The following is a 55,596-nucleotide window of genomic DNA, read 5'->3' on the forward strand; positions in this document are numbered from 1 at the left end:
AGACTACGACGTTGATAGGTTGGGTGTGTAAGCGCTGTGAGGCGTTGAGCTAACCAATACTAATTGCCCGTGAGGCTTGACCATATAACACCCAAGCAATCTGCTACGCAGATTGTGGTGGTGAAGACGAAAGACCCGAAAGTTCGCAACATCACATTGATAGGTTGGGTGTGTAAGCGCTGTGAGGCGTTGAGCTAACCAATACTAATTGCCCGTGAGGCTTGACCATATAACACCCAAGCAATCTGCTACGCAGATTGTGGTGGTGAAGACGAAAGACCCGAAAGTTCGCAACATCACAAATCACATATCCGAATTAGCCAAGAGTGTTCACAAGACATTCTGGGCAACCGAATTTCTTGACGACCATAGAGCATTGGAACCACCTGATCCCATCCCGAACTCAGTAGTGAAACGATGCATCGCCGATGGTAGTGTGGGGTTTCCCCATGTGAGAGTAGGTCATCGTCAAGATTCATTTCGCAAAACCCCTATCTGCGCATGCAGGTAGGGGTTTTGTCTTTTCAGGGTTCTATAGCGCTTCAGCCTCGAGCCAATTCGGCAAGGTGCGCTGTCACTTCCTCGCTCTTGAGCACCAGTACATCACCTTCCAGGGCGTCGAGCACCACTTCAGCGGTATTGCCGATCAAGGCCCCCGAAATGCCTGTTCGCGCCACGGTACCGATGATGGTCACCACTGCGTTGTACTTCTTCTCGGTAAAGGGAATCAGTACATCAGCCGGCCCCTCCGCTACGTGCAGACGCTCCTCGCTGATGTCAAACTCTGCCTGGAAGGCCTTGCAGGCATCGCGATAGCGCTGCTCGATGGTTTCAGTAAGCTGGTAAACCGGGTCGGACGCCGACAGCATGGGCGAGGGGTGTGCGCTGATCACATGAAGCTCGCCTTTGGCCAGGCTGGCAATGGCATAGCCATGGTCGATGATGCTCGTATGCAGCCTGCGGTGGTCTTCATCCTGGTTGCCCACATCCACCGCTGCCAGGATCACCCCGCCCGTCCAGGGTCGCTCACTCTTGACCATCAGTACCGCACAAGGGCACTGACGCAGCAGTTTCCAGTCGTTGGGCGTGAGCAGTGCCTTGCGTAGCGGGTTATCCGGCCGATGTTCCTTGATTACCAGCTCGCAACCTTCGGCTTGTTGCACACTGATGATGGATTCATGCAGGGTGTCGTGCCAGGCCTGCTCGTGGGTGACATTGTCATACCCGTCATCATGCAACTGGCTGCTGAGCAGGCTCAGTAGCGCACTGTGGTCATGCTTCTTGTCGCACATCAGCAGGTGCAGGCGAGCGCCTGTCACGCCGGCGATCAGCTTGGCCCGGGTCAGGGCGCGGCTGTGGGCGTGCTCGGGGTCGAGAACGACAAGGATGCTGCGAACGGCTTGCATGGCGTGAACTCCCTTCTGAATGGCGACCAATGCCTGACTATAGTCGGCGCACCTCCTGCCGCCGCTTGATATGCGTCAAGAATAGCCACTGGCACTCGACGCTGCCGCCGGTATAATCGCCGGTCCTGCAGATATCTTTCGTGATTGTGAGTGTTATGTCCCAGATTCCTGAAATCGAAGCCTTCCTCGGCTGCCGTACCCCAGACGCCTGGATCGAGGCGGCGCTGGCCGACCAGGAAACCCTGCTGATCGATCACAAGAACTGTGAATTCAAGGCGGCCAGCACTGCGTTGAGCCTGATCGCCAAATACAACACCCACCTCGACCTGATCAACATGATGTCGCGCCTGGCCCGTGAAGAGCTGGTGCACCACGAGCAGGTGCTACGGCTGATGAAGCGACGCGGTGTACCGTTGCGGCCGGTGTCGGCCGGGCGTTACGCCTCGGGCCTGCGTCGCCTGGTGCGTGCCCACGAGCCGGTGAAGCTGGTGGACACGCTGGTGGTAGGGGCTTTTATCGAGGCGCGCAGCTGCGAGCGTTTTGCTGCCCTCGTACCGCACCTGGACGAAGAACTTGGTACCTTCTATCACGGCCTGCTCAAGAGCGAAGCCCGGCACTATCAGGGATACCTCAAGCTGGCCCATGTATACGGCGATGAAGCCGAGATCGCCCGAGTCGTCGAACAAGTACGTGAGGCGGAAGCCGAACTGATCAGCTCGCCCGACCAGGAGATGCGCTTCCACAGCGGCATCCCCATGGCCCGCGCGGCCTGATCGGCCGCTATTGGCGGCGGCCCAGCAGCAGGCCCACCACCAACCCGAAACCTGCAGATATCGCCACCGTCTGCCACGGATGACCGCCGAGGTATTGCTCGGTGGCATCGACCACCGGTTGCGCTTTCTGGCCCAGGCGGCTGGTGGCGTCACGGGCCTGGCGCAGCTTGAGCCCCAGCTGGGCGCGCAGGCCGTCGGCGTCTTCGCCGACCAGCGAGGCGCTGTCACTGAGCAATTTCTCGGATTCCTCGATCAACGCCTGGAGTTCGCTGAACACCTGGTCCTTGATCTGTTCACCATTGTTTTGCGCGGCGGTATGCCTGGCCATGTACACGTCCTCGTGCAGAGTGGGGTTGAACAGTGGATGCCGTGGCGTCGGGAAAGTTGCAGCGGCTTACCGGCGCCCGGCCGCTACGGTGTAAGATAGCGCCCATTTTCCAGTGGCAGGTATTACCCATGAGTTTCAATCTGGCCAACATGAGCTTCGCGGAACGGGCGCAGATCGAGGCAGAGAAAGCGCGGCTGTTCCAATACTGGCAAGGCAACCTGGCCAAGGCCAAGGGTGAAGCAGGGCGTCTGATTGCAGAAAAACCGCGACGCAAGGGCAAATGGGCGGAGTGGGTGCGTGCCGAACTGGACGGCATGTCGCCGCCCGAATTCACCCAACTGGTGCGCGTCGAGGTCAACAAGCTGATGGCCGCCGCCAACGCCGGCCGCTGAGCCAGGGCACTTTCAACCGGCCCCTGCACCAGCCAGGTCGAGCCACTCCTGCCGAGTGATCTCCCACACTTCCTGTGCCAGGCAACCGCTCACGAAGTTGCCTTGGCCAGTGCGCAGCAGGCGCATGCCGCCGCGCTGGGAAACACGCCTGGACGCTTCGTTGGGCGCCGCCTTGGGCACGCGCATGACCTCGCGCTGCAAGGTGTTGAACCAGAACGCATCGACCACCGCGCAGGCCTCTGTCATATAGCCCCGGCCCTGTTGGGCAGGCGCCAGCCAGAAGCCGCGGTTGTTGTCGGGCAAGTCCATCAGGCTGATGCTGCCGATCAGCTGCTGCGGGCGTTCGAGCAGGCGGATCGACCAGTGCCACTCACGCCCCGCAGCGATCGCCGGCAGGCAGACATCGCGCAGATAGTGCAAGGCACCATCCTCCGGGTAGGGCCACGGCACCAGGGCATTCAGGTAGCGCACCACTTCCCAGTGGGGGAACAGTTGCTGGATGGCTTCGGCGTCGCTCAACTGCAAGGGGCACAGCAGCAGCCGGGCGGTTTTCAATTCAGGTGTAGAAGACATTGGTAGGTCCTTTACCAATACAACGTGTTTACCAGCCGGCCGCTGTGGCAGCAGGCAAGTCCAGTTTGCCTTTGTCGGTGAAACGCACGGTACCCAGCAAGCCGCCGGCCAGTTTGCCGCGCAGCACATAAGGCAGCCCTTGCAGCGAATCCACCCGGCTCAGGCCGTAGGCCTGGCGCAGAAAGGCGAAGGCGGTGACGCTCACCGGCACCACGATCACGGTTTCGTCGTAACGGCCGATGTGCCCACGCTGGTCACTCACGCCAGCCGCCAGGGGCTGATCGTTGACCTCGAGATTGAGCGCGATGCCATTGAAGTCGACCGGCGTTTCGTTGGGGTTCTGCACGCGGATCTTCACCGCCATGCGTATCTCCAGGTCCTGGCCGGGCAGCGGGTCTATGCCGATCACACTGATGTTCAGCGGATCGCGGTTCTGCAACAGCGCGCAGGCATTGAGGCCCAGGGCCAACAGCAGGATCAGGCAGCAGCGGACAAGCATGGCGTTCAGGGCCTCGGCTTACGGGCGAGCCTGCAGTGTGGCAAATGCACGGCGGCGTTGAAAGTACGGCGCGTTATGAAAGATACTGTTTCTCATTAACGCCCGATAATCTTTCCCGACGGCCTTTCACCTACCGATGCTGACGTCTCCCGTGTCCGGGCTGCTGGCAAGTTTCCAGGAGCATTACGACGACCTGCTGCAGTTCCTGACCCGGCGCATGCGAGACCGCCAGCGCGCCGCCGACGTGGCTCAGGAAACCTACCTGAAGCTGGTCAAGATCGACGAACAGGCCGTTCAGGTGCTGCATGCCCGCAGCTTCATCTTTCGCGTTGCCGGCAACCTGGCGATTGACGCCCAGCGGCGTGAACAGCGCCTGGCAGCCAGCCACGATGACAGTGATGGGGCAGGGGAGGTCGCATGCCCTGCGCCCGCGCCGGAAGCCGCGTTGCTCGCCCGCGAGCGCTTGCAGATTCTTGATGAAGCGTTGTTGCAACTTTCCGACAATGCGCGCCAGGCGCTGCTGCTCAATCGCATCGAGGGCCTGACCCAGGCGCAGATCGCACAACGGCTGGGCGTTTCCGAGAGCATGGTGGCAAAATACATCGGCCAGGCCCTGCGCCATTGCCGCGACTGGCTCAAGCACAACCATGAATGACACCGCCGCCATGCCTGCACCTCACCCGCTCAGCAACCTCAGCGACGATGCCCTCGACTGGCAGGTCCTGCTGCATTCGGGCACGGCCACGGCGGCCGACCGGGCGCGCTACCAGCGCTGGCGCCAGCTGAGCGCGGCCCATGCCGAGGCCGCTGGCGAAGCCGAGGCATTGTGGCAGGACCTCGGTCATACCCCCACAGCACAAGCGCTCCACCAGCCACTTGCACCGCGCAGATGGCGCAAGGTGTCCGCCATCGCCGCCTCGCTGGCGATGCTGATGGCCGGATACGGCGCCTGGCAGCAACTGCCGGTGTGGCAGGCGGACTACCACACCAGTGTTGGCCAGCGGCAGAGCCTGACCCTGGCCGATGGCTCGCGGGTCACCCTCAACAGTGGCAGTGCGGTGTCGGTGGCGTACAGTGCCGACCAGCGCAAGGTGGTGCTGCAGGCCGGTGAAGCCCTGTTCGAGACGGTCGATGATCCCCGTCCGTTCGTGGTGGAGGCCGGTGGCGAGCCGGTCAGCGGTGGTACGGCAGTGTTCAGCGTGCGCCGCCAAGCTGAGGGCAACCGCGTGGTCCTGGCCCAGGGCGAGGCCCGAGTTGGCGGCCAGGTGCTGCAACCGACACCGGATGCCGGCGCCCAGACCGCCTGGCAGCGCGGCAAGCTGATCTTCAATGGCAAACCCCTCGGCCAGGTACTGGCGGAACTTGAGCGCTACCAGCATGGGCGCATCTTCATCCCCGACCAGCAGCTTGCCGCCCTCCAGGTCAGTGGCGTGTTCGACCTCGACGACCCCCATGCGCTGTTGCGCACACTAGAGCAACGGTATGGCCTGAAGGTCACCTACCTGCCGTTCCTGGCCGTGGTCTACTGAGCCCCGGCAGCGAAACAAAAATATTTTTCATTTCGCACTGCAAGTTCATCGAAGCCAGATCGTCGTAGTGGCACTGATCAGCCAACCCTACCCAATTACGACTGTCTGGAAGCTCATTCGTGAAGGCTACGCCCACGCTCCCGTACCGTTTCAAACACGCCTTGCTGTCCTGCACCGCCCTGGCCGCACTGGCAGGGCCACTGTTGGTCGAGGCCGCCAGCGCCACCCTGGCCAGCGACGTTCAGGCCCGCCAGGTACAGCTCGACCTGCCCGCCCAGCCATTGGATCAGGCGCTGACCGCATTTGCCGACCAGGCCGGCCTGCACCTGCTGTACACCACCGACGATGTGGCCGGCCTGCAGAGCCCGGCGCTGCAAGGTACCTTTGGCATCGAGCAGGCCCTGCAGCAACTGCTCGCCGGCAGCGGCGTCAGTTATCGGTTCAACGACGCGCGCACCATCACCCTGCGCAAGGCCGCGCCGCAGAGCGTCAGCCTCAAACCCATCGAAGTCAGCGTGGCCTCGCGCACCAGCACCGCCATCAGCGAGATTCCCGGCACCGTCTGGGTCGTCGACCAGCAGCAGCTGCGCGAGCAGATCGACAGCGGCGTCAGCCTCAAGGAAGCGATCGGCAAGCTGGTTCCAGGCCTCGACCTGGCGCCGGAAGGCCGCACCAACTACGGCCAGAACATGCGTGGCCGCGATGTGCTGGTGATGATCGACGGCGTCAGCCAGAACAGCTCCCGGGGGCTGTCGCGCCAGTTCGACAGCATCTCGCCGTTCAACGTCGAGCGCGTCGAAGTGTTGTCCGGTGCCAGTGCCATTTACGGTGGCGGTGCCACCGGCGGCATCATCAATATCGTCACCAAGAAGGGCGAGCCGGGGCCGCTGCGCTTCGAAACGCAGTTGGGGGCCAGCAGCGGTTTCAATAACAGCGACGACCTGTCCACCCGCATCGCCCAGTCGATCAGCGGTGGCAACGAGCGGATCAATGCCCGGCTGGGTGTCTCGGGCGAGCAGAACGAAGCCTTCTATGACGGCGCCGGTGAGCAGATCTTCATCGACAACACCCAGACCGACCTGCAGTACAACCGCAGCCTGGACATCCTCGGCACCCTCGGCCTGGCCCTCAGCGATGAGCAGAGCCTGGACCTGCTGGCCCAGTACTACGATTCCGGCAATCACGGCAGCACCGGCATCTACTTCCCCAACTTGAACTACAACGCGCCCTCCGATCTGGAAGATGCCGAGCTGCGCGGCGGCTATTCCTCGGACCTTGCGCCGCGCACCCGGCGCCTGCTGCTCAACGCCAACTACCACCACAGCGACGTGCTGGGCCAGGACTTCTACCTGCAGGCCTCGTACCGCAAGGAAGACGACAACTTCTACCCTTTCCCCTACTACAACACCGGCAAGCCCACCGGCTCGCGGGGTGTGTACTTTGCCGGCTCGCAGCAGAACTTCGAAGTCACCAGCCTCAAGGCGCTGTTCGCCAAGCAGTGGGACACCCTCAAGCTAACCTATGGTGTCGACCTCGACCGCGAGCGCTTCAACGCCGAACAGACCACCTTCGATGCTCGCGCCTCATCCGCCAGCGGCGGCCTGGAGCTGGACGAGGCGAGCAAAGCGGCGCGCTACCCCAGCTATCGGGTCGATGGGGTGTCGTTGTTCACCCAGCTGGACTGGCACCTCACTGATAACCTGACCCTTTCCGGTGGTGCCCGGCGCCAGCAGATGGACGTGGATGTCAGCGACTTCAAGAACGTGCCCGGTGGCAGCAACGACTATCAGGTCAGCCTGTACAACCTCGGCGCCATCTACGACTTCAAGAACGGCCACCAGTTGTGGACCAACTACGGCGAAGGCTTCGAGCTGCCCGACCCGGCCAAGTACTACGGCAAGCCGGGCCTGTCGGTGGCCGACAACCCGCTGGCCGGGATCAAGAGCCGCCAGGTGGAGATGGGCTGGCGCTATGCCGACCTCGACTGGAATGCCCAGGCGGCGCTGTATTACACCTGGTCGGACAAGATCATCAATGTCGACAGCAAGACCCTCACCATCAATGTCGATGACCAGAAACGCCGTGATTATGGCTTTGAAAGCGCCCTGACCCGTTACTTCCAGAACGGTTGGGAAACCGGCGGCACCTTGCACCTGGTGCGTTCGGAGGAGGAGAGCGCCGACGGCGACTGGATCAAGCGCGATGCCCGCTATGCCTCGCTGTCCAAAGCCACCGCGTTCGTCGGCTGGAAGGGGGACGGGCGCAGTGCCCGGTTGCAGGCCAACCATGCCATCACCCTCAAGGATGATGCCCACCACCAGATCGACGGCTACACCACCTTCGACCTGCTGGGCAGCCAGGCCACCGGGTTCGGCACGTTCAGCGCCGGCATCCAGAACCTGTTCGACAAGCAGTACAGCACGGTGTGGGGCCAGCGAGCGACGCTGTTCTACTCGCCGACTTACGGGCCGGCGTACCTGTATGACTACCAAGGGCGAGGGCGGACCTACACCCTGACCTGGAACCTGGCCTACTGATTACCCCTTAGCCGAACTCCGCGAGCAGGTCCTCGACAAAAGCCCGTTGCGCTTCCCCCGGCACCTGCCCGCGATGTCGCGCCAAGGTAAACGGCACGATGAAATCCAGCCCGGTATCCAGTGCCCGCAACAGCCCTTGCGCCTCCCACGGCGCGGCGCAATGGCAGGGCAGGTAACCGATATGCCGTCCCGACAGCACCAGCGTCAGCGCGCTGTCGATCTGCTCCGCCACCGCCATGCTTTGGCGGCTCTGGAACGGCTCACCCTGCTTGAGAAAGCGATAGGGGTGGCGCACCTGGTCAACCTCCAGCAGTTGCTCCCGGCTGATATCGGCCGCTTCGAACAGCACGTGTCCCGCGCCACAGTACAAACGCTGGCGTTCCTCGAACAGCGGTTGATAGTCGAACGCCGCCTGGTTGCCCGAAAAATAGCTGATCGCACAATCCAGCCGCTGCTCCAGCAACAGCCGTTCGAGCTCTGCCGGCGGGGCGCTGATCAGTTCCAGCTGCACGGCCTCGTCACGCTGGCGAAAACGCGCGATGGCCTGGGCGATGCGCAGGGTGACGCTGCTGTCCTGGTTCTCGGCAAGGCCCACGCGCACACGGCCCAGCAGGCGTCCAGCCACACCGTTGGCCTGTTGGCGAAACTCCTCGATCTGCAGCAGCAGGCCACGGCTCGCCTGCAACAGCAGTTCGCCTTTCTCGGTCAGGCGAAACCCGCCTTTGCCGCGGCTGCACAGGCGATAGCCCAGGCGCGTCTCCAGCTTGGCCATCTGCTGGCTGATGCTCGGCTGGCTGAGCCCGAGCACCCCCTGTGCGGCACTGAAGCCGCCAGCCTCGGCTACAGTCACGAACAGCCGCAGCAGGTGCAGGTCCAGGTCATGGAGTTGTCCAAGCATTACATTGCTCCAGGTGAATGTCAGCTTTACACAGTTGCCATTTTTGCAATGTAACCCGGCAGGCATGCTGGCGGCATCCACCCATTTGCCGAGGTGTCCGCCATGCATCGAACGCTGTGCTTGCTGTCCCTGCTGATCGCCCTGCCACTGCAGGCCGAAGAGAAGGTCGTCAACCTCTACAGCTGGGCCGACTACGTCGCCCCGCAAACCCTGCAACGCTTCGAGCAGGAGACCGGTTACAAAGTCCGCTACGACACCTTCGACACCACCGAAGTGCTGGAAACCAAGCTGCTCACCGGCCGCAGCGGTTACGATGTGGTGGTGCCGTCGGCCACCGTGCTGGCCCGGGCGCTCAAGGCCGGCGCACTGCAACCGCTGGATGCGCAGTCGATGCCAGGCTACGCCAATCTCGACAAGGACCTGCTGGCCAAGCTGGCCGAAGCCGACCCGGGCAACCGCCATGCCGTGCCCTACACCTGGGGCACCTTGGGCTTGGGCATCAACGTCGAAGCCGTGCGCCAGCGCCTGGGCGATGTGCCGCTGGACAGCCTCGACCTGCTGTTCAAGCCCGAGTACGCCAGCCGCTTGAAAGACTGCGGCATCGCCATGCCCGACTCGCCGCAAGAGGTGATTGGCCTCACCCTCAACTACCTGGGCAAAGACCCTTACAGCCAGGACAAGGCCGACCTGGATGCCGCCCAGGCCCTGTTGAAGCAACTGCAGCCCTCGGTCAGCTACGTGGCCAACGGCCGTCAGATCAACGACCTGGCCAACGGCAGCGTGTGCCTGGCACTGACCTACAACGGCGACGCCGCCATGGCCGCCGACCAGGCCCGCCGTGCCGGCAAACCGTTCGAGTTGATCTACCGCATCCCCCGCGAGGGCACCCTGGTGTGGCAGGACAACCTGGTGATCCCCAAGGATGCCCCACACCCCGAAGCCGCCAGGGCGTTCATCGCCTTCATGCTGCGCCCCGACTCAGTCGCCGCCCTGACCAACACGCTGTTCTTCGCCAACGCCAACCAGGCCGCCACGCCGCTGGTGGACGAAGCGATCCGCACCGACCCGGACATCTACCCCCCGGCCGACGTGCGCCAGCGCCTGTTCGCCGACCGCAGCATGGCGCTGTCCGACCTGCGCCAGCGCAATCGCCTGTGGACCGCTTTCCGCAGCCGCCAATAACAACGACAACACCAGGAGACAGACCGTGGATCTCGCCCAGGACAACGACCAGGCCATCACCCGTGACAGCCTCTACGGCACCGCCGCCGAGAGCACCTACGCCGGCATCACCAGTTTTTCCCGGCGCCGCTACAGCCGCGATCTGCGCGGGGTCGACGTGGTGGTCAGCGGCGTGCCGTTCGACACCGCCACCAGCAACCGCCCGGGGGCGCGCTTCGGCCCACGGGCGATCCGCGCCGCCTCGGTGCAGCAGGCCTGGGCCCGGCACTGGCCGTGGACGTTCGACCCGTTCGACCACCTGGCCGTGATCGATTACGGCGACTGTGCGTTCGACAGCGGCACGCCGGCGTCGGTCCCCGACAGCATCGAGGCCCATGCCGAACGCATCCTCGAAGCCGGCTGCGCCATGCTCACCCTGGGCGGCGACCACTTCATCAGCTACCCGCTGCTCAAGGCCCACGCCCGCCGCCATGGCCCGCTGGCGCTGATCCACTTCGATGCCCACAGCGACACCTGGCCCGACGAGGAAGGCAAGCGCATCGACCACGGCACCATGTTCTGGCACGCCGCCCGCGAAGGGTTGGTAGACCCGGCGCGCTCGGTGCAGATCGGCCTGCGTACCACCAACGACGACAGCCAGGGCTTCGCTATCCTCGATGCCCGCCAGGTGCATCGCCAGGGCACCGAGGCGATCATCGCGGCGATTCGTCAGCGGGTGGGGGACATGCCTGTGTACCTGACCTTCGACATCGACTGCCTCGACCCGGCCTATGCGCCCGGTACCGGTACCCCGGTGTGCGGTGGCCTGACCACGGTGCAGGCGCTGGAGATCCTCGGCGGCCTGCGCGGCATCAACCTGGTGGGGATGGACCTGGTGGAAGTGGCGCCCGCCTATGACCATGCCGACATCACCGCCCTGGCCGGGGCGACGCTGGCAATGGAGATGCTGTGCTTGTATGCGGCGCGGCACAAAGTGGGCTGAACCAATTACAGCTGATCGCGGGGCAAGCCCGCTCCCACGTTATGGACTGGAAGATCCATACCGTGGGAGCGGCGGTGCGCCGCTGCGACTTGCCCCGCGATGCACTTGAAGATCCATACTGAAACATCACGAATCATCTCAATCCGCATTCTCGCTTTTGTGTCGAACCCTGCGCGTCTTAGGCTATCCAACCCTGGAGCGCGCCTTTTCGTACGGAGGTGAAGCATGAATCCCACACTGCCAGCCCTGGCCATCGGCCTGTTGCTGAGCCTGCCGCTGCAGGCCGCTCCCGTTGCGCCCGTGCAATTGGCCGCCAGCGACAGCAACAACCCCTACAACAGCCCGATCCAGCGCGCCAACCCCAACAGCCGCCAGGGCAGCGTGCCTGCCACTCCCCCGGTGCGCGGCCCGTCCACCCAGCCCAACCCGCGCCCGCCGACCCTCGACAACCGGGGTATCGGTAACGGCGACAACCTGCGCCGCGAGCAGCGGGCGCCCAACCTGGAACCCACCCGGCCAGCGCGCGATTCGCTACGCGTGCCCTGAGCCCCCTCGAAGGATACGAGCATGACGCCACGCACCTGGTTGACCACCCTGGCCGCCGCCAGCCTGTTTCCCCTGCTGGCGCACGCCGCCTCGGAGCAACAGTTTTCCAGTGAACAGGGCCAGCTGACCGTCAGCACCGTCGCCGACGGCCTGCGCAACCCCTGGGCCCTGGCTTTTCTGCCGGGTGGCACGGACATGCTGGTGACCGAGCGCCCCGGCAACCTGCGTATCGTCAACGCCGAAGGCAAGGTCGGCCCGCCGCTGGCCGGAGTGCCCAAGGTCTGGGCCGAAGGGCAGGGCGGGCTGCTCGATGTGGTGCTGTCGCCTGACTTCGCCAAGGACCATACGGTTTACCTGTCGTTCGCCGAGGAGGGCGCCGACGGCAAGGCCGGCACGGCGGTGGGTCGTGGCCAGCTGTCGCCGGACCGGGCACGGCTGGAGAACTTCACGGTGATCTTCCGTCAGCAGCCCAAGCTGTCCGTGGGCAACCACTTTGGCTCGCGCCTGGTGTTCGACCACGACGGCTATCTGTTCATTGCCCTGGGCGAGAACAACCAGCGCCCCACCGCGCAGGACCTGGACAAGCTGCAAGGCAAGATCGTGCGCATCCTTCCCGACGGCAAAGTGCCCAAGGACAACCCCTTCGTCGGCCGCGACAAAGTGCGCCCGGAAATCTGGTCGTTGGGCCACCGCAACCAGCAAGGCGCCGCGCTCAACCCCTGGACCGGCAAGCTGTGGACCCATGAGCATGGCCCGCGCGGCGGCGACGAGATCAACATCCCCGAGCCCGGCAAGAACTACGGCTGGCCGCTCGCCACCCACGGCATCAACTACTCGTTGTTGCCGATCCCCGAGGCCAAGGGCAAGCATGTCGATGGCATGGTCGACCCGCACCATGTGTGGGAGAAATCGCCCGGCATCAGCGGCATGGCCTTCTACGACAGCCCGAGGTTCAAGGCCTGGGACCACAACCTGTTCATCGGCGCGTTGGCCACCCAGGAGCTGATCCGCTTGCAGCTCAAGGGTGACCAGGTGGTGCATGAAGAGCGCTTGCTGGGTGAACTGAAGGCGCGCATCCGCGATGTGCGGGTGGGGCCGGATGGTTACCTGTATGTGCTGACCGATGACAAGGATGGCGCCTTGTTGAAGGTGGGCTTGAAGCAAGGCTGATCCAACCCATCGCGGGGCAAGCCCGCTCCCACGTCTGAAAGCGATACTGGACTGCCCTCAGGAAGTTGGACATCAATCCTTGGGGGCAGTCCATACCGTGGGAGCGGGCTTGCCCCGCGATAGGGCCGAAACTGTCGTAACATGCCCGGCATGACCCCCGAATCGCTCTACCAACAGGCCCTGCACGACCGCGGCTTCGTCCCCGACCCCGCCCAGGCCGCCGCCATTGCCGCCCTGCAGGGCTGTTTCGACGCGCTGCACCAGCGCCAACCCACCCAGGGCCTCTACCTCTGGGGCCCGGTCGGGCGTGGCAAGACCTGGCTGATGGACCTGTTCCACCGTTGCCTCGAGGTGCCGGCCCGGCGCCAGCACTTCCACCATTTCATGGCCTGGGTCCACCAGCGCCTGTTCCAGCTCAATGGCACCGCCGACCCACTCAGGGCCCTGGCCCGCGGCCTGGCCGAAGAAATCCGGGTGCTGTGCTTCGACGAATTGTTCGTCAGCGATATTGGCGATGCGATCATTCTCGGCCGCCTGTTCCAGGTGCTGTTCGACCACGGCGTGGTCATCGTCGCCACCTCCAACCAGCCACCTGCGCAGCTCTACCGCGATGGCTTCAACCGCGAGCGCTTCCTCCCGGCCATCGCCGCCATCGAACGGCATATGCAGGTACTGGCGGTAGCCGGCGAGCAGGACCACCGCTTGCATCCGGGCGCCCAGCGGCAGCGTTACTGGGTTGTCGAACCCGGGCAGCCAAGCGCACTCGAAGCGGTGTTTCGCCAGTTGAGCCCGCAGGTGCCTGGCAGCGATCAGCCGTTGCAGGTCGGCTCTCGGCAGATCCGTACGCTGCGCCATAGCCAGCACGCGCTCTGGTGCCAGTTCAGCGACCTGTGCGAGCAGCCCCTGGCGGCGATGGATTTCATGGCCCTGTGCGACCGCTTCCCGGCGATCCTGGTCAGTGGCATCCCGGCCCTCGGTGGCGTCCAGCAAGCCGGGCGCATTGCCCGCGGTACCGAAGATGGCGCCGCGCGCGTCGTGGCCGGTGATCGCGTGTTGCCGACGCTGGCGCCCAAGGATGACAGCGTGCGCCGCTTCATCGCCCTGGTCGACGAATGCTATGACCGGCGGGTGGCACTGTACCTGGAAGCTGAGGTTCCCCTGGATGCGCTCTACACTCAAGGGTATCTGGCGTTCCCGTACCAACGGACCCTGAGCCGGCTACGGGAGATGCAACTGCAACGCTTCGCCTGAAGGAGCCGACCATGCAGCCACTGTCGCAGCACTTGCTGACCCAGGCCTATAACAATGGCTGGGCCAACCACCGTTTGTACAAGGCCTGCCTGCAACTGAGCCACGACGAGTTCGTCGCCCCGCGGTGCAGTTTCTTCCCTTCGATCAAGGCCACCCTCAACCACTTGCTGACGGTGGACTGGTTCTACCTCGATGCGCTGGAGTGCGAGCGGCGCGGCGAGGCGCCCGACCCGGATGGCGAGCGCTTCTTCCAGCCCGAGCAGCCCTTCGTCACCTGCAGCGACCTGCAGGCGCAACAGGCCCAGGCCGACCAGCGGCTGATCAGCTATTGCCGGCAGTTGAGCGATGACCAGTTGGCGCGTTATGTGAGCATCGTGCGCCCGGAGCGGGTGCAGCGTGAGCAGCGTCTGCGCCTGTTGGCGCACCTGTTCGAGCACCAGATCCATCACCGCGGGCAAGTGCACGCCATGCTCAGCGATACCACGGTCAAGCCACCGCAGTTGGATGAATTCTTCTGCGAGGAAGAGGCCGGTTTACGGGCGGATGATTTCGCCGAGTTGGGGTGGAGCGAAGCGCTGGTCTGGCCCAAATGAACGAGAGCGGTCAGTGAACGGCGTTACCCGCCGTGAAACCAGCCCAGGGTAATCATCGCCACCACGATGTAGCGCCCGCCCTTGGCCAGGGTGACCAGCAGCAGGAAGCGCCAGAAGGGTTCACGCATGATCCCGGCGATCAGCGTGAGCGGGTCGCCGATCACCGGCATCCAGCTCAGCAGCAGCGACCACTGCCCCCAGCGCTGGTAGCGCTGCTGTGCGCGCTCGAGCTGGCTGGCGCTGAACGGGAACCAGCGCTTGTCGCGCAAGCGCTCGATGGCCCGGCCCAGCAGCCAGTTGACGACAGAGCCCAGCACATTGCCCAGGGTGGCGATCAGCAGCAGGGTGGCCCAGGCCTCGGGCTGGCGCAGCAGCAGGCCGACCAGCACGGCTTCCGATTGCAGCGGCAGCAGCGTGGCGGCGCCGAAGGCGCTGAAGAACAGCGCCCAGAGGCTGAGCATCAGTAGTTGGCGACCACGGTGTCCTGGCCGTCGCGGGTGACACCGATGACCTGGTAGGCATCCTTGTGGTCACCCATTTCCATGCCTGGCGAGCCCATGGGCATGCCGGGGACGGCGAGGCCCTTGAGGTCGTCGCGCTTGGCCAGCAGGCGCACCTGCTCGGCCGGTACATGGCCTTCGACGAACTTGCCGTTGATCACGCCGGTGTGGCACGACGCCAGGCGCGGCGCCACACCCAGGCGCTGCTTGACCGCGCTCATGTTCGGTTCGACGTGGTCATTGACGGTGAAACCGTTGTCGCTCAGGTGCTTGATCCATTCCTTGCAGCAGCCGCAGTTGGGATCGCGGTACACGTCGATGGTTTCGCCAGCCTGGGCGAGGCCGGTGACGGCCAGCAGGCCGAGGGTAAGCAGGTGCTTGCGCAGCATGGTGAAACTCCTGTGAAACAAAAATGCATCTTGTTGGTGAGTGCGCACTACTGACCCTGTGGGAGCGGGTTTACCCGCGAAAGCGTCAGTGAACCCATTGCCGCATTCGCGGGTAAACCCGCTCCCACACGGCCGGCGTTCAGCCTCAGAAACGTAGTCGGACCCCGGCCACCAGCCGGGTCTGGCCAATGTCTTCGCCATCCTCCCGGGCCTGATCGGCGCGGTTGCCGTACAGGCGGTTGAAGCTGACCCCGACGTAGGGTGCAAAGCCGCGGGTGATTTCGTAGCGCAGGCGCAGGCCCACTTCGCTTTCGGCCAGCCCCGAGCCCTGTTCGCGGCCAGCGTCGTTGCGCCCGAAGAAGTTGGCTTCGACGGTCGGTTCGAGGACCCAGCGATTGGTCAGCAGCATAGCGTAACCGGCCTCCAGGCGCAGCGCGGTCTGCTGTCGCTCGCCAGCGTAGGCGGTGGCCTCCAGTTCCAGGCCATACAGCGGCGTGCCCTGGATGCCGAAGGCCGCCCAGCTCTGGCCGCTGGCGGGCTTGAAGTCCTGGCGCACGCCGCCGACCAGCTCCCACCAGGGGCTGATGGCATGCCCCCAAAGGGCCTGCAGCTCGGCTTTGTGGGTCTTGCCTTGTTCACGCTCGCCCTCGGTGCGCAGCCAGAGGCGGTCGATGTCGCCACCCACCCAGGCCGTGGCGTTCCAGTTCAGCGCGCTGCTGTTCTCGAAGTTCTGGTACTCCAGCTGATCGACGATCACTGCCCAGTTGATGGCGCGGTCGTGTACCTGGTGACCGGGCAGCGGCGGGAAGGCGGCGCGGCGGTCGGCGTCGGTGATCACCGGCAATGGGGTACGGGGTTGGGTGATGGCGGGCGCGCCGTGATTCATCTGGCCATGATCCATCTTGCCGTGGTCCATGGGCATGGCTCCGTGGTTCATCTGTCCGTGGTCCATGGGCATGGCGCCGTGGTTCATGTGCTCCATCCCGGCGGCCAGCGCCCGCTCGCTGGCCAGCAGGGCGAACAGGGCGACGCCGGTGGCAATGCGGCGGTTGGTCATCTCATTCATCGACGCGTACCTCGCGGAACATGCCGGTCTCCATGTGGTAGAGCAGGTGGCAGTGGTAGGCCCAGCGGCCCAGGGCATCGGCGGTGACGCGGTAGCTGCGTCGGCTGCCCGGCGGCATGTCGAGGGTGTGCTTGCGTACCAGGAAGCGCCCCTGTTCATCCTCGAGGTCGCTCCACATGCCGTGCAGGTGGATGGGGTGGGTCATCATGGTGTCGTTGACCAGGGTGATGCGCACCCGCTCGCCGTATTTCAGACGCAAGGGTTCGGCGTCGCTGAACTTGATGCCGTCGAACGACCAGGCGAAGCGCTCCATATGCCCGGTCAGGTGCAGTTCGATGTCCCGTGACGGTTCGCGGCCGTCGGGGTCGGGGTAGGGGCTGCGCAGGTCGGCGTAGGTCAGCACCCGGCGGCCGTTGTCGCGCAGGCCCAGGCCCGGGTCTGAAAGGTTGGGGCGTGGGGCCATGGTCTGCATGTCCACCAGCGGGTTGTCGGTTTCGCTGGCAGGGTGTTGCTGCATGCCCGACATGGCTGAATGGTCCATGCCTGCCATGCTGCCGTGGTCCATCGTGGCCATGTTCGAATGATCCATGCCTGCCATGTTGCCGTGGTCCATCGTGGCCATGTTCGAATGATCCATGCCGGCCATGTTGCCGTGGTCCATCCCGGCCATGTTCGAGTGGTCCATCCCGCCCATCCCGCCATGGCCCATGTCATCCATGGTCAACACCGGGCGCGGATCGGGCGCGGGCACCGGTGCCTGCAGCCCGGCGGCGCGGGCCAGGGTGCCGCGGGCGTAGCCGGTGCGGTCCATGCTCTGGGCGAACAAGGTGTAGGCCGGCAGGTCGCCTACGGTCACCAGCACGTCGTAGGTCTCGGCCACTGCGATACGCAGCTCGTCCACCGTCACCGGGGTGACCGGCAGGCCGTCGGCGGCAATCACCGTCAGTTGCAAACCCGGGATGCGGAAGTCGAAGTAGGTCATCGCCGAGGCGTTGATCAGGCGCAGGCGCACGGTTTCGCCGGGCTGGAACAGGCAGGTGAAGTTGCCATCCGGCGGCTGGCCGTTGAGCAGGTAGGTGTAGCTGGCAGCGCTGATGTCGGCCAGGTCGGTCGGGCTCATGCGCATTTTGGCCCAGGCCCAGCGATTGTCTGCCGCGTTGGCGAACCCCTTGTCGGCCACATCGTCGATGAAGTCGCCGACCGTGCGCTTGTCGTAGTTGAAGGCGTCGGACTGCTTTTTCAGCGTCGCCATCAGGTCTTGCGGCGCTTGGTCCGACCAGTCGCTGAGCAGCAGCACATGGTCGCGCTGGTACTGATGCGGCTCGGGTTCGCGCGGTTCGATGACGATGGCACCGTACACCCCGGCCTGTTCCTGCAGCCCGGAATGGCTGTGGTACCAGTAGGTGCCGCTCTGCTTGAGGGTGAACTGGTACAGGTAATCGCCGCCCGGTTCGATGCCGGCGAAGCTCAGGCCCGGCACGCCGTCCATGTTGGCCGGCAGGATGATGCCGTGCCAGTGGATCGAGGTGTCCTGGTCCAGGCGGTTGCGCACCCGCAGGGTCACGGTGTCGCCTTCGCGCCAGCGCAATTGCGGGCCGGGCAGGCTGCCGTTGATGGTCAGCGCGGTGCGTGGCTTGCCGGTGATGTTGACCGGGGTCTGGCCGATGAACAGCTCGAACTGCTGGCCGCTGAGGTCGTGCAGCGGCAGGCGGCCCTCGGCGGCCTGGGCCAGCGGGCGCCACAGGCCGAGGCCGGCCAGGGCGGTGGCGGCGCCCAGGCCCTTGACGAAGGTGCGGCGGGTGGGGGTAGGTGGCATGGCGTGGTCTCGGTGGTGGCCGTGGCCCCCATCGCGGGGCAAGCCCGCTCCCACAGGCGTGTGGGAGCGGGCTTGCCCCGCGATGGGCTGCGAACAGCCCGAATATGAGCCACGATCCTCGCCGCCAGCGCCTGTCAGTCACCTGAGGCGTGCATTACAGATTTGTCAGGCAGGCGCCTCGGCGTTGTCCAGGTCACGCATCAGCAGGCCGAACTCCAGCGACACCTGCTCGGGGATCGGCAGGTACACCACGTGGCCATCACCCGGTGCCACTTCGATCGCCTGCTGCTGGCGGTCGTGCAGGCGGTGCAGGTCGAAGTGGTAGTTGCCGCGCGGGGTCATCAGTTCCAGGTGGTCGCCCACGGCGAAGCGGTTCTTCACTTTCACTTCGGCCAGGCCGTCAACCCGCACGCCGGTCAGCTCGCCAACGAACTGCTGGCGCTCGGACACCGAATTGCCGCGCTGGTAGTTCTGGTACTCGTCGTGCACGTGGCGGCGCAGGAAACCCTCGGTGTAGCCGCGCTGGGCGAGGGACTCGAGGTTGCCCATCAGGCCCCGGTCGAACGGCCTTCCGGCCACCGCGTCGTCGATGGCCTGGCGGTACGACTGCACCGCCCGGGCACAATAGAAGTGCGACTTGGTGCGGCCCTCGATCTTCAGCGAGTGCACCCCCATCTGCGCCAGCCGCTCGACATGCTGGATGGCGCGCAGGTCCTTGGCATTCATGATGTAGGTGCCGTGCTCATCCTCGAAGGCCGGCATCTCTTCGCCCGGGCGGTTGCTCTCCTGCAGCAGGAATACCTGGTCGGTGGGCGCACCCAGCCCCAGGGTCGGTTCGAATTCACGCACGATATCGCCGGTGGCGTTCTCGGTGGCCGGGGTGGCCTGGTACTTCCAGCGGCAGGCGTTGGTGCATGAGCCCTGATTGGCATCGCGCTTGTTCAGGTAGCCCGACAGCAGGCAGCGCCCGGAGTACGCCATGCACAACGCGCCATGGACGAACACTTCCAGCTCCATCTGCGGCACCTGCTGGCGGATCTCTTCGATCTCTTCCAGCGACAGCTCCCGCGACAGGATCACCCGCGTCAGCCCCATCTGCTGCCAGAACTGCACGCTGGCCCAGTTCACCGTATTGGCCTGCACCGAGAGGTGGATGGCCATCTGCGGGAAGTGTTGGCGCACCAGCATGATCAGCCCTGGGTCGGACATGATCAGCGCGTCCGGGCCCATGGCGATCACCGGCGCCAGGTCCTTGAGGAAGGTCTTGAGCTTGGCATTGTGCGGGGCGATGTTGACCACCACGTAGAAGCGCTTGCCCTGGGCCTGGGCCTCCTGGATGCCGAGCGCGAGGTTGGCGTGGTCGAATTCGTTGTTGCGCACCCGCAGGCTGTAGCGCGGCTGGCCGGCGTACACCGCGTCGGCGCCATAGGCGAAGGCATAGCGCATGGTCTTCAGGGTGCCGGCGGGGGCGAGCAGTTCGGGCTTGGCGGGTGGGGTCATGGGTGCGCACCAGGGGCAAAAGGCGCGGATGCTACGGCGGCGGCGCGGCGCCGGTATTGATCTGGGTCAACGGCACTTTTGCGGTTATGGCGCGCACTAAAGTGTTGAGCCCCTGAGGAATGCCCATGAACGAGACCGTGTTGCAGAACAAGGCCCTGACCGCGCTGCTGGCGCTGGTGACCATTGCCTTCATCTGGATTCTCTTGCCGTATTTCGGCGCGATCTTCTGGGCGGTGGTGCTGGGCATCCTGTTCGCGCCATTGCAGCGTCGGCTGCTGTTGCGCCTGGGCGGGCGGCGCAACCTGGCGACGTCACTGGCACTGCTGGTCTGCCTGCTGATCGCGGTGCTGCCGGTGATCATCATCAGCATGCTGCTGGTGCAGGAGGGCGCTGCGCTGTACCAGCGCGTGGAGAGCGGCCAACTGGACATTGCCGGCTATATCGAACGCGGCAAGGACATGCTCCCCAACTATGCCCAGCATGCCCTGGACCGCATGGGCATGGGCAACCTGGACGGCCTGCGCGACAAGATCACCAAGTGGGCCACCCAGGGCAGCCAGTTCCTGGCGGGCCAGGCGTTCAGCTTTGGGCAGGGCACCTTCGAGTTCCTGGTGAGCTTCGGCATCATGCTCTACCTCTTGTACTTCTTCCTGCGCGAGGGCGCCGAGGTGGCGCGCAAGCTACGCCAGGCCGTGCCGCTGCCCGAGCAGCAGAAGCGCCGCTTGCAGCTGAAGTTCAAGCGCGTGGTGCGGGCCACGGTCAAGGGCAACCTGCTGGTGGCGATTACCCAGGGCGCGTTGGGCGGGTTCATCTTCTGGGTGCTGGATATCCCCAGCGCGCTGATCTGGGCGGTGCTGATGGCGTTCCTGTCGCTGCTGCCGGCGGTGGGCGCAGGTATCGTCTGGGCGCCGGTGGCGGCCTATTTCATCCTGACCGGGGCGACCTGGCAGGGCATCGTGCTGACCGCTTTCGGGGTGCTGGTGATCGGCCTGGTGGACAACCTGTTGCGGCCGATCCTGGTGGGCAAGGACACGCGCATGCCGGACTACCTGGTGCTGGTGTCCACCTTGGGCGGGCTGGCGGTATTCGGGCTCAATGGCTTTGTGATCGGGCCGTTGATCGCGGCCTTGTTCGTGTCCAGCTGGGCGATCTTTGCCTCGACCAAGCCACAGGTGCAGTTGCCATGAATCAACCGCCTTTTGCCAGGCGCAGACCACGCGGGCCAGGCAGTACCAGATTGCCGCTCCAGACCAGATGGAAGCGCTCCAGCCCTGGCACCAGGGCGTTGACCAGGCTGATCCCCTGGGCGCCCCGAAACACTTCGCAGATGCCCACCTGATGACCGTGCCGATTGAAGTCGTCCACCAGCACCTGCAGTTGCTGGGTGACCGTCTGTGCCGGTAGCGGTTCTGGCAAGGTGCAGTAGTGGCTGTTATCCAGCAGGGCTGCTATATCGCGCTGCTGGCAGCGTTGCAGCCTTGGCCAGGCCGCCAGTGCACCCGCTGCCTGCTGCAACTGCTGACTGGCCTGTGGCAATCGGCTGTTGAGTTGCAGCTGTACCAGCTCGCTCAAGGCGCGCTGCATGCCGTGCCAGGGGTCGAGTGAGGCGCCGCAGCCGACCACGTTGGCCTGCAAGGGCGAGGCCGGGCGAAGGCACAGGGCCAGGAAGCTGCGGCTGGCGAACTCGTTGCTGATGTCCAGCACGGCAATGGGGTTGTCCAGGCAGCGTTCGGCCTCGCCCCACAGGCGTGAAAGCGCCGAGCTGGCCGCTGGGCGCAGCACCTGGAGCACGGGTTCGCGGCGCTGGTAGTAGAAGTGGCGCAGCATGAACAGCGACAGCGCATCGCGCTCGATGATCTGGTTCAGGGCGTGCAGCAAAGCCTCGTCGCGGCTGGCGCCGATTGCTGCGCCATCGTTGCTGCTGTAGCGCCTGAGCCCACGGTGGTCGAAGTCGTCACCTGGCAGTGGCTGGTCGGCGTAATCAGGGCGGGTGATGCCGATCGGGTAGTCGAACAGCGGCTTGGCGTGGAGGTCGGTGTAGCGCTGGCATGCCAGGTATCGGTCGGGCTGGGCCTTCAGCCAGGGCAGCAGGAAGTCGCCTTGCAAGTGCGCCTCGCAGGCCAGGCTTGCGCTGCTGCGCAGGTGCAACTGGCGTGGCTGGTGCTCGTCGAGGTAGTGCTCGAGCGCCTCGAAGCGTGCGCCTACACGGGCTTCCTCGAGCCTGCCCTTGCCGCTGCCCTGCGCAATCCTGCCGGTTGCCCCCTCGCTCAGGCGCATCAGCACCGAGCCAAGCCCGTTGCCCAGAACGGTTTCTTCGAGGCGCAAGCCAAGCAATGCCAGTTGCTCTTCGACGCGTACCTTGGCCACGTCCAGGCTGTATTCGCGTTCGGCGGGTCTGTTCATGAGGGCTTCTGCTCCAGTAGGGGCATAGGGCGGAGCAGTTGGTAGAACTGGAACAACTGCAAGGAGCCGGGGACCGCGGCCAGGCTGCTGGCGACTTGCAGGCCAAGCCTGCGCGCCTGCAGCTCGACGTCGAACAACACGCTCGATTGGCCGAACACCAGAGCCATGCCGCCGGGACGGATCAGGTCGGTGAGTTGCTCGAACAGCGCGAGGGCGCAAGCGCGCGTCATCATCTCGGCGTTCAGGAAACGCAGGATCAGCACGTCGCAACTGCTCGCTGGCATGACCGGCGCATGGGCGTCGGCGATCTCGAAACTCAGGTTCGGCAACCGATGGTTGGCTGTCGCATGGTCGATCATCGCCGCTGAACGGTCCGCTCCCACGCAATGACTGTTTGGCAGTGCGCGCGCCAGCGCGGCGATGAAGGTACCGGTGGAACACGCAGGATCATGAATGATTGCGCCGGGGCGCAAGCCGTGCGTGAGCAGGGCGATGCTGGTGTCGCGAAAGTGCTGTTCCTGGCGGTCCAGACGATTGGCCAGGCTTTGCGGGGCATCCCAGAAGCTGGGGGGCGCGACCTGCTCCCGGCATTGTGTGTCCAGTTCCGGAAACGGGAAATGGACCCTATGGCCCGAAGACGTCAGTGCTCGCCGGAACAGCGCCTTGCATTGGCTGTCGGTCAGCGGCTGGTAGCGGCAGTGCCAGCCCTGCTCGTCCCAGCGTGCCTGCAGTAGTGTGCCCAGCAGCATGTCGGGTGTCAGGCGGCTATCCAACTCGCCGTTGGCGCCCGGTACCCGGCGCCCCAGATACTCGATACCGTCGACCCGCAGCAGAAACAGGTTGTTGAGCCCGGGGCCAACTGGCTCGCTTATCCAGGCGCTCGATGTGATGCCGACTTGCTCCGTGACGGGCAAGGCAAGTACACAGGCCAGGTATCTGGCCTGTGCCTCGAACAATTCGCGGTTGATGGGCCTTTCGGTGGCTGATGGCATGGGGGCTCCCAGGCGCAAGGTGGCCTGTTGGCCCACCTTGCGCAAACACGTTACTCGTCGTTCAGTTGCTGCTTCTCGTGCTCAGCCAGGTGCTGCGCATCGATCTGCTGAGGCTGCACTTGGGTGGGTGCCTGGGTGATGGCCTCGGACGGCTCTTCGTGCTGGGAGTTGAAGCTGTAACCCATGTAGATGCCCATCTTTGATTCTCCGTACAAGTAGTGGTGCAACGACCATTTCGTTGCCGTTGGAATTCTTGCGAATCACCACTGCCTGTTTAAATGGGAGTTGTTTCCCTCTGCCTTGGTGCCAGTAAGGAATACGGATGGGGTAGGGGAACGCATGAGGGCGTAAAACCGGCAGCGCGCGATGGGAAAAGGCCTTGGCCTGCGTGGCGTTTGTATCTGCCGAGGCTGCAATTGCAGATGAAATAATTGTGGGTAACAGGGCGTGATGGCGCAGGCTTGTAGGTTCTGTTCAGTGCCGAAGCGGGAATAGCCTCAAGCGTGCCGGCGTTGTTTACCCAGGCCTGTAAGTCAAACCTTGCTCGATGGGCGTTGCGCCGCGCCTTGGTGAAGTAACTCCATCAAGACGCGTATTCAGTGCCGGCCGTTGGCCTAACGGAAACTGTAAGAAACGCCCAGATAAGCGGCGAAGCCTTCCCCCGGCGTCGAACGGGCGACATCCTTGCCGCCATCGTCATACCCCGGCGTCACCGTCGCCGCATAGCGCTTGTCGGTCAGGTTGCGCAGGTCCAGCCAGGTCTGCCAGTCACGTTTCGGCGAATCCCAGCCCAGCCGCGCGCCGAGCAGGGCGTAGGCGTCGGCGGGGTAGCTGTTGGCGTAGTCCACCTGCACCTTGGAGGCCATCTGCGTATTCACGCCGACGTAAAAACCCGCCGGCCAGTCGTAGCGCAGTTCGGCCTGGTAGTAATGCATGGGGATGCCGGGCAGGCGGTTGTCGCCGAACTTGTCGTCGTCGCGGTAGTGAAAGTCGCTGAAGGTGTAGGCCTGGCGCAGGCTCAGTCTGCCAGTGCCGGGCTGCTCCCATAGCGTGCTGTCCAGGCCGGCTTCGACGCCCTGGTGCACCGTGGGGCTGGCGTTGAATTCCTTGGGCAGCGCCCCTTGCACGATCTCCACGGCCAGCAGTTCATGGCGAACCTGCGAGTAGTACCAGGCCAGGTCCCAACGGCCCAATGCCGAATCGCCGCGTGCGCCCAGTTCCAGGGTGGTGGCGGTCTGGTTCTGCATTTCGATCGGCTGGGTCGCCGATGTCGAGCTCCAGACCAGCGACCACGGGTGCGGCGGCTCCACCGAACGGCTGAGGTTGCCGTATACCTGCAGGTCCGGGCGGATGTCGTAGCGCAGGCCCACACGCGGCGCGTAGTCCCAGTCGTGCTGGCTGACCTTGCCGCCCGTGGCGGGGTAGCTCACGTCGCTCTCGCGACGGGTGTAGATCGCGGCCAGCCCGGTGGTCAGCCACAAGTCGGGGATCAGCTCGAGGTCGTTGCCCACATGCAGCACGGTGTCCGAACCCTGGTAGCTGAAGTCGCGGCTGCGGGCGCCGAAGTTGTCGCCGCCGCTGCGGGCGAACTGCGAGGCACCGCTGTTGGGCAGGTGCTTGGTGGTGCGCCAGCCGACCGTTGTCTTGCTCTCGTGGCCGAACAAGGTGTCGCGACGCAAGTAGTTCAGGGTGCCGCTGACATCGGTGTAGGCAACCTTCAGGCGCATCGGGCCTTCGCGCAGGTCCATGGGGAAGTCGTGATAGACCAGCCCGGCCTCCAGGCGCGAATCGTCGTCGAGGAAGAAGGTGGTCTTATTGCCCACCCAGGTGCTGCCCGGCTGCGGGCGGCTGTCGTCGCGGGCCAGGTAGGCGGCGTTGGCAGCGCGCGGGTCGTGCTTGATCTGGTCCTTGGTCAGGCGCCCGGCAAGCTCGTTCTCGGTTTCGCGGTAGCGCAGGTAGAAGCGTGTTTCCAGGTTCGGGTTGAAGCGGTAGCCGAGGTTGGCGGCGATGCCCTTGGCGCTGCCACTGCTGTGCGCCTGGTAACCGTCGTATTCCGAATCGGTCAGGGCCACGTAATAGTCGAGGTTGCCCAACACCTGGCCGCTGCTGACATGCCGGTGCTGGTAGCCACGGCTGCCGACCTCGTAGCGCACCTGCAAAGGCGCGGCATCGTAGCCGGTATGGGTGACGTAGTTGATCGCCCCGCCCAGCGCGAGGGCGCCTTGGTCGAAGCCGTTGGCGCCGCGCAGCACTTCGGCGCGGCTCAGCCACAGCGGCTCGAACAGTTCGTAGGGCGTACCGCCGGGGCCGGTGAGCGGCAGGCCGTCGAGCATCGTGTACACGCCCGAGCCGTGGGCACCCGGCGCACGGTTGATGCCCGAGCCACGGATCGACAGCTTGATGCCATCGTTGCCCGCCGACTGGGCGAACACCCCGGGCTGGTAGGCGAGCACGTCCTGATTGGTGGCCACCCGGCCCTGACCCACCTTGTCCATGTCCACCAGGTTGCTGGCGCCGGGGATCTCGCGCAGGCGTTGGGCGGCGGCTTGCTGTTCGGTCTGCCCCTCGTCGTTGATCAACACCTCGCCGAGCTCGACCGCAGGTGCAGCCAGCGCAGGCTGGGTGGCACTGAAAGCAACCAGCAGGCTGATGCATGACGAGAAAGGCAAAACGCAACGCATTGTACGACTCCGGGCGAAAGGCGAATGGATAGCGGCGGTGAGACGAGCGAAATGCCTCTCGGAGCACGAAGAAATTTGCTAATCGCTCTGCGGCTTTCGTCAGACGGATTTGTAAGAAGCTTCTTTACAACCGGTGCGGGTAGCGATTCGCGGCTGTGCCTTCGTAAGTTGATTGCAATGGCTTCGACGCCTCCCTCAATCACCCGTGGAGTTCAAAGATGAACGCAGAAACCCAACAGGGCGTAAAAACGCCGGCGACAGACCCCGTGTACCTCACGCCCCGCGAGCGGCAAGTGCTGCTCTGGTGCGCCTATGGCAAGAGTTCCTGGGAAATCGGGCAGATCCTGGCGTGCAAGGAGTCGACGGTGAATTTCCACATTTCCAACATCCTGCGCAAGTTCGATGTTTCCACCCGTGTGGCGGCCGTGATCAAGGCGATCCGCTACGGCATGCTGGCCCACTAGCGAGGGTCCCGATCATGGATGAGCGTTCGTACATGGAGGAGCTGGGCGGTGCGTTGCTGGAGTGGATGGTACACGATGGCCACGTGCTGTTCTCGGCACTGTTGGCGGCGTTGCTGGTCAGTGTGACGGGCAATCGGTCGATCCCCCGTTCATCTTCGCGGCTGGCTCGGCGTAAGAAGCTCCTGCTGGTGTTCGTGACTGTCGGCGTAGGGCAGGTGTTCGAACCGTTGGTGCTGTCGCTGGCACCCATGCTGTCGCGAGGTATGGCGGCGTTCGTGGCGGCTGTGGTGGTGATCCCCATCAGCCTGAAGGTCATGGATTGGCTCGATACCCTGGACTTGCGCGAGCTTGTCGAGCGCTGGCGGAGCAGGCGTTAGCCCGAAGAGGGCTCGAGCAGGCGGGCGGTCAGGTCACTGACTTGCTGCTCCAGTTGCTGGATCCGCTGTTTTTCCTGGATGAACAGCAGGACCGCCTGGCGGTCGTCGAGTGGGAGCATGCGCAGTCGATGGAGTGCATCGCGCTCCCAGTCGTGTGCCTGTTCGTCGTTCGCTTGCCCAAGAAGGAGCCAGTCCAGCGAACAGGCATGCTGCTGTGCCATTTCTACGCATAATGAATACGGAATGCTGTCGCGTACCTTCCAGCTGCTGAGCGTCTGCGGGCTCACCGACAGAGACCTTGAAAGCTCAGCGTCAGTCTCTGCACCGGTCAGATGCTTCAAGCGAGCCAGGACCGCAGCAAGGGCTTTAGTACTCATAACAAATATCCATGACTGGTTTGGTCATATTCCATGGGCTTAAACTACTCGCTACAAATACAACCCCGAGTGACAAGGAGCATTTCTACAATGAGCAATACCTGGCTGAAGAATACACCGCTTGATGCAGACAATACTGATAGCGCAGAACGATTATTCCCGCTTCCTGCCTGCCTGAGCCGTGCTCGCAGGTACTTGCCGTGAGTACCTACAAGCTGGTTTGTCCCCATTGCCAGGGGCGGATGCGTGTACGTACCAGCGTAGGGCGGCATATCTTTCTGCGTGTTGCCTACCTGCAGTGCATCACCGAGGCGTGCAGCTGGGCGGTACGCGCCGAGTTCGAGATGACCCACGAACTGTCTCCCAGCGGCATGCCCAACCCGGAAGTCAATCTGCCATCGGCCAATGGCGAGCTGCGTAGTGCGGCGCTGCCCGAGGAAAATCGGTACGACAACGATGTCAGGGATTAGATAAAAAAACACCCCGCATGAGCGGGGTGTGTTTTGACGCTTGAAGCTGATCAGCCGATCAGCTGCAGGCCAGCCTGTTGCACCATTTCCAGCAGTGGCTGTGGGTACACACCCAGCACGAAGGCGAGGATGGCGATGGCCAGCAGCATCACGCCGCCGGTGCGCTGTTCCCACTTCAGCGGGGCGTCGTGGCGACGCAGGTTCGGCTCGACCAGGTACAGGGTGACCATGACGCGCAGGTAGTAGTAGACGCCGATGGCACTGCCCAGCACCAGGGCGCCGACCAGCCACCAGAGCTGCGACTCGACACCGGTGGCGATGATGTAGAACTTGCCGATGAAGCCAGCAGTCAGCGGGATACCGGCCAGCGACAGCATCATCACGGTCAGCACCGCGGTCAGGTACGGACGGCGCCAGAACAGGCCGCGGTACTCGTACAGGGCGTCGGCGTCACGGCCGGCGTAAGGCGAGGACATCAGGGTGATCACGCCGAAGGCGCCGAGGCTGGTGATCACGTAGGTGACCAGGTACACACCCATGGCTTCCATGGCCAGGCCCTTGCTGGCGACCAGGGCGATGACCAGGTAGCCGAAGTGGGCGATGGACGAGTAACCGAGCAGGCGCTTGAGGTTGCTCTGGGTCAGCGCCAGCAGGTTGCCGATCAGGATCGAGGCCACGGCGATGACCGCCAGTACGGTGCTCAGCACGCCGCTGCTGGCGGCAGGGGAGAGCATGAACAGGCGCACGACCACGGCGAACACCGCGACCTTGCTGGCAGTGGCCAGGAACGCGGCCACCGGCGCCGGGGCGCCCTCGTACACATCCGGGGTCCACAGATGGAACGGCACCAGCGACAGCTTGAATGCCAGGCCGACCAGCATCATGCCCAGGCCCAGCTGCGCCAGCAGGCTTGGCATGCTGGTGGCGGCCAGGGCCTTGCCCAGCTGGTCGAAGGTCAGGCTGCCGGCGTCGGCATACAGCAGGGCCATGCCGAACAGCAGGAAGGCGGAACCGGCGGCCGACAGCACCATGTACTTGATGCCGGCTTCCAGCGAGCGCTTGTTGAAGAACGCATACGCCACCAGGCCGTAGACCGGCACCGACAGCAGCTCCAGGCCGATGAACAGGCCGGCCAGGTGGTTGGCGCTGACCAGCACCAGGCCGCCCAGTGCCGACATCAGCAGCAGCAGGTAGAGCTCTTCACGGTTGCCCGGGAAGCCCTTGGAACCTTCGCCCAGATAAGCGTGGGCGAGGGTCACGCAGGCCAGCGTCGCCACCAGCACGATGGCCATGTACAGGCAGGCGAACTTGTCGATGGTGACCAGCGAGGTGACCGCCAGCGGTGCAACCTTGAGTGCCGGCAGGATCGACAGCAGGGCCAGGTTCAGGCCCACGGTGGACAGCAGGAAGGTCTGCGAGTGGTTGCGCTTCCAGGCGATCGCCAGCATCACCACCACCGTGGTGATGGTGGTGATCAGCATCGGCGCCAATGCGATGAAGTGTTGAGTGGTGAATTCCATAGCGCTCTTACCGGGCCGAAGCGAGTTGAGTGAAAGCGGAACCGAGCCACTGCTGCACACCGCTCATGGTGGCGGCAGAGGTGTCGAGGAACGGCTGCGGATACACGCCCAGCAGGATCAGCAGGCCAGCCAGGCCCAGCACCATGACCATCTCGCGGGTGTCCATGCCGGCCAGCACGGTGTCGGCCTTGGCCGGGCCGAAGTAGGCGCGGTGGATCATGATCAACGAGTAGACCGAACCGAACACAAGGCCGGTGGTGGCAATCACGGTGATCCACGGTACGTGGGCGAAGCTGCCGATCAGGATCAGGAACTCACCGACGAAGTTGCCGGTGCCTGGCAGGCCCAGCGACGCTGCGGCGAAGAACAGGCTGATGGCCGGCAGGTAGGCGATGCGGTGCCACAGGCCACCCATCTGGCGCATGTCACGGGTATGCAGGCGCTCGTACAGCTGGCCGGACAGGATGAACAGCGCGGCGGCCGACAGGCCGTGGGCCAGCATCTGGATCACCGCGCCTTGCAGGGCCTGCTGGCTGCCGGAGTAGATGCCGATCAGCACGAAGCCCATGTGCGAGACGCTGGAGAAGGCGATCAGGCGCTTGATGTCGGTTTGCGCGAAGGCCAGGAAGGCACCGTAGAAGATACCGATCAGGCCCAGGGTCATGGCGATCGGCGCAAACTCGGCCGAGGCGTTCGGGAACAGCGGCAGGGCGAAGCGCAGCAGGCCGTAGGCCGCGGTCTTCAGCAGGATGCCCGCCAGGTCCACGGAACCTGCGGTCGGTGCCTGGGCGTGAGCGTCAGGCAGCCAGGAGTGGAACGGCACCACCGGCAGTTTCACCGCGAAGGCGATGAAGAAGCCCAGCATCAGTACGTATTCCACGCCAGCCGGCAGTTCGGCCTTGAGCAGGTCGCTGTAGTTGAAGGTCAGCACACCGGTGGTGTTGTAGTTGACCAGCACCAGGCCAAGGATCGCCACCAGCATGATCAGGCCGCTGGCCTGGGTGAAGATGAAGAACTTGGTCGCCGCGTAGATCCGGGTCTTCTTGCCGTCCGACGAACTGTGACCCCAGAGCGCGATGAGGAAGTACATCGGCACCAGCATCATTTCCCAGAAGAAGAAGAACAGGAACAGGTCCAGGGCCAGGAACACACCGACCACGCCGCCGAGGATCCACATCAGGTTGAGGTGGAAGAAGCCGACGTGGCGCTGGATCTCTTTCCACGAGCACAGTACCGACAGCACGCCGAGCAGGCCGGTCAGCAGGATCATCAGCAGCGACAGGCCGTCCAGGGCCAGGTGCACGCTGATGCCGAAGCGCTTGATCCACTCGAACTTGTATTCGAGGGCCCAATGCGGTTCGGCGCCCGGCGCCGGGGCCAGGGTGTAGTCGCCGTTAGCCCACAGCCACAGGCCGATGCCGAGCAGCAGGGACATGGTCAGCAGCGCGATCCAGCGGGGCAGGGTGGCGCCGAAGCGCTCACCCAGCCAGCACAGGAGGCCGCCGATGAAGGGGATCAGGATCAGCCAAGGCAAAATCATGACGGGTTGGTTTCCTTTGGCAAAGTCGCAAGGTTCTTCATAGTCATACCGCAGCCACTACCACGGCGCCCAGCACCAGCACGGCGCCGACGGCGATCGAGGCGGTGTACCAACGCAGCTGGCCGGTCTCGGTCTTGCTCATGGCGACGTTGCCGCCGCGAGCCATCCGTGGGATCAGGCCGATGCTGCGGTCCACCGGGTCCTTGCGCAGGATGTGGCAGATCAGCAGGTAAGGTTTGACGAACAGCTTGTCGTAGATCCAGTCGAAGCCCCAGGCGGCGAACCACCAGGCCGACAGGACGCGACCGATACCACTGTTGGCGATGCTGCTGACGAAGCGGCGCTTGCCCAGGAACAGCAGGGCCGACAGCAGGATACCGGCGATGGCGATGGCGCCCGAGGCGATCTCCAGCGAGTGCTTGGCTTCGCCACCGGCGTGGCCGGCGCTCTCAGGCAGCACGCCTGCCAGTGGCGGGTGGATCCAGGCGCCGATGAAGGTCGACAGCACGATCAGCACACCCAGCGGCAGCCAGTGGCTGATGCCGTGGCCGGCGTGGGCTTCGGTCTTGGCTTCGCCGTGGAAGGCGATGAAGATCAGGCGGAAGGTGTACAGCGAGGTCATGAACGCGCCGACCAGGCCGGCGTACAGCAGGCCGGTGTTGCCGCTGGCGAAGGCTTCCCAGAGGATCTCGTCCTTGGAGTAGAAGCCCACGGTCAGGATCGGCAGGGCGGCCAGTGCAGCGCCACCGACCACGAAGCTGGCATAGGCCAGCGGCAGTTTCTTCCACAGACCGCCCATCTTGAAGATGTCCTGCTCGTGGTGGCAGGCAACGATCACCGCACCGGAGGCAAGGAACAGCAGGGCCTTGAAGAAGGCGTGGGTCATCAGGTGGAAGATCGCCGCATCCCACGCGCCAACGCCCAGGGCCAGGAACATGTAGCCGATCTGGCTCATGGTCGAGTAGGCGAGGATACGCTTGATGTCGGTCTGCACCAGCGCGGCGAAGCCGGCCAGTACCAGGGTCACGCCACCGACAACACCTACCAGGTGCAGCACGTCCGGCGCCAGCAGGAACAGGCCGTTGGTACGGGCGATCAGGTACACGCCCGCGGTCACCATGGTTGCGGCGTGGATCAGTGCCGAAACCGGGGTCGGGCCCGCCATCGCGTCGGCCAGCCAGGTCTGCAGCGGCAGCTGGGCCGATTTACCGACCGCGCCGCCCAGCAGCATCAGGGTGGCCAGGACCATCCAGGTGTCACCGGCCTGGAACTTCTGCGGTGCCAGCACCAGCAGTTCCTGCACGTTCAGCGTGCCCAGCTGGGCGAACAGGATGAACAGGCCGATGGCCATGAACACGTCGCCGATGCGGGTGACGATGAATGCCTTGAGCGCCGCGTTACCGTTGTTGCGGTTGCTGTAGTAGAAACCGATCAACAGGTACGAGCACAGGCCCACGCCTTCCCAGCCGAAGTAGATGAACAGCAGGTTATCGCCCAGCACCAGGAACAGCATGCTGGCGATGAACAGGTTGGTGTACGAGAAGAAGCGCGAGTAACCGGCTTCGCCACGCATGTACCAGGAGGCGAACAGGTGGATCAGGAAGCCGACGCCGGTGACCACGCCCAGCATGGTGACCGACAGGCCATCCACGTACAGGGTGAAGTTCGGCGCGAAGCCGTCCACCGACATCCACTGCCACAGCAGCTGGCTGTACGCACCGCCCTCAGGCGGGGCGACGTTGAACTGCCAGATCACGTAGGCAGCGGTGGCCGCCGACAGACCGACCGAGCCGACGCCGATCAGCGCGGACAGGTTCTCCGAGAACCGTCCACGGGAGAACGACAGCAGCAAGAAGCCGATCAGGGGGAATACGAACGTCAGGAAGATAAGGTTCATCCGCGCATCTCACTGGCAGCATCGATGTCGAGAGTGTGGAAGCGGCGATACAGCTGCAGCAGGATCGCCAGGCCAATGCTGGCCTCGGCGGCTGCCAGGCTGATCACCAGAATGAACATCACCTGGCCGTCGGGCTGGACCCAACGGGCACCGGCGACGATGAACGCCAGGGCAGAGGCGTTCATCATGACTTCCAGGCTCATGAGCACGAAGAGGATGTTGCGGCGGACCATCAGGCCAACCAGACCTAAGCAGAACAGGATGCCGGCGACCGCCAGACCATGCTCGAGAGGGATAGCACCCATGATTTACTCCTTCGCCTCGTTGCGGCCCAGGTGGAAGGCGGTGACGGCTGCCGCGAGCAGCAGCATCGAGGCCAGTTCGACCACCAGCAGGTACGGCCCGAACAGGCTGATGCCGACTTCTTTGGCGCTGACGGTGGTACCGCTGATGGCGGCGCCCGACGGGCTGACGAACAGCACGTACAGCAGCTCCAGCAGCAGCAGGGCGGCGAGGATCACCGGCCCCGCCCAGATGCCGGGCTTGAGCCAGCCGCGTTCCTGGGCGACCGAGGCCGGCCCGAGGTTGAGCATCATCACCACGAACACGAACAGCACCATGATGGCACCGGCGTAGGCGATCACTTCCAGGGCGCCGGCAAACGGCGCACCGAGGGAGAAGAAGATCATCGCCACGGAAATCAGCGAGATGATCAGGTAGAGCAGGGCGTGCACCGGGTTGGTGCCGGTCACCACGCGAAGCGTGGAGACAACGGCGACACCGGATGCGAAGTAGAAAGCGAATTCCATCTTTCTGTCCTTATGGGAGCAAGCTCTTCACGTTGATCGGCTCGGCTTCGTTCTGCGCAGAGCCTTTCGGCTTGCCAGCGATGGCCATACCGGCAACACGGTAGAAGTTGTAGTCAGGGTTCTTGCCGGGGCCGGAGATCAGCAGATCTTCTTTCTCGTACACCAGGTCCTGACGCTTGAACTCGGCCATTTCGAAATCCGGGGTGAGCTGGATCGCGGTGGTCGGGCACGCTTCTTCACACAGGCCGCAGAAGATGCAACGCGAGAAGTTGATGCGGAAGAACTCGGGGTACCAACGACCGTCCTCGGTCTCGGCCTTCTGCAGCGAGATGCAGCCGACCGGGCAGGCCACCGCGCAGAGGTTGCACGCCACGCAGCGCTCCTCGCCGTCGGGGTCGCGGGTGAGGACGATGCGGCCGCGGTAGCGCGGCGGCAGGTACACGGGTTCTTCGGGGTACTGCAGGGTGTCGCGCTTGCGGAACCCGTGGGAGAACACCATCACCAGGCTGCGCAGCTGAGTGCCGGTGCCCTTAACGATGTCGCCGATATACTTGAACATGGGTCAAATCCTCACTGGGCCGCGACGGCTGGCGTGTTGTAGAGCACGATCGCAGCGGTCACCAGCAAATTGATCAGGGTCAGCGGCAGGCAGAACTTCCAGCTGAAGTCCATCACCTGGTCATAGCGTGGGCGCGGGATAGAGGCGCGCAGCAGGATGAACAGCATGATGAAGAACGCGGTCTTCAGGGCGAACCAGAAGAACGGCAGCTGCGGCAGCAGGTCGAACGGACCGTGCCAGCCACCGAAGAACAGGGTGACCAGCAGCGCCGAGATCAGGATGATGCCGATGTATTCACCAACGAAGAACATGCCCCATTTCATGCCGGCGTATTCGATGTGGTAGCCGTCGGCCAGTTCCTGTTCCGCTTCCGGCTGGTCGAACGGGTGACGGTGAGTCACGGCGACGCCAGCGATGAAGAAGGTGCAGAAGCCGAAGAACTGCGGAATGATGAACCACAGGTTCTGGGCCTGGTATTCAACGATGTCGCGCATGTTGAACGAGCCCACCTGCACCACCACGCCCATCAGCGCCAGGCCCAGGAACACCTCGTACGACACGGTCTGCGCCGAAGCACGCAAGCTGCCCAGCAGGGCGTACTTGTTGTTCGACGACCAGCCGGCGAACAGCACCGCGTAGACCGAAAGGCCAGCCATGGCGAAGAAGAACAGCAGGCCGATGTTCAGGTCGGCCACGCCCCAGCCCGGGGTGATCGGGATGATCGAGAAGCCGATCAGCAGGGCGCTCATGGCCACGACCGGCGCCAGGGTGAAGATCATCTTGTCGACGAAGGGCGGGTTCCAGTCTTCCTTGAAGAACATCTTCAGCATGTCGGCAGCGATCTGGAACATGCCGAACGGGCCGACGCGGTTCGGACCGTAACGGTCCTGCCACCAGCCCAGCAGGCGACGCTCGACGAAGCTGAGCAGGGCGCCGCAGACCACCACGGCCAGCAGCACCACGATGGCCTTGACGACCTGAATGATCACGTCGATCACTTCGGGGGTGAACCAGCTCATTGTGCTGCCTCCTGCAGGCCTTCGACGGATGCACCGAAGATGGCGGGCGGAATGCCGGCCAGGCCTTTGGGCAACGCAACCAGGCCAGCGCCCAGCTCTTCATTGATACGCAGCGGCAGGCGCAGCGACACACCGGCCACGTTCAGGCTCAGCATCGCGCCGTCGTTGACGCCCAGGCGGTCGGCTTCGGACTTGGCCAGGCCGACGTAGGCGGCCGGGATGCGCTCCTGCACCGGGGCGGCGCGCGAGGAGCTCTCTTCGCTGCCGAACAGGTGGAAGAACGGCACGGCGGTCCAGGTGCCACGGGCCGGGTTGAACGCGCCAGGGATGGCGGTGAACCAGCTCAGGCGGTCGCCTTGGGATTCGATCAGGCGCACGCCCGGGTCACCGGCACGCAGGTGGCCGCCGACTTCGTCCTGGAACTTGTTCCAGGCTTGCGGCGAGTTCCAGCCCGGCGACCAGGCGAACGGCACCTGCTGACGCGGTTCGGCCGAACCCGAGTAGCCTTCCATGGAGAAGGCGAACGCGGTGTCCTTGTCCTGCGGGGTACGCGGCTCGTGCACGCTGATGTTGGCGCGCATGGCGGTACGGCCCGAGTAGCGCAGCGGCTCACGGGCCAGCTTCATGCCCTTGATGCGGAACGCGGCGCTTGGCGCTGCGTTGACGATGCCGGCCAGTTGCGGGGCGGCTTCGGCGCAGGCGCTGGTGACGTGGTCCAGCTGGGTCCAGTCCACCGGCTTGTTGAGCAGGGTGGCACGCAGGGCGTGCATCCAGCGCCAGCCTTCGTGGATCTGGATGCTGCTGTCCAGGTACTGCGGGTCGAACACCTGGAAGAAGCGCTGGGCACGGCCTTCCTGGCTGACCAGGGTGCCGTCGCCTTCGGCGAACGAGGCAGCTGGCAGCACCAGGTGGGCGCGGTCCAGGGTCGGGGTCTTGGAGTGGTCGGCGACGATCACCACCTTGGCTGCGGCCAGGGCGGCGTCGACCTTGGCGGCCGGTACGCGGGCGTACAGGTCGTTTTCCAGCACCACGATGGCGTCGGCCTTGCCGCTGATCACGGCGTCCAGTGCAGCGTCGATGGACTCACCGCCCATCATCGCCATGCCGAGGCTGTTGGCCTCAGGAACGACCAGGCTCAGCGAGCCGTTCTTCTCGCGCAGCTTGAGGGCCTTGGCGATGTTGGCGGCGGCTTCGATCAGCGCAGGGTCGGCCAGCGAGGTACCGGCAACCACCAGTGGGCGCTGGGCAGCGACCAGGGCGTCGGCGATGCGCTGGGCCAGGGCCTTGGCTTCGCTGTCCAGGCCTTCGACGGCAGGGGCGCTCGGGTCGATGGCGTGGGCCACGGCGAAACCGATGCGGGCGAGGTCGGCGGGAGCGGCGTGTACACACTCTTCGGCCACGTCGTCCAGCTTGGTTTCAGCCAGCGAGGCGATGAACAGCGGGTACAGCGCGTGCTGGCCGATGTTCTTCACCGCAGCGTCCAGCCAAGGCTGTACGCGCATGGCGTCGGCCATGGCTTCGGCCTTGCCCTTGGTGGCCTGGCGTACGGCCAGGGCGACACGGGCGGCGGTCTGGGTGAGGTCTTCGCCGAGCACGAACACGGCGTCGTGGTCTTCGATGTCGCGCAGGGTCGGCACCGGCAGCGGGCTGTTGTTCAGCACGTTCAGCGCCAGGCGCACACGGGCCAGTTCACCGGCTTCCATACCCGAGTAGAAGTACTCGGCGCCGACCAGCTCGCGCAGGCCGTAGTTGCTTTCGAGGCTGGCGCGTGGCGAGCCGATACCGACGATGGTGCGGCCGCGCAGCAGGTCGGCGGCCTTGTCCAGGGCGGCGTCCAGGCTCAGCTTGCTGCCATCGGCGAGGAACGGCTGGCGTGGACGGTCCTTGCGGTTGACATAGCCATAGCCGAAGCGGCCACGGTCGCACAGGAAGTACTGGTTCACCGAGCCGTTGAAGCGGTTCTCGATGCGGCGCAGTTCGCCGTAGCGCTCACCCGGGCTGATGTTGCAACCGCTGGAGCAGCCATGGCAGATGCTCGGGGCGAACTGCATGTCCCACTTGCGGTTGTAGCGCTCGGAGTGGGTCTTGTCGGTGAACACACCGGTCGGGCAGACCTCGGTGAGGTTGCCGGAGAACTCGCTTTCCAGCACGCCGTCTTCAACGCGACCGAAGTACACGTTGTCGTGGGCGCCGTATACGCCCAGGTCGGTGCCGCCGGCGTAGTCCTTGTAGTAGCGCACGCAGCGGTAGCAGGCGATGCAGCGGTTCATCTCGTGGGCGATGAACGGGCCGAGGTCCTGGTTCTGGTGGGTACGCTTGGTGAAACGGTAGCGGCGCTCGTTGTGGCCGGTCATTACCGTCATGTCCTGCAGGTGGCAGTGACCGCCTTCCTCGCACACCGGGCAGTCGTGCGGGTGGTTGGTCATCAGCCATTCGACGACGCTGGCGCGGAACGCCTTGGACTCTTCGTCTTCGATGGAGATCCAGGTGCCGTCGGAGGCCGGGGTCATGCAGGACATGACGATACGACCACGGGTGTCGTTCTCGTCGGTGTACTGCTTGACCGCGCACTGCCGGCAGGCGCCGACGCTACCGAGCGCCGGGTGCCAGCAGAAATAGGGGATGTCGAGGCCGAGTGACAGACACGCCTGTAACAGGTTGTCCGCACCGTTGACTTCGAGCGCTTTGCCGTCTACGTGGATAGTGGCCATTGTTCAAAGTTCTTCGTTGGCCCGCGTGAGCGGGCGTGGCTAATGGAAATCGGTGAGCCTGCGGCCAGCCACGAGTCGTTCGGGCCGGCCAGCGGGCTGGCGGATGGCACGGACCATCCGCTGTTTCATCTTGTTATGCGCCGACCACGATCGGCTTCGCCAGGTTCGGGCGCAGGGTGCCAGCGCTTTCTGGCGCCACACCGGCCTCGAACTCCGAGCGGAAGTATTTGATGGCACTGCCCAATGGCTCGACGGCACCCGGTGCGTGAGCACAGAAGGTACGGCCTGGGCCGAGGAAGTTGACCAGACCCAGCAGGGTCTCGATGTCTTCGGCGCGGCCCTGGCCTTTCTCCAGGGCGCGCAGCATCTTCACGCTCCACGGCAGGCCGTCACGGCACGGGGTGCACCAGCCGCACGATTCGCGGGCGAAGAACTCTTCCATGTTGCGCAGCAGCGACACCATGTTGACGCTGTCGTCCACCGCCATGGCAAGGCCCGTACCCATGCGGGTGCCGACCTTGGCGATGCCACCGGCGTACATCTGCGCATCGAGGTGCTCGGGCAGCAGGAAGCCGGTACCGGCGCCGCCTGGCTGCCAGCACTTGAGTTTGAAGCCGTCGCGCATGCCACCGGCGTAGTCTTCGAACAGCTCGCGGGCGGTCACGCCGAACGGCAGCTCCCACAGGCCAGGGTTCTTCACCTTGCCGGAGAAGCCCATCAGCTTGGTGCCGTGGTCTTCGCTGCCTTCGCGGGCCAGCGACTTGTACCAGTCGTTGCCGTTGGCGACGATGGCCGGCACGTTGCACAGGGTCTCGACGTTGTTCACGCAGGTAGGCTTGCCCCACACGCCAACGGCGGCAGGGAAGGGCGGCTTGGAGCGCGGGTTGGCGCGGCGGCCTTCGAGCGAGTTGATCAGTGCGGTTTCTTCACCGCAGATGTAGCGCCCGGCACCGGTGTGCACGAACAGCTCGAAGTCGAAGCCCGAACCGAGGATGTTCTTGCCCAAAAGGCCTGCGGCCTTGGCTTCGTCGATGGCGCGGTTGAGGTTCTTCGCCGCGGTGGTGTATTCGCCACGCAGGAAGATGTAGCCGCGGTAGGCCTTCAGCGCGCGGGCGCTGATCAGCATGCCTTCGACCAGCAGATGGGGCTGTTGCTCCATCAGCATGCGGTCCTTCCAGGTGTTGGGCTCCATTTCATCCGCGTTGCACAGCAGGTAGCGGATGTTCATGGATTCGTCTTTGGGCATCAGGCCCCACTTCACGCCAGTGGGGAAGCCAGCGCCGCCACGGCCCTTGAGGCCGGAGTCCTTGACGCTCTGCACGATATCGTCGGCGGACATGTCGGCCAGCGCCTTGCGCGCGGCGGCATAGCCGTTCTTGGACTCGTACTCGGCAAGCCACACCGGCTCGCCGTCGTCACGCAGGCGCCAGGTCAGCGGGTGGGTTTCGGCGCTGCGCGCAATGCGGTTGGCCGGGCCGAAGGAAGTGATGGTCATACGTAACGCTCCAGCAGCTTGGAGACGCCGGCAGGTTGCACGTCGCCAAAGGTGTCGTCGTCGATCATCAGCGCCGGGGCCTTGTCGCAGTTGCCCAGGCAGCACACCGGCAGCAGGGTGAAGCGGCCGTCGGCGGTGGTCTGGCCGAGGCCGATGCCCAGCTCGCTCTGGATCTGGCTGACCACCGACTCGTGGCCGCCGATGTAGCAGACCATGCTGTCGCACACACGGATGATGTGGCGGCCTACCGGCTGGCGGAAGATCTGGCTGTAGAAGGTGGCCACACCCTCGACGTCGCTGGCGGGGATGCCCAGCACTTCGCCGATGGCGTAGATGGCGCCGTCCGGCACCCAGCCGCGCTCTTTCTGCACGATCTTGAGGGCTTCGATGGACGCCGCGCGCGGGTCCTCGTAGTGGTGCATCTCGTGCTCGATGGCCGAGCGCTCGGTTTCGCTCAGGGCGAAACGGTCGGTTTGGATAAGCGTGCTGTTCATGCTTAGCGGTCCACGTCAGCCATAACGAAGTCGATACTGCCCAGGTACGCGATCAGGTCCGCGACCATGCTGCCTTTGATCACCGAAGGGATCTGCTGCAGGTGCGGGTAGCTCGGGGTACGGATCCGGGTGCGGTAGCTCATGGTGCCGCCATCGCTCGTCAGGTAGTAACTGTTGATGCCCTTGGTCGCCTCGATCATCTGGAACGACTCGTTGGCCGGCATGACCGGGCCCCACGAGACTTGCAGGAAGTGGGTGATCAGGGTCTCGATGTGCTGCAGGGTGCGCTCTTTCGGCGGCGGCGTGGTCAGCGGGTGATCCGCCTTGTACGGGCCTTCCGGCATGTTGCGCATGCACTGGTCGATGATGCGGATACTCTGGCGCATCTCCTCGACGCGGACCATGCAGCGATCGTAGGCATCGCCGTTGTGGGCCAGCGGTACTTCGAACTCGAAGTTCTCGTAGCCGGAGTAGGGGCGGGCTTTACGCAGGTCGAAGTCGCAACCGGTGGCACGCAGGCCGGCACCGGTGGTGCCCCATTCCAGGGCCTCTTTGGTGTTGTAGGCGGCGACGCCGATGGTACGGCCTTTGAGGATGCTGTTCTGCAGGGCAGCCTTGGTGTATTCGTCCAGGCGCTTGGGCAGCCATTCGACGAAGTCCTTGACCAGCTTGTCCCAGCCGCGCGGCAGGTCGTGGGCGACGCCACCGATGCGGTACCAGGCCGGGTGCAGGCGGAAACCGGTGATCGCCTCGATCACGGTGTAGGCGCGCTGGCGGTCGGTGAAGGTGAAGAACACCGGGGTCATGGCGCCGACGTCCTGGATGTAGGTACCCAGGAACAGCAGGTGGCTGGTGATGCGGAAGAACTCGGCGAGCATGATGCGAATCACGTCGACTTTCTGCGGCACCTGGATGCCGGCCAGCTTCTCTACCGCCATCACGTACGGCAGGTTGTTCATCACCCCGCCGAGGTAGTCGATACGGTCGGTGTAGGGGATGAAGCTGTGCCAGGACTGACGCTCGGCCATCTTCTCGGCGCCACGGTGGTGGTAGCCGATGTCCGGGACGCAGTCGACGATCTCTTCGCCGTCCAGCTGCAGGACGATACGGAAGGCACCGTGGGCGGACGGGTGGTTCGGGCCCAGGTTGAGGAACATGTAGTCCTCGTTGGCGCCCGAACGCTTCATGCCCCAGGCTTCGGGGTTGAAGCGCGCCGACTCTTCTTCAAGCTGCTGCTTGGCGAGCGTCAGGCTGTAGGGGTCGAACTCGGTGGCACGGGCCGGGAAGTCCTTGCGCAGCGGGTGACCTTCCCAGGTCGGCGGCATCATGATGCGGGTCAGGTGCGGGTGGCCGGCAAAGTCGATGCCGAACATGTCCCACACCTCACGCTCGTACCAGTTGGCGTTCGGCCAGATACCGGTGACGGTGGGCAGGTTGAGGTCGCCTTCGCTCAGCGACACCTTGATCATCACGTCGCTGTTACGTTCGATCGACAGCAGGTGGTAGAACACGCTGAAGTCGGCAGCCGGCAGGCCGCGGCGCTGGGTGCGCAGGCGCTCGTCCACGCCGTGCAGGTCGTACAGCATGCTGTACGGCTTGGCGACGTTGCGCAGGAAAGTCAGGACTTCTTTGAGCTGGGCACGCTTGACCCACAGTACCGGCATGCCGGTGCGGGTTTCCTGGGCGACGAAAGCGTCGGCGCCGAATCGGTTGTGCAGTTCGACGACCACATCCTGGTCGTCAGCCTTGTAAGGCGGAATATAAATAGCGTTGTCCGCTGTCATGGTCTCGGTCGCTTTGGGTCAACGTTAAGAATGAAGCCAGGCCGCCGGCTCCTGGGGGAGCGGGCGGCAGGTCGCTGGATCAGACTTCGTCGGGGCTGCGCAGGTTGGTTACCGCGATACGCTGTTCGCGACGCAGGTCTTTCTGGGCAGGCATCTCGGCACGGTAAATGCCTTGATCGCCGACAACCCAGGAAAGCGGGCGTCGCTCCTGGCCGATCGACTCCTGCAACAGCATCAAGCCTTGCAGGAACGCCTCGGGGCGTGGCGGGCAGCCAGGCACGTACACGTCCACGGGGAGGAACTTGTCGACCCCTTGAACGACCGAGTAGATGTCGTACATGCCGCCGGAGTTGGCGCACGAACCCATGGAGATGACCCACTTGGGCTCGAGCATCTGCTCGTACAGGCGCTGGATGATCGGCGCCATCTTCACGAAGCAGGTACCGGCGATGACCATGAAGTCGGCCTGACGCGGCGAGGCCCGGATGACTTCGGCGCCGAAGCGGGCGATGTCGTGGGGCGCCGTGAAGGCCGTGGTCATTTCCACGTAGCAGCAGGACAGGCCGAAGTTGTACGGCCAGAGGGAGTTCTTGCGACCCCAGTTGACCGCGCCACGCAGCACATCTTCGAGTTTCCCCATGTAGATGTTCTTGTGGACCTGGTCCTCTAGCAGCTGATCGGTGACGGTTTCCCGTTCACCGACCGGGTACTGCTCGTTGGGCGCATCCGGATCGATTCTGGTGAGATTGTATTGCATGCCAAAGCCTCATTGTTTCAGCTTCGCTTGCCGCTTGCGGCGACCTTCGGGAGCCCAATCGAGCGCCCCGACGCGCCATAGGTAGACAAGACCTGCCAACAGAATTGCTATGAAAATGAGAGCTTCGACGAATCCGGTCCAGCCGCTTTCGCGGACGGACACAGACCATGCATACAGGAAGAGGGCTTCGATATCGAAGATCACGAACAGCATCGCGACCAGATAGAATTTGGCGGACAGGCGCAGGCGGGCGCTGCCGACGGGCAGCATGCCGGATTCGAAGGGTTCGTTCTTGGCGCGACCCCAGGCCTTGCTACCGAGCAGGCTGGACAGGCCGAGCATGAAGGCGCACAGGCCGACGACACCCAGGAGGAAGATGGCAAAGCCCCAGTTGTGGGCCATGAGTCCTGCCGAATCGGACATGCTAGAAATCCTTATACAGAGACCCAGCTCTGAAGTCTGAAATTAAGTAGAGCGGCGACGCGGTGTCGCAAGCGCAGTGACCAAATGTCGCAGCTGAATCAATCGCGCTGATTTTATGGGTAAACCCGGTGCAAGTAAAATTTCCGTTGCAAATTTATTCGTAGGTTTAAGAACAAAAACCGTTCGTAACTGGCTGAAAGCCTTGAGTTTCGGGCATTGCGCGCGGTTTTGTTAATTATGTTTCTTACCCGGCGTAATGACGGCTTAGTTGTGTAATGATAATTAATATCATTTGGATTGAGCTGTATTGATTTAGCAGTTCTGAGCCTTGCAAAGTTCATTGGCCAGCCTCGCCACTTGCAAATGCGAAAAACGCTCGTTCTAGCAGCTTCCAAGCTCACGCGTACCGCTCTGGGTCAATGCTTCGGCGCTTGGGGTGCGAATCACCGAGGCGGCGATCAGCCACTGGCCGAGCCAGTAGAGCAGGATGATCAGGTACTGCGCGGCGGCAAACGGGCTGACGAAGCGGTCGATGCCGATCAGGCTGTCGGAGAATACGAAGGCGCAGGCGCCCAGTGCTGCGAGGCCGCCACAGGCCAGGGCGCGCCAGAGCATGCAGCCGATCGCCAGGGCGTACAGCGCCACCGGGATCAGCAGTGGGCCCAGGCCGTGGCTGGCGAGCAGGCCAAACAGCGAGCCGCCTACCAGCAGTGCGAGTGCCAGTGAGGGATAGGCCGGGCGCAGGGTCAGGCTGCAGTAACCGCGCAGGTAGGCGAGGTGGGCGCAAAGGAACGCGGCCAGGCCGAACACGAACAGGTCGCGGGGGATGGCCAGGAGGATGTCGCCGAGCACCGAGAAGGCCAGGCCGATCATGATCCAGCGGCGATAGGGGGTTGCGGGTGTGGTGCTCAGCCAGGCGATCAGGGCGAGCACTGGAATGGGTTTGGCCAGCAGGCCGAGCAGGGCGTTGTCGCTGGCCAGTGCATATAGATAGAGGGCAGCGGCTGCGACGGCGATCAGGATCAAGTGGCTTGGACGAGGCATGGGCGGTCCTTGCTGCTAGGTAGCCACAAGCATAGACCTGAACACGGAGAATGCCTGTGCCGGCCCTTTCGCGGGTAAGCCCGCTCCCACAGGTGCTGTGCTGGGCTCAGGGGCAGCGCCGATCCTGTGGGAGCGGGTTTACCCGCGAAGAGGCCGGTGCAGACAAAAGAAAGCCCAGGCTCCTGACGGAGCCTGGGCTTCATGTTCAGCTCACACCAATCAGTGGAACTGCTCTTCCTCGGTCGAACCGGTCAGTGCGGTCACCGACGATGCGCCACCCTGGATCACGGTGGTCATGTCGTCGAAGTAGCCAGTGCCCACTTCCTGCTGGTGCGCCACGAAGGTGTAGCCTTTGCTGGCGTCGGCGAATTCCTGCTCCTGCAGCTTCACGTAGGCGGTCATGTCGTTGCGGGCGTAGTCGTGCGCCAGGTTGAACATGCCGTGCCACATGTTGTGGATGCCGGCCAGGGTGATGAACTGGTGCTTGTAGCCCATGGCCGACAGTTCGCGCTGGAACTTGGCGATGGTGGCGTCGTCCAGGTTTTTCTTCCAGTTGAAGGAAGGCGAGCAGTTGTACGACAGCAGCTGGTCCGGGTATTCCTTCTTGATCGCTTCGGCGAAGCGGCGGGCCTCGTCCAGATCCGGCTTGGCGGTTTCGCACCAGATCAGGTCGGCGTACGGCGCGTAGGCCAGGCCGCGGGAGATGGCCTGGTCGAGGCCGGCGCGGACCTTGTAGAAGCCTTCACGGGTACGGTCGCCGATCACGAATGGCTGGTCGTACGGGTCGCAGTCGCTGGTCAGCAGGTCGGCGGCGTTGGCGTCGGTACGGGCCAGGATGATGGTCGGTACACCGGCAACGTCGGCGGCCAGGCGGGCAGCCACCAGCTTCTGTACGGCTTCCTGGGTCGGTACCAGAACCTTGCCGCCCATGTGGCCGCATTTTTTCACCGAGGCCAGCTGGTCTTCGAAGTGCACGCCGGCGGCGCCCGCTTCGATCATGTTCTTCATCAGCTCGTAGGCGTTCAGTACGCCGCCGAAACCGGCTTCGGCGTCAGCCACGATCGGCGCGAAGTAGTCGATGTAGCCTTCGTCGCCTGGGTTCTTGCCGGCTTTCCACTGGATCTGGTCGGCGCGACGGAACGAGTTGTTGATGCGCTTGACCACGGTCGGTACCGAGTCGACCGGATACAGCGACTGGTCGGGGTACATCGACTCGGCCGAGTTGTTGTCGGCGGCAACCTGCCAGCCGGACAGGTAGATGGCCTGGATGCCGGCCTTGACCTGCTGCACTGCCTGGCCGCCGGTCAGGGCGCCCATGCAGTTGACGAAATCTTTTTCTGGGCGGAAGGACGGGTGGGCACCTTGGGTGACCAGCTTCCACAGTTTCTCTGCGCCCTGGCGAGCCAGGGTGTGCTCCGGTTGCAGCGAGCCACGCAGGCGAACGACATCAGCGGCGGTGTAGGTACGGGTCACGCCTTTCCAGCGCGGGTTTTCGGCCCAGTCTTTCTCGAGGGCTGCAATTTGCTGTTCGCGTGTCAGTGCCATGGAAATAAACCTCGTCGCATCGATCTTGAGTGTAATTGTGCTGATGCTCGACAAACGCGGGTCAGAGGGCCGGGCGGCTGTCCTGTTCGGGGGAGTGCGGCGGCGAACGCAAAAGGCTCGAAGGGGAAAGGTGTGCAGGCCAGGCGAAGGCGTGCGCTGCAGGTTGGCTCGTGGATGCCGTGCTGCGGTGCGGCGCGATTGCTGGTGACTGCGGTGATGCGCTTCCGTCCCTCGGGACAACTTCTTCGTTGCAGTCGCAATCCCGTCGAACCGCCTTGTGGGCCGTATGGACACGAAGCGCCTGCGCTGGTGGTGTGCAGGGCGCTCCGAAGACCCTTGCCAGGGCCTCTGATTAGCGGGAGCGAGGCCATCATGCCTTCGCCAAAAAGTGCCTGTCAACGATTTTGTAGTGCCTTTTTCTGGTTACTACATCTTTGGTCTAATGCGACTTGCTGGTCAGTTTCAAGGCCTTTGGTCGAGGCCTTGAATTGCCTGGGATCAGTCAAGAAGGTCGACTTTGACACGCAAAGTCATATTTTCCCCGCGCTGGGTGCTATAGCTGAGGCTTGACGCACTGCGCTCGGCCTGACTGTCCTGGTTGTAGCCTGCCAGTGTGATCCATTCACCCAGCCTGCCGGTGACCGTCGTGTCGGTACTTTGCACTTTCACTACATCGGCACGTTCCTGGCTCATTCGATCATTATTGGTGCTGATTTGCAGGCGTACCGTGTCGCCGGTCAGACGTGGGGTGACGTAGAAACCCTGGGTGACATTGCGGTATTGGGTGTCGCTCTGGATGCGCCCGTAGCCGTCGGTGGAGGTGCTGGTGATGGGGATGCTCTGGCCCACCTGGATCAGCGCCGGTTGCCCTTCGCTGGCCTGGATCTGCTGCAGGCCGCCGTCGCGGTTGGCGGTGCCGTAGTGGATGACCCGTGCATTGCCACGGTTGTCCTGGAAGTTGCTGTCGTTGTTGTCGACGCTGATCAGCAGGCGCTTGGGCGCGGTGTCCAGTTGTTGCAGCAGGGTGCGCAGATCGTCGATGCGTTCCTGGCTGGCATTGACGATCAGCTTGTCCTCGAAGGTGCTGACGCTGCCGTCCTTGCCCAGGAACGACTGGGCGGCAGGCAGCAGTTCGGCGCTGCTGCGGTGTTGCAGGGGGATGACCTCGGTGGCGGCCTGGGCGGTGAGGCTGGCGGCCAGCAGCAGTGAGGCGAGGAGGGGGCGTAGCGGCATGTCCATGATCTCCGCGGGTTGAGTGAACATGATGGCAAATTTGTCGGCATCTTGCCGGGCCTGGATCACAGGGGCGTGAAAGGTTGGGGTTGTTGCTGGCCGCTGTCAGTCAATTTACGTAACATCGCCCCTCGAATTTCAGTCTCGCCCCTCAAGGCAGCGCCTGTCCTGTGGGAGCGGGTTCACCCGCGAAAGCGTCAGAGAACGCACCATCGCATTCGCGGGTAAACCCGCTCCCACAGGCAGGGCGTGCTGCCTTTGCTTCCTGTACAGGACCTCCATGAAACCTGCTCGCCTACGCGCCGACCTGCTCGCCGGCCTTACCACCTCGTTCGCCCTGGTGCCCGAGTGCATCGCTTTTGCCCTGGTGGCCCACCTCAACCCGCTGATGGGCCTGTATGGCGCGTTCATCATCTGCACCCTGACCGCGCTGTTCGGCGGTCGCCCGGGGATGATCTCCGGCGCCGCCGGCTCGATGGCGGTGGTGATCGTCGCCCTGGTGGTGCAGCACGGCGCCCAGTACCTGCTGGCCACGGTGCTGCTGGGCGGGGTGGTGATGATCCTGTTTGGCGTGCTGCGCCTGGGCAAGCTGGTGCGCCTGGTGCCGTATCCGGTGATGCTCGGCTTCGTCAACGGCCTGGCCATCGTCATCGCCCTGGCCCAGCTGGAGCACTTCAAAGACGGTGAGCACTGGCTCAGTGGCACGCCGCTGTACCTGATGATAGGCCTGGTGGCCCTGACCATGCTGGTGGTCTACGTATTGCCCAAACTGACCCGTGCAGTACCGCCGGCGCTGGTGGCGATCCTGGGCGTCGGCCTGCTGGTATATCTGTTCGGCTTGCCCACCCGCACCCTCGGCGACATGGCGCACATTGCCGGCGGCTTGCCGCAACTGGCCCTGCCGGATGTGCCGTGGAACCTCGAAACGCTGAAGATCATCGCGCCCTATGCGCTGCTGATGGCCATGGTCGGCCTGCTGGAAACCCTGCTCACTCTCAACCTCACCGACGAAATCACCGAGAGCCGCGGCTACCCGGACCGCGAGTGCGTGGCGTTGGGGGCGGCCAACATGGTCTCGGGCCTGTGCGGCGGCATGGGCGGCTGCGCGATGATCGGCCAGACCGTGATCAACCTCAGCTCCAACGGCCGTGGGCGGCTGTCGGGGGTGGTTGCCGGGGTGATGATCCTGCTGTTCGTGTTGTTCCTGTCGCCGTTGATCGAGCGTATTCCGCTGGCGGCGCTGGTCGGGGTGATGTTCGTGGTGGCCCAGCAGACCTTCGCCTGGGCCTCGCTGCGGGTGCTGCGCAAAGTGCCGGCGAGCGATGTGCTGGCGATCATTGCGGTGACGGTGGTAACGGTGTTTACCGACCTGGCCACGGCGGTGATGTTCGGTATTGTCATCGCTGCGATCAACTTCGCCTGGCAGCATGCGCGTGAGCTTTATGCCGACAGCCATGTGGATGCGGCGGGCGACAAGCATTACCAGGTGCATGGGACGCTGTTCTTTGCCTCGACCACACCGTTTCTCAACCAGTTCGACCCGGCCGGTGATCCGGCCCAGGTGACCTTGGATTGTCGGCATTTGAGTTTTGTCGATTATTCGGCGATTGCGGCGCTCAAGACCTTGCGCGAGCGCTATGCCAAGGCGGGGAAGCAGTTGCGGGTGGTGCATCTGTCGGAGCGCTGCAAGAAGCTGCTCAAGCGGGCGGGTGAGCCGCATTGATTCATCGCGGGGCAAGCCCGCTCCCACGTGCTGTACGACCACTGTAGGAGCGGCACAAGGCCGCTCCTACAAAAAGTCAGTGGCTGTCGCAGGCTACTGCGTGGGAGCGGGCTTGCCCCGCGATGGGTTCATGACTCCCCGCGATTCTTCTTGACGATGGCATCGGCAATGCTCGCCGGTGCCTCGGCATAGCGGGTGAACTCCATGGTGTAGCTGGCCCGCCCCTGGGTCATCGAGCGCATCGAGGTGGCGTAGCCGAACATCTCGCCCAGCGGCACCTCGGCGCGGATCACCTTGCCGGCCGGCGTTTCGTCACCGTCCTGGATCATCCCTCGGCGCCTGCTCAGGTCGCCCATGATGTCGCCCTGGTACTCCTCCGGCGTCACCACCTCGACCTTCATCACCGGCTCCAGCAACACTGCGCCGCCTTTCTGCGACAACTGCTTGGTGGCCATCGAGGCGGCGATCTTGTAGGCCATCTCGTTGGAGTCGACGTCGTGGTACGAGCCGTCGAACACCGCAGCTTTGAGGTTGATCAGCGGGTAACCGGCCAGCACGCCGTTCTTCATCTGCTCCTCGATGCCTTTCTGGATCGCCGGGATGTACTCACGCGGCACCACGCCGCCGACGATCTCGTTGACGAACTCCAGCCCTTCCTTGCCCTCGTCGCCCGGGGCAAAGCGAATCCAGCAGTGGCCATACTGGCCACGCCCGCCGGACTGGCGCACGAAGCGGCCTTCGATCTCGCAGGTGTTGCGGATCTTCTCGCGGTAGGCCACCTGCGGCTTGCCGATGTTGGCCTCGACGTTGAACTCGCGGCGCATCCTGTCGATGATGATGTCCAGGTGCAACTCACCCATGCCGGAAATGATGGTCTGCCCGGTTTCCTCATCGGTCTTGACCCGGAACGATGGGTCTTCCTGGGCCAGCTTGCTCAGGGCGATACCCATTTTTTCCTGATCGCCTTTGGTCTTGGGTTCGACCGCCTGGGAGATTACCGGGTCAGGGAAGTCCATGCGTTCGAGGATGATCGGTTTGTCCATGTCGCACAGGGTGTCGCCGGTGGTCACGTCCTTCATGCCGATCAGTGCGGCGATGTCGCCGGCGCACACATCCTTGATCTCGGCGCGCTGGTTGGCGTGCATCTGCACCATGCGGCCGATGCGTTCCTTCTTGCCCTTGACCGAGTTGAGCACCGCATTGCCGGAACTGAGCACGCCCGAATACACCCGGGCGAAGGTCAGGGTGCCGACGAACGGGTCGGTGGCGATCTTGAAGGCCAGGGCCGAGAACGGCTCCTTGTCGTCGGCGTGGCGTTCCAGGTGCTTGTCTTCATCGTCCGGATCGGTGCCCTTGATCGCCGGGATTTCGGACGGGGCGGGCAGGTAGTCGATCACCGCGTCGAGCATCAAGGGCACGCCCTTGTTCTTGAACGACGAGCCGAGGATGGTCGGGACGATTTCATTGGCGATGGTGCGCTGGCGCAGGGCGGCCTTGATTTCCTCGGTGGTGAATTCCTCGCCGTCGAGGAACTTCAGGGTCAGTTCTTCGCTGGCATCCGCCGCCGCCTCGATCATATGGGCCCGCCATTCGTCGGCCAGGGCCTGCAGTTCGGCGGGGATCGCTTCTTCGCGGTAACTGGTGCCGTTGTCGGCGTCGTTCCAGTAGATGGCCTTCATCTTCACCAGGTCGATCTGGCCGATGAAGTTCTCCTCGCTGCCGATGGCCAGCTGGATCGGCACAGGGTGGTGGCCCAGGCGCTGGTCGATCTGCTTCACCACGCGCAGAAAGTCGGCGCCCTGGCGGTCCATCTTGTTGATATAGGCCAGGCGCGGTACGTGGTACTTGTTGGCTTGGCGCCAGACCGTCTCGGACTGCGGCTCCACGCCATCGGCACCGCTGAACACCACCACCGCGCCATCGAGCACGCGCAACGAGCGCTCCACCTCGATGGTGAAGTCGACGTGGCCGGGGGTGTCGATGATGTTGAAGCGGTACTTGTGCTCGAACTGCTTGGTCGAGCCTTGCCAGAACGCGGTGGTGGCCGCCGAGGTGATGGTGATGCCGCGCTCCTGCTCCTGGGCCATCCAGTCCATGGTCGCGGCGCCGTCGTGCACCTCGCCCATCTTGTGGTTGACCCCGGTGTAGAACAGGATCCGCTCGGTGGTGGTGGTCTTGCCGGCATCGACGTGGGCGACGATGCCGATATTGCGGTACAGCTCGATGGGGGTCGTGCGGGCCATGGCGGGTCACCTGCGGGTGAGGGTACTCCCAACTTAGCAGAGCGGGAGAATCCTGCCGTGGCAGGCCGTCAGTCGGCGAGCACTTGCAACTGCCACTGGCCGTCGACTTCCCGGGCCAGGCCGCTGGCCGGCAGCAGGGCCAGCAGGCGGGCGTGCAGGTTGGCTTCGGTGAAGGACTTGAGGGTGGTCATGTCCAGCGCGCCGACGGTAACCAGGTCGTTCTTGGTGTAGGACAGCCAGGCCTTCTTCAGCACCAGCAGCACGTCACTGCCGGCGGTGTTGGCGAAGCGGCGATTCAGCGTGCGGCCTTCCAGTACGAAGGTGTGGCGGTGGCTGTAGCTGCTTTCGTCGCCGTTGCCCTCTACGCAGCGATGGCAGCGGCAGGCGCCGTCGGCGAAGGCATTGCGCAGGTAGCTGTTGAAGTCCACGACGGGCTTGAGGGTCAGGCGTTTATCGACCTCGAACAGGTCGGCGATCAGGGGTTGTTCGGCGCTCACTCGGTATCCTCGCGTGGTGTGGCGTGCATCGGCGGGCACCCTAACAGATCGGGGCATCCAGATCACCTGTTGCAGGCCCGGCCTCTTCGCGGGGCAAGCCCGCTCCCACAGGGATATCGTCTCGTTGTGGGAGCGGGCTTGCCCCGCGATGAGGCCGGTAGAGACAACCGGGAGCGCCTGCCGTACTCTACGCGCCCATACGCCTAATACACCTGTTGAGGTAACCCCGCTTGAGCACCAAGTACCCCTACATCGCCACCGTGACCATCAGCGCCGAAGACCGTGGGGGCGACACCGAAGCCTCGGAGAATACCAACATGCGCGTGGGCCTCGAGGCGGTGACCGAGGTGCTGAAGAAAGTGCATTTCGTCGGCACGCTCGCTGCTCCCGAAAAAGGCGCCACGCATATCTGCGTGACCCTGGAGAACGGCCTGACCTACTACGGCCTGATCGTCAACGGCCACGCCGAACTCGAAGGCGGCTGGATCGCCTTCGAATGCGACATGCTTACCCCTGCTGAACTGGGCCTGTAAGCCTCAGCCGAGTTCCGCCAGGCACTGCTCGAGGATATCCAGCCCTTCCTCGAGCACCTGTGGCTCGATGGTCAGCGGTGCCAGCAGACGGATGATGTGCCGCGCCTTGCCGCTCGGCATCAGCAGCAGCCCCTTGTTACGCGCCGCTTCCAGCACCTTGGCCAGCACCGCTGGCGCCGGGCTGCCGTCGGCATTGACCAGTTCGATGCCACGCATGGCGCCGGTGCCGGTCAGGCGCCCGAGCCAAGCGCACACCCCTGAAGCTTTCCAGCGCGCATGGCGCGCGACGATGGCCTGTTCCTGGCGTTCGCCCCAGGTGGCGAGGTTGGCGTCGGTCATCTGCGCCAGGCTCGCCAGTGCCGCTGCGCAGGCGATCGGGTTGCCCGAGTAGGTGCCGCCCAAGCCGCCCTTGGGCAGCGACGCCATGATTTCCTGGCGTCCAACCACCGCGCCCAGCGGCATGCCACCGGCGATGCTCTTGGCCAGCAGCAGCAAGTCGGGCTCGATGCCCAGCCGGGGGAACGCAAAGCGTTGCCCGGTGCGGCCGAAGCCCGACTGGATCTCGTCGATGATGATCAGGATCCCGTGCTCGTCGCAGAAGCGCCGCAGCGCCTGGGCAAAGGCCGGGTCCAGGGCGAGGAAGCCGCCTTCGCCCTGGACCGGCTCGAAGATGAATGCCGCCACGTCCTCTACCGCCAGTTCAACGCTGAACAGCCGCTCCATGGCCTTGAGCGCCTGCTCGCAGGTTACCCCGGTGTCGGTACTGGGGTAGGGCAGGTGGTAGACCGGGCCGGGCAGTTCGCCCACGCGTTGCTTGTAGGGCGCGACCTTGCCATTGAGGTTGAGGGTGGCCAGGGTGCGGCCATGGAAGCCGCCGTCGAAGGCGATGATGGCGCGCTTGCCGGTGGCGCCACGGGCCACTTTCAAGGCATTTTCCGCCGCCTCCGCGCCGCTGTTGGTGAGCATGCCCGCCAAGGGGTAGCTGACCGGCACGAACTGGCGCAAGCGCTCCATCAGTTCCAGGTACGGGCCATGGGGGGCGGCGTTGAACGCATAGTGGGTCAGGCGCGTGGCCTGCAACTGGATCGCCTCGACCACCGCCGGGTTGCAGTGGCCCAGGTTGAGCACGCCAATGCCGCCGACAAAGTCGATATAACGTTTGCCGGCGGTATCCCAGACTTCGGCATTGCGGCCATGGGAAAGTGTAATCGGGTGAACGATGGCGATGGACTGGCTGATACTTTCCTGATTCATGTGCACGCGGCCTGTTGTTCGAATATGGCCAATATCCAAACGTGCCGCAGGTATATTCCGCAAACGAATTATCGGATTGCGATCATTCCATAGATTCGTGATCTTGCTGAGATTTGTGTTGCTGTTGCTGGCCTCTTCGCGGGTAAACCCGCTCCCACAGGTACAGCACTGCTTTCAAGATCAGTGTGGGAGCGGGTTTACCCGCGAAGAGGCCTTTCCAGGCAATCTCAATCCCCCTCAGCCACCCGCTCGCGAATCCACTGCACAAAGGCCCGCACCTTCGGCACCTCGGCCGCATGTTCGGCATGCGCCATGAAGTGCCGGCCATTACTTGGCACAGGATGGTCCCAGGCCACCACCAGCTTGCCCTCGCTCAGCTCCTCGGCCACCAGATAGCGCGGGATCAGGGCAATGCCGCAGCCGGCGATGGCGGCGCGAATGCACAGGTAGAACGTATCGAAACGCGGCCCGTGGTAGCTGTTCTGGCTGTGCAGCCCCAGCCCCAGGAACCACTCGTGCCAGGCCTCCGGGCGCGAGGCGCATTGCAGCAGGCGGTGCTCGGTGAGCGTCTGGGCGCTGCTGAAACGCTGCCGGGCCACCAGGCCAGGGGCGCACACCGGCACCACCTCCTCGCTGAACAGCTCGATGCAGGTCGCCCCCGGCCAGGTGCCCTGGCCAAAGAAAAACGCCACGTCGGCCTTGGCCTGCACCAGGTCGAACGGCTCCAGCTCGTTGCGGATGTCCAGGTGGATGCGCGGGTGTCGCTCACCGAAACCCTTGAGCCGAGGCACCAGCCAGCGTGCACCGAAGGTCGGCTGGGTGGCGATGCGCAGCACCTCGGTCTCGTCGCCGTAGCTGAGGATGTAGCGGCTGGAGATGTCGATCTGGGTGAGGATCTTGTTCACCTCGGTGAGGTACAGCGCCCCCGCCGGGGTCAGGTGCAGGCGCCGGCGAATGCGCTGGAACAGCGGGTGGGCGAGCATGTCCTCGAGCTGCGCCACCTGCTTGCTGACCGCGCTCTGGGTCAGGTGCAGTTCCTGCGCCGCGCGGGTGAAGCTCAGGTGGCGGGCGGCGGCCTCGAAGCACTGCAGGGCGGTGGTGGACGGCATCAGGCGTTTGGACATGGCGAAGGCGCTACCCGGCAAAAAAGGAAGGAATTCATTCCGCAATAGAATGATGTGCTTCGAAAAGGTCGTTTGTTGACCCGTCCCTATAGATTAATACTGACCTGGATCAACGATGACAACCGGTAGTGCGAAGAGGAGGGCAAAACCACGACCGGCGTATTACAAGAACAACAACGAGTAACTCCGACCTACTGAATTCTGCTCCAACTTTCAGCCGTCCTTGCAACGGCCGACCCATTCGAGGGTTCCCCATGGCATCGCCTAACAACAAGAAACAGCGTTCCCTGCAACACGGCCTGACGTCCCGTCAGGTCTCGATGATTTCCATCGCCGGCATCATCGGCGCCGGGCTGTTCATCGGCTCCTCCAACGCCATCGCCACCGCCGGCCCGGCCATTCTCATCTCCTACGCCATGACCGGCCTGCTGGTGCTGCTGGTGATGCGCATGCTCGGCGAAATGGCCATCGCCAACCCCAACAGCGGTTCGTTCTCCACCTATGCCAGCGAAGCCATCGGCCCTTGGGCCGGCTTCACCATCGGCTGGCTGTACTGGTGGTTCTGGGTGCTGATCATTCCGGTCGAGGCCATTGCCGGCGCCGACATCCTGCACGCCTACTTCCCTGGGGTGCCATCCTGGCTGTTCGCCTTCCTGATCATGGTCGTGCTGTCGGGCACCAACCTGGTCAGCGTGAAGAACTTCGGTGCCTTCGAGTACTGGTTCGCGCTGGTGAAAGTGGTTGCGATCATTGCCTTCATCGTGGTCTGCAGCCTGGCGGTGTTCGGCTTCTGGCCGCTGGCCGAGGTCTCCGGAGTGAGCCGCCTGTGGGACCACGGTGGCTTCATGCCCAACGGCTTCGGTACCGTGCTGGGTGGCGTGCTGATCACCATCTTCTCGTTCTTCGGCGCCGAGATCGTCACCATCGCCGCCGACGAGACCGCCAACCCGAAAGACAAGATCCGCCGCGCCACCAACCTGGTGGTGTACCGCATCGCCATCTTCTACCTGGCGTCGATCTTCCTGGTGGTGTCGCTGGTGGCCTGGAACGACCCGCAGCTCAAGGCCGTCGGCTCGTTCCAGCGGGTGCTGGAGGTGCTCAACGTGCCCGGTGCCAAGCTGCTGGTCGACCTGGTGGTGCTGGTGGCGGTGACCAGCTGCATGAACTCGGGCCTGTACACCGCCTCGCGCATGCTCTATTCGTTGGGCGCCCGTGGCCAGGCGCTGAGCATGACCAAGCGCATCTCCGGGGCCGGCGTGCCGACCGTGGCGGTCATCCTCTCCACCCTGGCGGGCTTTGCCGGTTGCCTGGTCAACTATGTGTTTCCCGGCAAGGTGTTCGGCTTCCTGCTGTCCACCACCGGCGCCATCGCCCTGCTGGTGTACCTGGTGATCGCCGTGTCGCAGCTGCGCATGCGGTCCCGCGCCGAGCGTGAAGGCCGGGCGCTGGAGCTGAAGATGTGGCTGTTCCCGTGGCTCACCTGGCTGGTGATCGGCACCATCGTCATGGTGCTGGGCTACATGCTGTTCAGCGATGCTTATCGCTACGAGACGCTGATGACCGCCGGGGTGACCCTGTTCATCCTGCTGGTGTCGCTGACCCAGCGGCGGGCCAAGGCGGGGCAGGTGCAAACGGCTTGACCTTCGCTCGGTAGCACGCAAGCCCATGGCCTGACGGTCATGGGCTTTTTCATTGGCC

General features: G+C 64.0%; 52 protein-coding genes, 2 rRNA genes and 1 pseudogene. 20 read left to right on the plus strand and 35 right to left on the minus strand.

Going from position 1 to position 55,596, the window contains the following annotated elements; translation table 11 throughout:
* Both RTH46_RS05455 and rrf read left to right on the plus strand, forming a co-directional pair.
* Positions 1-84 (plus strand): 23S ribosomal RNA (locus RTH46_RS05455); the annotation flags it as partial.
* A gap of 274 nt (positions 85-358) precedes the next feature.
* Positions 359-474, plus strand: a 5S ribosomal RNA gene (gene rrf, locus RTH46_RS05460).
* 68 nt (positions 475-542) lie between these two features.
* Here the strand turns inward: rrf and RTH46_RS05465 are convergent.
* Complete coding sequence (locus RTH46_RS05465) at positions 543-1,406, minus strand: universal stress protein (RefSeq protein ID WP_316905179.1); 864 nt, start codon at positions 1,404-1,406, stop codon at positions 543-545.
* A 155-nt stretch (positions 1,407-1,561) separates the two neighbouring features.
* Here RTH46_RS05465 and RTH46_RS05470 point away from each other — a divergent pair, with 155 nt between their 5' ends.
* Entirely contained in the window at positions 1,562-2,179 is a 618-nt protein-coding gene (locus RTH46_RS05470; protein ID WP_316905180.1) for a tRNA-(ms[2]io[6]A)-hydroxylase, read from the plus strand.
* A 7-nt stretch (positions 2,180-2,186) separates the two neighbouring features.
* Here the strand turns inward: RTH46_RS05470 and RTH46_RS05475 are convergent, their stop codons facing one another.
* On the minus strand, positions 2,187-2,507 hold the full coding sequence (locus RTH46_RS05475; RefSeq protein WP_153786868.1) for a YqjD family protein: 321 nt from the start codon (positions 2,505-2,507) through the stop codon (positions 2,187-2,189).
* Between the two features lie 128 nt (positions 2,508-2,635).
* Here RTH46_RS05475 and RTH46_RS05480 point away from each other — a divergent pair, with 128 nt between their 5' ends.
* Positions 2,636-2,899, plus strand: a complete 264-nt coding sequence (locus RTH46_RS05480) for a hypothetical protein (protein ID WP_153786867.1) — start codon at positions 2,636-2,638, stop codon at positions 2,897-2,899.
* 12 nt (positions 2,900-2,911) lie between these two features.
* Here RTH46_RS05480 and RTH46_RS05485 read toward each other — a convergent pair whose 3' ends face one another.
* Both RTH46_RS05485 and RTH46_RS05490 read right to left on the minus strand, forming a co-directional pair.
* Entirely contained in the window at positions 2,912-3,472 is a 561-nt protein-coding gene (locus RTH46_RS05485; RefSeq protein WP_153786866.1) for a GNAT family N-acetyltransferase, read from the minus strand.
* A gap of 28 nt (positions 3,473-3,500) precedes the next feature.
* Positions 3,501-3,971 (minus strand): LEA type 2 family protein, encoded by a 471-nt coding sequence (locus RTH46_RS05490; protein ID WP_153786865.1) that lies wholly within the window; start codon positions 3,969-3,971, stop codon positions 3,501-3,503.
* Positions 3,972-4,107: 136 nt separating this feature from the next.
* Here RTH46_RS05490 and RTH46_RS05495 point away from each other — a divergent pair.
* The 3 genes and pseudogenes from RTH46_RS05495 to RTH46_RS05505 form a co-directional block, all read left to right on the plus strand.
* A pseudogene (locus RTH46_RS05495) lies at positions 4,108-4,614 on the plus strand (RNA polymerase sigma factor); the annotation flags it as partial.
* Between the two features lie 4 nt (positions 4,615-4,618).
* On the plus strand, positions 4,619-5,500 hold the full coding sequence (locus RTH46_RS05500) for a FecR family protein (protein ID WP_153786864.1): 882 nt from the start codon (positions 4,619-4,621) through the stop codon (positions 5,498-5,500).
* Between the two features lie 119 nt (positions 5,501-5,619).
* The gene (locus RTH46_RS05505; protein ID WP_316905181.1) at positions 5,620-8,037 is read left to right on the plus strand and encodes a TonB-dependent receptor; all 2,418 of its coding nucleotides are present in this window, start codon (positions 5,620-5,622) and stop codon (positions 8,035-8,037) included.
* 7 nt (positions 8,038-8,044) lie between these two features.
* Here RTH46_RS05505 and RTH46_RS05510 read toward each other — a convergent pair whose 3' ends face one another.
* Entirely contained in the window at positions 8,045-8,935 is an 891-nt protein-coding gene (locus RTH46_RS05510; RefSeq protein WP_316905182.1) for a LysR family transcriptional regulator, read from the minus strand.
* Positions 8,936-9,037: 102 nt separating this feature from the next.
* Here RTH46_RS05510 and RTH46_RS05515 point away from each other — a divergent pair, with 102 nt between their 5' ends.
* The 6 genes from RTH46_RS05515 (at position 9,038) to RTH46_RS05540 (ending at position 14,659) form a co-directional block, all read left to right on the plus strand.
* Positions 9,038-10,117, plus strand: coding sequence for a polyamine ABC transporter substrate-binding protein (locus RTH46_RS05515; RefSeq protein WP_316905183.1), 1,080 nt, complete (start codon positions 9,038-9,040; stop codon positions 10,115-10,117).
* A 25-nt stretch (positions 10,118-10,142) separates the two neighbouring features.
* A complete protein-coding gene (gene speB / locus RTH46_RS05520) occupies positions 10,143-11,099 on the plus strand; it encodes an agmatinase (protein WP_316905184.1) in 957 nt (318 codons plus the stop codon).
* Between the two features lie 225 nt (positions 11,100-11,324).
* Positions 11,325-11,645 carry a hypothetical protein gene (locus tag RTH46_RS05525; protein ID WP_110993953.1) on the plus strand — a complete coding sequence of 107 codons (321 nt, stop codon included), beginning with the start codon at positions 11,325-11,327 and terminating at the stop codon, positions 11,643-11,645.
* 21 nt (positions 11,646-11,666) lie between these two features.
* Positions 11,667-12,815: a PQQ-dependent sugar dehydrogenase gene (locus RTH46_RS05530; RefSeq protein WP_316905185.1), complete on the plus strand. Its 1,149-nt coding sequence runs from the start codon at positions 11,667-11,669 to the stop codon at positions 12,813-12,815.
* A 150-nt stretch (positions 12,816-12,965) separates the two neighbouring features.
* Positions 12,966-14,066 carry a cell division protein ZapE gene (zapE, locus tag RTH46_RS05535; RefSeq protein WP_153786858.1) on the plus strand — a complete coding sequence of 367 codons (1,101 nt, stop codon included), beginning with the start codon at positions 12,966-12,968 and terminating at the stop codon, positions 14,064-14,066.
* Between the two features lie 11 nt (positions 14,067-14,077).
* Complete coding sequence (locus tag RTH46_RS05540) at positions 14,078-14,659, plus strand: DinB family protein (protein WP_316905186.1); 582 nt, start codon at positions 14,078-14,080, stop codon at positions 14,657-14,659.
* 23 nt (positions 14,660-14,682) lie between these two features.
* On the opposite strand, the gene RTH46_RS05545 is transcribed toward RTH46_RS05540, so the two are convergent.
* From RTH46_RS05545 to yegQ, 5 genes are all read right to left on the minus strand, one after another.
* Positions 14,683-15,120: a YqaA family protein gene (locus RTH46_RS05545; protein WP_153786856.1), complete on the minus strand. Its 438-nt coding sequence runs from the start codon at positions 15,118-15,120 to the stop codon at positions 14,683-14,685.
* On the minus strand, positions 15,120-15,548 hold the full coding sequence (locus RTH46_RS05550; protein WP_125464796.1) for a DUF411 domain-containing protein: 429 nt from the start codon (positions 15,546-15,548) through the stop codon (positions 15,120-15,122). Before RTH46_RS05550 ends, RTH46_RS05545 begins: the two co-directional genes overlap by 1 nt.
* A gap of 145 nt (positions 15,549-15,693) precedes the next feature.
* Entirely contained in the window at positions 15,694-16,614 is a 921-nt protein-coding gene (locus RTH46_RS05555; RefSeq protein ID WP_316905187.1) for a copper resistance protein B, read from the minus strand.
* Positions 16,607-18,430 (minus strand): copper resistance system multicopper oxidase, encoded by a 1,824-nt coding sequence (locus RTH46_RS05560; RefSeq protein ID WP_316905188.1) that lies wholly within the window; start codon positions 18,428-18,430, stop codon positions 16,607-16,609. Before RTH46_RS05560 ends, RTH46_RS05555 begins: the two co-directional genes overlap by 8 nt.
* Positions 18,431-18,595: 165 nt before the next feature.
* On the minus strand, positions 18,596-19,930 hold the full coding sequence (gene yegQ, locus RTH46_RS05565; protein WP_316905189.1) for a tRNA 5-hydroxyuridine modification protein YegQ: 1,335 nt from the start codon (positions 19,928-19,930) through the stop codon (positions 18,596-18,598).
* Positions 19,931-20,055: 125 nt separating this feature from the next.
* Between yegQ and RTH46_RS05570 the strand changes: the two genes are divergently transcribed.
* On the plus strand, positions 20,056-21,117 hold the full coding sequence (locus tag RTH46_RS05570) for an AI-2E family transporter (protein WP_153786852.1): 1,062 nt from the start codon (positions 20,056-20,058) through the stop codon (positions 21,115-21,117).
* A gap of 1 nt (position 21,118) precedes the next feature.
* On the opposite strand, the gene RTH46_RS05575 is transcribed toward RTH46_RS05570, so the two are convergent.
* The 4 genes from RTH46_RS05575 to RTH46_RS05590 form a co-directional block, all read right to left on the minus strand.
* Positions 21,119-22,333: a YcaO-like family protein gene (locus RTH46_RS05575; RefSeq protein WP_316905190.1), complete on the minus strand. Its 1,215-nt coding sequence runs from the start codon at positions 22,331-22,333 to the stop codon at positions 21,119-21,121.
* Complete coding sequence (locus tag RTH46_RS05580) at positions 22,330-23,325, minus strand: class I SAM-dependent methyltransferase (RefSeq protein ID WP_316905191.1); 996 nt, start codon at positions 23,323-23,325, stop codon at positions 22,330-22,332. The genes RTH46_RS05575 and RTH46_RS05580 overlap by 4 nt, the downstream gene beginning before the upstream one ends.
* Before the next feature lie 50 nt (positions 23,326-23,375).
* Positions 23,376-23,522, minus strand: a complete 147-nt coding sequence (locus tag RTH46_RS05585) for a hypothetical protein (protein ID WP_153786849.1) — start codon at positions 23,520-23,522, stop codon at positions 23,376-23,378.
* 417 nt (positions 23,523-23,939) lie between these two features.
* Positions 23,940-26,006, minus strand: a complete 2,067-nt coding sequence (locus tag RTH46_RS05590; protein ID WP_316905192.1) for a TonB-dependent receptor family protein — start codon at positions 26,004-26,006, stop codon at positions 23,940-23,942.
* A 218-nt stretch (positions 26,007-26,224) separates the two neighbouring features.
* On the opposite strand from RTH46_RS05590, the gene RTH46_RS05595 reads away from it, so the two are divergent.
* On the plus strand, positions 26,225-26,470 hold the full coding sequence (locus tag RTH46_RS05595) for a response regulator transcription factor (RefSeq protein WP_153786847.1): 246 nt from the start codon (positions 26,225-26,227) through the stop codon (positions 26,468-26,470).
* 14 nt (positions 26,471-26,484) lie between these two features.
* Positions 26,485-26,847: a hypothetical protein gene (locus RTH46_RS05600; RefSeq protein ID WP_153786846.1), complete on the plus strand. Its 363-nt coding sequence runs from the start codon at positions 26,485-26,487 to the stop codon at positions 26,845-26,847.
* Here the strand turns inward: RTH46_RS05600 and RTH46_RS05605 are convergent.
* Positions 26,844-27,224 (minus strand): helix-turn-helix domain-containing protein, encoded by a 381-nt coding sequence (locus RTH46_RS05605; RefSeq protein WP_316905193.1) that lies wholly within the window; start codon positions 27,222-27,224, stop codon positions 26,844-26,846. The two genes, RTH46_RS05600 and RTH46_RS05605, sit on opposite strands and share 4 nt — an antisense overlap.
* 200 nt (positions 27,225-27,424) lie before the next feature.
* On the opposite strand from RTH46_RS05605, the gene RTH46_RS05610 reads away from it, so the two are divergent.
* Positions 27,425-27,694, plus strand: a complete 270-nt coding sequence (locus RTH46_RS05610; protein WP_153786844.1) for an ogr/Delta-like zinc finger family protein — start codon at positions 27,425-27,427, stop codon at positions 27,692-27,694.
* 50 nt (positions 27,695-27,744) lie between these two features.
* Here RTH46_RS05610 and nuoN read toward each other — a convergent pair whose 3' ends face one another.
* From nuoN to RTH46_RS05690, 16 genes are all read right to left on the minus strand, one after another.
* Entirely contained in the window at positions 27,745-29,214 is a 1,470-nt protein-coding gene (nuoN, locus tag RTH46_RS05615; protein ID WP_110993942.1) for an NADH-quinone oxidoreductase subunit NuoN, read from the minus strand.
* Positions 29,215-29,221: 7 nt separating this feature from the next.
* Positions 29,222-30,754, minus strand: a complete 1,533-nt coding sequence (nuoM, locus tag RTH46_RS05620) for an NADH-quinone oxidoreductase subunit M (protein ID WP_110993941.1) — start codon at positions 30,752-30,754, stop codon at positions 29,222-29,224.
* Between the two features lie 43 nt (positions 30,755-30,797).
* Positions 30,798-32,651: an NADH-quinone oxidoreductase subunit L gene (gene nuoL / locus RTH46_RS05625; RefSeq protein WP_110993940.1), complete on the minus strand. Its 1,854-nt coding sequence runs from the start codon at positions 32,649-32,651 to the stop codon at positions 30,798-30,800.
* On the minus strand, positions 32,648-32,956 hold the full coding sequence (gene nuoK / locus RTH46_RS05630) for an NADH-quinone oxidoreductase subunit NuoK (protein WP_008096201.1): 309 nt from the start codon (positions 32,954-32,956) through the stop codon (positions 32,648-32,650). The genes nuoL and nuoK overlap by 4 nt, the downstream gene beginning before the upstream one ends.
* A 3-nt stretch (positions 32,957-32,959) precedes the next feature.
* Entirely contained in the window at positions 32,960-33,460 is a 501-nt protein-coding gene (gene nuoJ / locus RTH46_RS05635; RefSeq protein WP_110993939.1) for an NADH-quinone oxidoreductase subunit J, read from the minus strand.
* Between the two features lie 10 nt (positions 33,461-33,470).
* Positions 33,471-34,019: an NADH-quinone oxidoreductase subunit NuoI gene (nuoI, locus tag RTH46_RS05640; RefSeq protein ID WP_011534620.1), complete on the minus strand. Its 549-nt coding sequence runs from the start codon at positions 34,017-34,019 to the stop codon at positions 33,471-33,473.
* An 11-nt stretch (positions 34,020-34,030) separates the two neighbouring features.
* Positions 34,031-35,038 (minus strand): NADH-quinone oxidoreductase subunit NuoH, encoded by a 1,008-nt coding sequence (gene nuoH, locus RTH46_RS05645; protein WP_110993938.1) that lies wholly within the window; start codon positions 35,036-35,038, stop codon positions 34,031-34,033.
* Positions 35,035-37,749 carry an NADH-quinone oxidoreductase subunit NuoG gene (gene nuoG / locus RTH46_RS05650; RefSeq protein WP_153786843.1) on the minus strand — a complete coding sequence of 905 codons (2,715 nt, stop codon included), beginning with the start codon at positions 37,747-37,749 and terminating at the stop codon, positions 35,035-35,037. The genes nuoH and nuoG overlap by 4 nt, the downstream gene beginning before the upstream one ends.
* A 133-nt stretch (positions 37,750-37,882) precedes the next feature.
* The gene (nuoF, locus tag RTH46_RS05655) at positions 37,883-39,244 is read right to left on the minus strand and encodes an NADH-quinone oxidoreductase subunit NuoF (protein ID WP_125859387.1); all 1,362 of its coding nucleotides are present in this window, start codon (positions 39,242-39,244) and stop codon (positions 37,883-37,885) included.
* The gene (nuoE, locus tag RTH46_RS05660; RefSeq protein WP_316905194.1) at positions 39,241-39,738 is read right to left on the minus strand and encodes an NADH-quinone oxidoreductase subunit NuoE; all 498 of its coding nucleotides are present in this window, start codon (positions 39,736-39,738) and stop codon (positions 39,241-39,243) included. The genes nuoF and nuoE overlap by 4 nt, the downstream gene beginning before the upstream one ends.
* A gap of 2 nt (positions 39,739-39,740) precedes the next feature.
* A complete protein-coding gene (nuoC, locus tag RTH46_RS05665) occupies positions 39,741-41,522 on the minus strand; it encodes an NADH-quinone oxidoreductase subunit C/D (protein ID WP_153786842.1) in 1,782 nt (593 codons plus the stop codon).
* 79 nt (positions 41,523-41,601) lie between these two features.
* Complete coding sequence (locus RTH46_RS05670; RefSeq protein WP_008096180.1) at positions 41,602-42,279, minus strand: NuoB/complex I 20 kDa subunit family protein; 678 nt, start codon at positions 42,277-42,279, stop codon at positions 41,602-41,604.
* 9 nt (positions 42,280-42,288) lie between these two features.
* The gene (locus RTH46_RS05675) at positions 42,289-42,702 is read right to left on the minus strand and encodes an NADH-quinone oxidoreductase subunit A (RefSeq protein WP_153786841.1); all 414 of its coding nucleotides are present in this window, start codon (positions 42,700-42,702) and stop codon (positions 42,289-42,291) included.
* Between the two features lie 381 nt (positions 42,703-43,083).
* On the minus strand, positions 43,084-43,746 hold the full coding sequence (locus RTH46_RS05680; protein ID WP_316905195.1) for a lysoplasmalogenase: 663 nt from the start codon (positions 43,744-43,746) through the stop codon (positions 43,084-43,086).
* Positions 43,747-43,965: 219 nt separating this feature from the next.
* On the minus strand, positions 43,966-45,291 hold the full coding sequence (aceA, locus tag RTH46_RS05685; protein ID WP_023630475.1) for an isocitrate lyase: 1,326 nt from the start codon (positions 45,289-45,291) through the stop codon (positions 43,966-43,968).
* A 498-nt stretch (positions 45,292-45,789) separates the two neighbouring features.
* Entirely contained in the window at positions 45,790-46,554 is a 765-nt protein-coding gene (locus RTH46_RS05690) for a secretin N-terminal domain-containing protein (protein ID WP_316905196.1), read from the minus strand.
* A gap of 250 nt (positions 46,555-46,804) precedes the next feature.
* Here RTH46_RS05690 and RTH46_RS05695 point away from each other — a divergent pair, with 250 nt between their 5' ends.
* Positions 46,805-48,247, plus strand: coding sequence for a SulP family inorganic anion transporter (locus RTH46_RS05695; protein ID WP_316905197.1), 1,443 nt, complete (start codon positions 46,805-46,807; stop codon positions 48,245-48,247).
* 128 nt (positions 48,248-48,375) lie between these two features.
* On the opposite strand, the gene fusA is transcribed toward RTH46_RS05695, so the two are convergent.
* Entirely contained in the window at positions 48,376-50,490 is a 2,115-nt protein-coding gene (gene fusA, locus RTH46_RS05700) for an elongation factor G (RefSeq protein ID WP_153786072.1), read from the minus strand.
* Positions 50,491-50,558: 68 nt separating this feature from the next.
* Positions 50,559-50,987, minus strand: coding sequence for a hypothetical protein (locus tag RTH46_RS05705; protein WP_316905198.1), 429 nt, complete (start codon positions 50,985-50,987; stop codon positions 50,559-50,561).
* A 230-nt stretch (positions 50,988-51,217) separates the two neighbouring features.
* On the opposite strand from RTH46_RS05705, the gene RTH46_RS05710 reads away from it, so the two are divergent.
* Positions 51,218-51,520, plus strand: a complete 303-nt coding sequence (locus RTH46_RS05710) for a hypothetical protein (RefSeq protein ID WP_153786070.1) — start codon at positions 51,218-51,220, stop codon at positions 51,518-51,520.
* Between the two features lie 3 nt (positions 51,521-51,523).
* On the opposite strand, the gene RTH46_RS05715 is transcribed toward RTH46_RS05710, so the two are convergent.
* A complete protein-coding gene (locus RTH46_RS05715; protein ID WP_316905199.1) occupies positions 51,524-52,774 on the minus strand; it encodes an aspartate aminotransferase family protein in 1,251 nt (416 codons plus the stop codon).
* Between the two features lie 227 nt (positions 52,775-53,001).
* On the minus strand, positions 53,002-53,898 hold the full coding sequence (gene gcvA, locus RTH46_RS05720) for a transcriptional regulator GcvA (RefSeq protein WP_316905200.1): 897 nt from the start codon (positions 53,896-53,898) through the stop codon (positions 53,002-53,004).
* A gap of 254 nt (positions 53,899-54,152) precedes the next feature.
* Between gcvA and RTH46_RS05725 the strand changes: the two genes are divergently transcribed.
* Positions 54,153-55,538: an amino acid permease gene (locus tag RTH46_RS05725; RefSeq protein WP_153786067.1), complete on the plus strand. Its 1,386-nt coding sequence runs from the start codon at positions 54,153-54,155 to the stop codon at positions 55,536-55,538.
* The last annotated feature ends 58 nt before the right edge of the window (positions 55,539-55,596 follow it).

Origin of the sequence: Pseudomonas sp. zfem004, assembly GCF_032621715.1 — a bacterium.
GTDB classification, from domain to species: domain Bacteria; phylum Pseudomonadota; class Gammaproteobacteria; order Pseudomonadales; family Pseudomonadaceae; genus Aquipseudomonas; species Aquipseudomonas sichuanensis.

Coding starts and splice junctions, on each gene's coding strand:
- RTH46_RS05465 (WP_316905179.1), bottom strand. CDS start 1,406: ATGCAAGCCGTTCGCAGCATCCTTGTCGTTCTCGACCCCGAGCACGCC.
- RTH46_RS05470 (WP_316905180.1), top strand. CDS start 1,562: ATGTCCCAGATTCCTGAAATCGAAGCCTTCCTCGGCTGCCGTACCCCA.
- RTH46_RS05475 (WP_153786868.1), bottom strand. CDS start 2,507: ATGGCCAGGCATACCGCCGCGCAAAACAATGGTGAACAGATCAAGGAC.
- RTH46_RS05480 (WP_153786867.1), top strand. CDS start 2,636: ATGAGTTTCAATCTGGCCAACATGAGCTTCGCGGAACGGGCGCAGATC.
- RTH46_RS05485 (WP_153786866.1), bottom strand. CDS start 3,472: ATGTCTTCTACACCTGAATTGAAAACCGCCCGGCTGCTGCTGTGCCCC.
- RTH46_RS05490 (WP_153786865.1), bottom strand. CDS start 3,971: ATGCTTGTCCGCTGCTGCCTGATCCTGCTGTTGGCCCTGGGCCTCAAT.
- RTH46_RS05500 (WP_153786864.1), top strand. CDS start 4,619: ATGAATGACACCGCCGCCATGCCTGCACCTCACCCGCTCAGCAACCTC.
- RTH46_RS05510 (WP_316905182.1), bottom strand. CDS start 8,935: ATGCTTGGACAACTCCATGACCTGGACCTGCACCTGCTGCGGCTGTTC.
- RTH46_RS05515 (WP_316905183.1), top strand. CDS start 9,038: ATGCATCGAACGCTGTGCTTGCTGTCCCTGCTGATCGCCCTGCCACTG.
- RTH46_RS05525 (WP_110993953.1), top strand. CDS start 11,325: ATGAATCCCACACTGCCAGCCCTGGCCATCGGCCTGTTGCTGAGCCTG.
- RTH46_RS05530 (WP_316905185.1), top strand. CDS start 11,667: ATGACGCCACGCACCTGGTTGACCACCCTGGCCGCCGCCAGCCTGTTT.
- zapE (WP_153786858.1), top strand. CDS start 12,966: ATGACCCCCGAATCGCTCTACCAACAGGCCCTGCACGACCGCGGCTTC.
- RTH46_RS05540 (WP_316905186.1), top strand. CDS start 14,078: ATGCAGCCACTGTCGCAGCACTTGCTGACCCAGGCCTATAACAATGGC.
- RTH46_RS05545 (WP_153786856.1), bottom strand. CDS start 15,120: ATGCTCAGCCTCTGGGCGCTGTTCTTCAGCGCCTTCGGCGCCGCCACG.
- RTH46_RS05550 (WP_125464796.1), bottom strand. CDS start 15,548: ATGCTGCGCAAGCACCTGCTTACCCTCGGCCTGCTGGCCGTCACCGGC.
- RTH46_RS05555 (WP_316905187.1), bottom strand. CDS start 16,614: ATGAATGAGATGACCAACCGCCGCATTGCCACCGGCGTCGCCCTGTTC.
- RTH46_RS05560 (WP_316905188.1), bottom strand. CDS start 18,430: ATGCCACCTACCCCCACCCGCCGCACCTTCGTCAAGGGCCTGGGCGCC.
- yegQ (WP_316905189.1), bottom strand. CDS start 19,930: ATGACCCCACCCGCCAAGCCCGAACTGCTCGCCCCCGCCGGCACCCTG.
- RTH46_RS05570 (WP_153786852.1), top strand. CDS start 20,056: ATGAACGAGACCGTGTTGCAGAACAAGGCCCTGACCGCGCTGCTGGCG.
- RTH46_RS05575 (WP_316905190.1), bottom strand. CDS start 22,333: ATGAACAGACCCGCCGAACGCGAATACAGCCTGGACGTGGCCAAGGTA.
- RTH46_RS05580 (WP_316905191.1), bottom strand. CDS start 23,325: ATGCCATCAGCCACCGAAAGGCCCATCAACCGCGAATTGTTCGAGGCA.
- RTH46_RS05585 (WP_153786849.1), bottom strand. CDS start 23,522: ATGGGCATCTACATGGGTTACAGCTTCAACTCCCAGCACGAAGAGCCG.
- RTH46_RS05590 (WP_316905192.1), bottom strand. CDS start 26,006: ATGCGTTGCGTTTTGCCTTTCTCGTCATGCATCAGCCTGCTGGTTGCT.
- RTH46_RS05595 (WP_153786847.1), top strand. CDS start 26,225: ATGAACGCAGAAACCCAACAGGGCGTAAAAACGCCGGCGACAGACCCC.
- RTH46_RS05600 (WP_153786846.1), top strand. CDS start 26,485: ATGGATGAGCGTTCGTACATGGAGGAGCTGGGCGGTGCGTTGCTGGAG.
- RTH46_RS05605 (WP_316905193.1), bottom strand. CDS start 27,224: ATGAGTACTAAAGCCCTTGCTGCGGTCCTGGCTCGCTTGAAGCATCTG.
- nuoN (WP_110993942.1), bottom strand. CDS start 29,214: ATGGAATTCACCACTCAACACTTCATCGCATTGGCGCCGATGCTGATC.
- nuoM (WP_110993941.1), bottom strand. CDS start 30,754: ATGATTTTGCCTTGGCTGATCCTGATCCCCTTCATCGGCGGCCTCCTG.
- nuoL (WP_110993940.1), bottom strand. CDS start 32,651: ATGAACCTTATCTTCCTGACGTTCGTATTCCCCCTGATCGGCTTCTTG.
- nuoK (WP_008096201.1), bottom strand. CDS start 32,956: ATGGGTGCTATCCCTCTCGAGCATGGTCTGGCGGTCGCCGGCATCCTG.
- nuoJ (WP_110993939.1), bottom strand. CDS start 33,460: ATGGAATTCGCTTTCTACTTCGCATCCGGTGTCGCCGTTGTCTCCACG.
- nuoI (WP_011534620.1), bottom strand. CDS start 34,019: ATGTTCAAGTATATCGGCGACATCGTTAAGGGCACCGGCACTCAGCTG.
- nuoH (WP_110993938.1), bottom strand. CDS start 35,038: ATGAGCTGGTTCACCCCCGAAGTGATCGACGTGATCATTCAGGTCGTC.
- nuoG (WP_153786843.1), bottom strand. CDS start 37,749: ATGGCCACTATCCACGTAGACGGCAAAGCGCTCGAAGTCAACGGTGCG.
- nuoF (WP_125859387.1), bottom strand. CDS start 39,244: ATGACCATCACTTCCTTCGGCCCGGCCAACCGCATTGCGCGCAGCGCC.
- nuoE (WP_316905194.1), bottom strand. CDS start 39,738: ATGAACAGCACGCTTATCCAAACCGACCGTTTCGCCCTGAGCGAAACC.
- nuoC (WP_153786842.1), bottom strand. CDS start 41,522: ATGACAGCGGACAACGCTATTTATATTCCGCCTTACAAGGCTGACGAC.
- RTH46_RS05670 (WP_008096180.1), bottom strand. CDS start 42,279: ATGCAATACAATCTCACCAGAATCGATCCGGATGCGCCCAACGAGCAG.
- RTH46_RS05675 (WP_153786841.1), bottom strand. CDS start 42,702: ATGTCCGATTCGGCAGGACTCATGGCCCACAACTGGGGCTTTGCCATC.
- RTH46_RS05680 (WP_316905195.1), bottom strand. CDS start 43,746: ATGCCTCGTCCAAGCCACTTGATCCTGATCGCCGTCGCAGCCGCTGCC.
- aceA (WP_023630475.1), bottom strand. CDS start 45,291: ATGGCACTGACACGCGAACAGCAAATTGCAGCCCTCGAGAAAGACTGG.
- RTH46_RS05690 (WP_316905196.1), bottom strand. CDS start 46,554: ATGTTCACTCAACCCGCGGAGATCATGGACATGCCGCTACGCCCCCTC.
- RTH46_RS05695 (WP_316905197.1), top strand. CDS start 46,805: ATGAAACCTGCTCGCCTACGCGCCGACCTGCTCGCCGGCCTTACCACC.
- fusA (WP_153786072.1), bottom strand. CDS start 50,490: ATGGCCCGCACGACCCCCATCGAGCTGTACCGCAATATCGGCATCGTC.
- RTH46_RS05715 (WP_316905199.1), bottom strand. CDS start 52,774: ATGAATCAGGAAAGTATCAGCCAGTCCATCGCCATCGTTCACCCGATT.
- gcvA (WP_316905200.1), bottom strand. CDS start 53,898: ATGTCCAAACGCCTGATGCCGTCCACCACCGCCCTGCAGTGCTTCGAG.
- RTH46_RS05725 (WP_153786067.1), top strand. CDS start 54,153: ATGGCATCGCCTAACAACAAGAAACAGCGTTCCCTGCAACACGGCCTG.